General features: G+C 33.6%; 39 protein-coding genes and 1 other annotated feature (1 of these 40 only partly in view). Of the genes, 19 read left to right on the top strand and 20 right to left on the bottom strand.

The features are described from left to right. The first annotated feature begins 87 nt into the window (after positions 1-87). Positions 88-828 (top strand): YwmB family TATA-box binding protein, encoded by a 741-nt coding sequence (locus tag ERL59_RS14345; RefSeq protein ID WP_160646911.1) that lies wholly within the window; start codon positions 88-90, stop codon positions 826-828. Positions 829-902: 74 nt separating this feature from the next. Here ERL59_RS14345 and ERL59_RS14340 read toward each other — a convergent pair whose 3' ends face one another. The 3 genes from ERL59_RS14340 to ERL59_RS14330 all read right to left on the bottom strand — a co-directional run bounded on the left by ERL59_RS14340 (position 903) and on the right by ERL59_RS14330 (position 3,731). Continuing rightward, positions 903-2,546 carry a carbohydrate-binding protein gene (locus ERL59_RS14340; RefSeq protein WP_160646910.1) on the bottom strand — a complete coding sequence of 548 codons (1,644 nt, stop codon included), beginning with the start codon at positions 2,544-2,546 and terminating at the stop codon, positions 903-905. 226 nt (positions 2,547-2,772) lie between these two features. Beyond that, a complete protein-coding gene (locus ERL59_RS14335) occupies positions 2,773-3,405 on the bottom strand; it encodes a nitroreductase family protein (protein ID WP_160646909.1) in 633 nt (210 codons plus the stop codon). A gap of 134 nt (positions 3,406-3,539) precedes the next feature. Next, a complete protein-coding gene (locus ERL59_RS14330) occupies positions 3,540-3,731 on the bottom strand; it encodes a hypothetical protein (protein ID WP_160646908.1) in 192 nt (63 codons plus the stop codon). Between the two features lie 140 nt (positions 3,732-3,871). Here ERL59_RS14330 and ERL59_RS14325 point away from each other — a divergent pair, with 140 nt between their 5' ends. The 5 genes from ERL59_RS14325 (at position 3,872) to ERL59_RS14305 (ending at position 10,572) form a co-directional block, all read left to right on the top strand. Next, entirely contained in the window at positions 3,872-5,065 is a 1,194-nt protein-coding gene (locus ERL59_RS14325; protein WP_160646907.1) for a carboxylate--amine ligase, read from the top strand. A gap of 53 nt (positions 5,066-5,118) precedes the next feature. Continuing rightward, positions 5,119-6,609, top strand: coding sequence for a UDP-N-acetylmuramoyl-L-alanyl-D-glutamate--2,6-diaminopimelate ligase (locus tag ERL59_RS14320; protein ID WP_160646906.1), 1,491 nt, complete (start codon positions 5,119-5,121; stop codon positions 6,607-6,609). Between the two features lie 229 nt (positions 6,610-6,838). Next, positions 6,839-8,680: an asparagine synthase (glutamine-hydrolyzing) gene (gene asnB / locus ERL59_RS14315; RefSeq protein WP_160646905.1), complete on the top strand. Its 1,842-nt coding sequence runs from the start codon at positions 6,839-6,841 to the stop codon at positions 8,678-8,680. A gap of 49 nt (positions 8,681-8,729) precedes the next feature. Beyond that, a complete protein-coding gene (locus ERL59_RS14310) occupies positions 8,730-9,776 on the top strand; it encodes a C39 family peptidase (protein WP_160646904.1) in 1,047 nt (348 codons plus the stop codon). Positions 9,777-9,828: 52 nt separating this feature from the next. Further along, on the top strand, positions 9,829-10,572 hold the full coding sequence (locus ERL59_RS14305; RefSeq protein ID WP_160646903.1) for an aspartate/glutamate racemase family protein: 744 nt from the start codon (positions 9,829-9,831) through the stop codon (positions 10,570-10,572). Between the two features lie 69 nt (positions 10,573-10,641). Here the strand turns inward: ERL59_RS14305 and ERL59_RS14300 are convergent, their stop codons facing one another. Next, positions 10,642-11,181: a TlpA family protein disulfide reductase gene (locus ERL59_RS14300; protein ID WP_160646902.1), complete on the bottom strand. Its 540-nt coding sequence runs from the start codon at positions 11,179-11,181 to the stop codon at positions 10,642-10,644. Between the two features lie 137 nt (positions 11,182-11,318). On the opposite strand from ERL59_RS14300, the gene ERL59_RS14295 reads away from it, so the two are divergent. Next, complete coding sequence (locus tag ERL59_RS14295; protein WP_160646901.1) at positions 11,319-12,332, top strand: LysM peptidoglycan-binding domain-containing protein; 1,014 nt, start codon at positions 11,319-11,321, stop codon at positions 12,330-12,332. Positions 12,333-12,379: 47 nt separating this feature from the next. Here ERL59_RS14295 and lysA read toward each other — a convergent pair whose 3' ends face one another. Next, positions 12,380-13,687 (bottom strand): diaminopimelate decarboxylase, encoded by a 1,308-nt coding sequence (lysA, locus tag ERL59_RS14290; protein ID WP_160646900.1) that lies wholly within the window; start codon positions 13,685-13,687, stop codon positions 12,380-12,382. A 328-nt stretch (positions 13,688-14,015) separates the two neighbouring features. Here lysA and ERL59_RS14285 point away from each other — a divergent pair, with 328 nt between their 5' ends. Next, positions 14,016-14,804: an AraC family transcriptional regulator gene (locus ERL59_RS14285; protein ID WP_160646899.1), complete on the top strand. Its 789-nt coding sequence runs from the start codon at positions 14,016-14,018 to the stop codon at positions 14,802-14,804. A gap of 110 nt (positions 14,805-14,914) precedes the next feature. Then, a complete protein-coding gene (locus ERL59_RS14280) occupies positions 14,915-16,267 on the top strand; it encodes an alanine/glycine:cation symporter family protein (RefSeq protein ID WP_160646898.1) in 1,353 nt (450 codons plus the stop codon). Between the two features lie 111 nt (positions 16,268-16,378). On the opposite strand, the gene ERL59_RS14275 is transcribed toward ERL59_RS14280, so the two are convergent. The 7 genes from ERL59_RS14275 to ERL59_RS14245 all read right to left on the bottom strand — a co-directional run bounded on the left by ERL59_RS14275 (position 16,379) and on the right by ERL59_RS14245 (position 24,075). After that, on the bottom strand, positions 16,379-17,722 hold the full coding sequence (locus ERL59_RS14275) for a GH1 family beta-glucosidase (protein ID WP_160646897.1): 1,344 nt from the start codon (positions 17,720-17,722) through the stop codon (positions 16,379-16,381). 244 nt (positions 17,723-17,966) lie between these two features. Beyond that, positions 17,967-21,545, bottom strand: coding sequence for a glycosyl hydrolase (locus tag ERL59_RS14270; RefSeq protein ID WP_160646896.1), 3,579 nt, complete (start codon positions 21,543-21,545; stop codon positions 17,967-17,969). Between the two features lie 354 nt (positions 21,546-21,899). Further along, positions 21,900-22,313 (bottom strand): GNAT family N-acetyltransferase, encoded by a 414-nt coding sequence (locus ERL59_RS14265; RefSeq protein WP_160646895.1) that lies wholly within the window; start codon positions 22,311-22,313, stop codon positions 21,900-21,902. A gap of 115 nt (positions 22,314-22,428) precedes the next feature. After that, on the bottom strand, positions 22,429-22,944 hold the full coding sequence (locus ERL59_RS14260) for a GrpB family protein (RefSeq protein ID WP_160646894.1): 516 nt from the start codon (positions 22,942-22,944) through the stop codon (positions 22,429-22,431). Positions 22,945-22,981: 37 nt separating this feature from the next. Next, positions 22,982-23,149: a hypothetical protein gene (locus ERL59_RS14255; protein ID WP_160646893.1), complete on the bottom strand. Its 168-nt coding sequence runs from the start codon at positions 23,147-23,149 to the stop codon at positions 22,982-22,984. Between the two features lie 16 nt (positions 23,150-23,165). Next, complete coding sequence (locus tag ERL59_RS14250) at positions 23,166-23,711, bottom strand: GNAT family N-acetyltransferase (RefSeq protein WP_160646892.1); 546 nt, start codon at positions 23,709-23,711, stop codon at positions 23,166-23,168. Positions 23,712-23,727: 16 nt separating this feature from the next. Next, positions 23,728-24,075 (bottom strand): hypothetical protein, encoded by a 348-nt coding sequence (locus tag ERL59_RS14245; protein ID WP_160646891.1) that lies wholly within the window; start codon positions 24,073-24,075, stop codon positions 23,728-23,730. A gap of 235 nt (positions 24,076-24,310) precedes the next feature. On the opposite strand from ERL59_RS14245, the gene ERL59_RS14240 reads away from it, so the two are divergent. The 5 genes from ERL59_RS14240 to ERL59_RS14220 all read left to right on the top strand — a co-directional run bounded on the left by ERL59_RS14240 (position 24,311) and on the right by ERL59_RS14220 (position 29,364). After that, positions 24,311-25,606: a NarK family nitrate/nitrite MFS transporter gene (locus tag ERL59_RS14240; RefSeq protein ID WP_160646890.1), complete on the top strand. Its 1,296-nt coding sequence runs from the start codon at positions 24,311-24,313 to the stop codon at positions 25,604-25,606. 13 nt (positions 25,607-25,619) lie between these two features. Continuing rightward, a complete protein-coding gene (locus ERL59_RS14235; protein ID WP_160646889.1) occupies positions 25,620-26,813 on the top strand; it encodes a nitrate/nitrite transporter in 1,194 nt (397 codons plus the stop codon). 143 nt (positions 26,814-26,956) lie between these two features. Then, entirely contained in the window at positions 26,957-27,181 is a 225-nt protein-coding gene (locus ERL59_RS14230) for a FeoA family protein (RefSeq protein ID WP_407925718.1), read from the top strand. After that, a complete protein-coding gene (gene feoB, locus ERL59_RS14225; protein WP_160646887.1) occupies positions 27,178-29,181 on the top strand; it encodes a ferrous iron transport protein B in 2,004 nt (667 codons plus the stop codon). The genes ERL59_RS14230 and feoB overlap by 4 nt, the downstream gene beginning before the upstream one ends. A gap of 15 nt (positions 29,182-29,196) precedes the next feature. Continuing rightward, positions 29,197-29,364: a FeoB-associated Cys-rich membrane protein gene (locus ERL59_RS14220; protein WP_160646886.1), complete on the top strand. Its 168-nt coding sequence runs from the start codon at positions 29,197-29,199 to the stop codon at positions 29,362-29,364. Here ERL59_RS14220 and ERL59_RS14215 read toward each other — a convergent pair. After that, positions 29,354-29,860, bottom strand: a complete 507-nt coding sequence (locus tag ERL59_RS14215) for an undecaprenyl-diphosphatase (RefSeq protein ID WP_160646885.1) — start codon at positions 29,858-29,860, stop codon at positions 29,354-29,356. The genes ERL59_RS14220 and ERL59_RS14215 overlap by 11 nt on opposite strands. Before the next feature lie 289 nt (positions 29,861-30,149). Here ERL59_RS14215 and ERL59_RS14210 point away from each other — a divergent pair, with 289 nt between their 5' ends. The 5 genes from ERL59_RS14210 to ERL59_RS14190 are packed head-to-tail and all read left to right on the top strand — an operon-like array spanning position 30,150 to position 37,061. After that, on the top strand, positions 30,150-33,839 hold the full coding sequence (locus ERL59_RS14210) for a nitrate reductase subunit alpha (RefSeq protein ID WP_160646884.1): 3,690 nt from the start codon (positions 30,150-30,152) through the stop codon (positions 33,837-33,839). Beyond that, a complete protein-coding gene (gene narH / locus ERL59_RS14205; RefSeq protein ID WP_160646883.1) occupies positions 33,829-35,358 on the top strand; it encodes a nitrate reductase subunit beta in 1,530 nt (509 codons plus the stop codon). The genes ERL59_RS14210 and narH overlap by 11 nt, the downstream gene beginning before the upstream one ends. Then, positions 35,348-35,878, top strand: a complete 531-nt coding sequence (gene narJ / locus ERL59_RS14200; protein WP_160646882.1) for a nitrate reductase molybdenum cofactor assembly chaperone — start codon at positions 35,348-35,350, stop codon at positions 35,876-35,878. Before narH ends, narJ begins: the two co-directional genes overlap by 11 nt. Before the next feature lie 18 nt (positions 35,879-35,896). Continuing rightward, positions 35,897-36,607, top strand: coding sequence for a respiratory nitrate reductase subunit gamma (gene narI, locus ERL59_RS14195; protein WP_160646881.1), 711 nt, complete (start codon positions 35,897-35,899; stop codon positions 36,605-36,607). 34 nt (positions 36,608-36,641) lie between these two features. Beyond that, on the top strand, positions 36,642-37,061 hold the full coding sequence (locus tag ERL59_RS14190; protein ID WP_160646880.1) for a hemerythrin domain-containing protein: 420 nt from the start codon (positions 36,642-36,644) through the stop codon (positions 37,059-37,061). Positions 37,062-37,130: 69 nt separating this feature from the next. On the opposite strand, the gene ERL59_RS14185 is transcribed toward ERL59_RS14190, so the two are convergent. The 7 genes from ERL59_RS14185 to ERL59_RS14155 form a co-directional block, all read right to left on the bottom strand. Next, positions 37,131-38,222, bottom strand: coding sequence for a bifunctional 3-deoxy-7-phosphoheptulonate synthase/chorismate mutase (locus ERL59_RS14185; RefSeq protein ID WP_160646879.1), 1,092 nt, complete (start codon positions 38,220-38,222; stop codon positions 37,131-37,133). Between the two features lie 155 nt (positions 38,223-38,377). After that, positions 38,378-38,655 (bottom strand) — a binding site (T-box leader). Between the two features lie 219 nt (positions 38,656-38,874). Further along, a complete protein-coding gene (locus tag ERL59_RS14180) occupies positions 38,875-39,426 on the bottom strand; it encodes a TVP38/TMEM64 family protein (protein WP_160646878.1) in 552 nt (183 codons plus the stop codon). A gap of 252 nt (positions 39,427-39,678) precedes the next feature. Beyond that, positions 39,679-40,413: a DUF4097 family beta strand repeat-containing protein gene (locus tag ERL59_RS14175; protein WP_160646877.1), complete on the bottom strand. Its 735-nt coding sequence runs from the start codon at positions 40,411-40,413 to the stop codon at positions 39,679-39,681. Positions 40,414-40,508: 95 nt separating this feature from the next. After that, entirely contained in the window at positions 40,509-41,807 is a 1,299-nt protein-coding gene (gene ectB, locus ERL59_RS14170) for a diaminobutyrate--2-oxoglutarate transaminase (protein WP_160646876.1), read from the bottom strand. Positions 41,808-41,852: 45 nt separating this feature from the next. Beyond that, the gene (locus tag ERL59_RS14165) at positions 41,853-43,145 is read right to left on the bottom strand and encodes an MFS transporter (protein WP_160646875.1); all 1,293 of its coding nucleotides are present in this window, start codon (positions 43,143-43,145) and stop codon (positions 41,853-41,855) included. A 27-nt stretch (positions 43,146-43,172) separates the two neighbouring features. Beyond that, on the bottom strand, positions 43,173-55,541 hold the full coding sequence (locus ERL59_RS14160; RefSeq protein WP_160646874.1) for a non-ribosomal peptide synthetase: 12,369 nt from the start codon (positions 55,539-55,541) through the stop codon (positions 43,173-43,175). A gap of 20 nt (positions 55,542-55,561) precedes the next feature. Continuing rightward, a protein-coding gene (locus ERL59_RS14155) for a non-ribosomal peptide synthetase (protein ID WP_160646873.1) crosses the window boundary here: on the bottom strand, positions 55,562-57,671 show its end. Its footprint extends 5,645 nt past the window's final position; the window shows 2,110 of its 7,755 coding nt (coding positions 5,646-7,755); its start codon lies off the right edge, out of view; the stop codon is at positions 55,562-55,564.

Here is a 57,671-nt window from a genome sequence, read left to right as displayed (position 1 = left end):
AGTGTTCTATTAATTTTGTTTAAAAATAATAGTTTTGGATAAACTAACTACTAACAAAAAATTCATAATATAAACAAAGGTGATTATATGTTAACTATATTAAAAAATAAAATCATGTACAGCTTATTTCTTATCATCATATTGTTAATTAGTAGTTTATCTTATTATATTTATGCAAATCCTAAAGATGATTTCTCACAATTTCTGTCTCTTTCCGAAGAGATTTTTCCAGAAAATTATACATTCATTTTAAAACACAGTAGTTTTTATAAAAATTATAACCATCAAGAAGATTTTGTACAATTAGGAAATCTACTCATGGATGAACTTCAGATGCCATTAGGTGAAAGTCTGATAGAGTTAAATCACCTTGTATACATATCCAAAGTTGAAATTGATAAAGGAACGAATTTATCTGTAAGATTGACAGGAATGAACAATGACAAATCAACTTATTTAACCATAATACTAGAAAGTAATAATCAGAGCTTAAACTATTTGTCAATGACAAAAATGAATATTGAGTCTGCTTTACAAAAGTTAGATATAAAAGTAAACTGGAACTTGATGATACAAGGTAAATACACTAATTCTGGAAGTGAATTCCAGAAATTATGGAAGCAACTAGATGATGTACTTCAATTAAATGAAATTGAAACTTATACAGATCAACGAACAATCAGTACTTCCTATTATTCACCTGCTTTAAATACAAAAATTGTAAGTGGATCTAATTCAATGAATCTTCAAGTAGCACTTCATCAAAATTCACTAAATGAAGAATGGCAGTTAACAATTGGATCTCCAATCATTACAATTGAATACTAATACATAGTACATCCAAATAAAGAGTACAAAAAACGTGAGCAGTTTTACTATCTCACGTTTTCTACTTTATAAATTTAGTTTATTAATTTAAACCAATTGAGGTTTCCTATATTACTACCGCCTCTAAATACTAAATACAAGTCATGAGATCCGGAGGTTGCTGCAATAAATCCTGTTTCAGTTATCCAGTTTTGCCAGCCACCTGTATTCATAATATTTAAGGTTCCAATTAATGGACCAGAAGTATTATCTAATCTGAATTCAATACTTCCGCCAGCAGAAGCAGAAGCAACTCTAGCTTCTATTCCAGTTGCACCGTTTCCAAAATCAACATTTTCAAAAGTAAGAATGTCTCCATCATCTATCCAGCCTACATTTAACCCCCCACCTATATCAGAAGTTGGTTCCGTCTGAATACCAATCATGGATGTATAACTTTCTGCTTCAATTTTTTCGAAAGGGTTATCTGTATTCTTAAATTCCAGCCAATTTAAGTTTAAAATACCAATTCCAGTACTACCTTTAAAAACTATATATAAGTCGTGTATACCTTCAGCATTAGAAATTGTAGCAGTGTTGGTTATCCAATTTTGCCAGCCACCTGTATTGGTAATATTAACTGCACCTATTAGAGGTCCTGAAGTACTATCTAATCTGAATTCAATCGTTCCCCCATTTGTATTGCTAGCAACCCTTACATCAACACTACTTGCACCATTTCCAAAATCAACATGATTAAAAACGAGAAAATCCCCTTCATCCGTCCAGCCTACATTCAACCCACCACCTGTATCTGTGGTAGTTTCTGTCTGAATTCCACTCATTGATGTATAGTTTTCTGCTTCAATTCGATCAAATGCCTGAATAGGATCACCTGTTGATGGACCAGTTGATTCATAAACTCTTACATAATCAATAAGCATTTCTGCAGGGAAATCACTTGGGGAAGGTATTCGACCTCCATCGAAATTCCCTCCCACTGCCAAGTTCAATATCATATAAAACTCTTGATCAAATGGAGCAGGAAAAGGATTATTAGTAGGTTGACCTAAACTTCTGCTATACCATGAGGTTTCCGTATTATATAGTTGACCATCTAAGTACCAACGAATTTCACCTGGTTCCCACTCTACACTATAATTATGCCAGTCAGCTACAGTACCATTATTAGGTATTGTAATTGCTCCGCCTGAATAAACATTATTCGGCCAATTTTCTCCATAATGAATCGCTCCACTAATTTCATGAGGTAATCTTCCTCTATTTTCCATGATATCAATTTCACCTGAGGATGCCCATCCACCATATATGTCATCTTGAGGCATCATCCAAAATGCTGGCCAGAAACCCTGTCCTATCGGAAGCTTAATTCTAGCTTCAAATTTCCCGTATTTCCAGCTTGCAAGTCCATCCGTTTTTATCTTCCCTGAAGTATAGTTAAAACCATTAAATTGTTCATTTAAAGCGGTAATTATTAAGTTTCCATTCTCTACTTTAACATTGTCTGAACGGCTAGTGTAATATTGTTCCTCATTATTTCCCCAACCTCCTACTCCATTGCCAATATCATAAGTCCATTTACTACTATCAAGTGTATTACCATTAAATTCGTCGCTCCATACTAAGTTCCATTCTTGATGATTATCTGCGATTCCAATTGCAGGGATCAATAAAACTGTTATCATGATTGAAAATAAAACTAGAATTACTTTCTTCATTTGATAATTCCCTCCCATAGAATTATTAGAAAGCGCTTTCATTTAAATAGAAAACGATTTCATAAATTCATTATATTAAACTATACGATTAATATCAATAATACAAATTTATATTTTGTATATATGAGCTAACTATAAAAAAGACACCTCTTGAGAATGTATTATCTCTATAGAGATGTCCCTTAAAATCTTAGTTGTTTTTTGTTACATTTTCATATAATGTCTTTTAACCTTCAAATGTATTATATGAAGTGATTTGAGATACTGGGAATCTTGGTGTTTCATGTGCTGGTTTTGCTTGTTTCCCAACAGTTATCAACATCACTGGAATATAACGAGCAGGAATATTAAAGGTTTCGGTTATTTTTTCTCGATCAAAACCGCCCATTGGACACGTATCATAACCTTTTGCTTTTGCAACTAACATGAATTGCATCGCAGCTAATGAAGGATTTAGTACTGCTTCACTAAAAGCAGCTTGTTGATTTTGATATGCTCCATTAATTTGACCCATCAATGTATCCTTTGCTTCTTCTGTCATAAAACCATGTTTCACAGCTTCACCATATACTGCTTCACCATTTTTATTAGCTTCAAGATCACCAAGCACTACAATTGTAGCTGCTGCGTCAACAACTTGCTGCTGATTAAAGGCAATCGGCAATAACGTTTGCTTTAATTGCTCATCATCAATGACAAGAAACTTCCAATGTTGAAGGTTCCATGAAGATGGTGCTTTCGCTGTTTCTTCAAGTATTTCATTCATTTCACTTCTATCAATTTTGACAGATGAATCATATACACGCACCGATTTGCGATCGTTAATTATTTCATAAATATCTTGTTTTGTAGACAACATTATAATAACTCCTCCTCAATTACTTACTAATTGTAATTTAAAAACTTACAGTTATTATTATACTCATTTTTAGTTATAAATCAATCTTGTTTTGTAAATTTTTTTTTACACAATAACTATAACTTATCACTCCGTTATACTTTTTCCATAAAAGATGATTTCAACTCATTTTTTAACTTGTTAACTTCTAGAAATATAATCCCTTCTTTTCTAAAAAACATCATCATATTTTTGTTTGTTTTATAAAAATCATCAATTAAGTATAATTTCGAAAAGAGTATATAAAGAGCAAGCAATGAAATAATAGAAATATACACTTTTTTCATATTAAAAACTCTTGCAACTCCAACGTATCTATGTAAAGATCAATATATTACAAGACTATTACACTTTACTCATTTACAGAGAAGCAATATATAATGTAATAATTCATTTTAGGTCTTTAATAGATATTTGAGGTGAAGAAATGAATAATAAAGCAGTCATCTTAGGATGCAATTATTATATAGGTTTAAGTACAATACGTTGCTTAGGTGTTCATGGCATACATACTGTTGCAGTAGACTATACAGAAAAAGGTGCTTATGGAGCTAAGTCTAAACATTGCTCGGAAAGACTAATTGCCCCACACTATAAAAAAGAAACAAAAAAATTTATTCGTTTCTTAATAAATTATGCACGTGAACAAAGCGCTCAACCTGTTCTTATCCCTTGTCATGATTCCTATGTTGAAATTATTGATGAGCATTTGGAGGAGCTTAAAAAGTGTTACCTTATTCCACAAACCGAACCAGGGTTGTATACAAAACTCATGAATAAAGAAACGCTTCACCAAATTGCCCAAGAAAAAGGTGTAAACGTTCCTGAGACTGTTAGAGTGAATGAGGAAAACTTTATGGAAAAAGTTGAGAACAATATTAAATTTCCATGTTTAGTGAAACCTGTTGATTCCCCTACTTTTGTAGCAAAGTTTAGAAAAAAGTTATTTAAAGTCCATAATAAAGAAGAATTAATTGCAGCCCTAGACAGAGCAAAAAATGCAAGCTTAGAAGTCATCGTGCAAAGAATCATCCCTGGTTTTGATGACCACATGTATACGTATGATGCCTATTTAAACCAGGATTCAAAAGTAACGCACTGGTTAACTTGTCAGAAATACCGTCAATATCCAATCAATTTTGGTGCTTCTGTTTACACAGGTCAAAAATATGTTCCAGAACTTCATGAGATAGGAGCAAAGTTTTTTGAAGAAATCGGATATAAAGGTTTTGCTGAAATTGAGTTTAAGAAAGATGCCGAAACTGGACAATATTATTTAATCGAAATCAACGTTCGAATCACTAATATTAATCAATTATTATACAAAGTTGGAGTGAATATTCCTCACATCACTTATCAAGATCTTACAGGATCACCTGTTGCTCCTAAAGCCATAGAAGAAGATACTGACGTACGATTTTGGTGTGGATATGAAGACATGTATGCTATAAGAGATTATATAAAAACTAGACAACTATCTTTCCAGACCATTTTGAAATCATTGTTGTTTAAACCTAAGGCATATGCCATCTGGGATTGGAAAGATCCTATACCTGCATTCTCCAATGCTGGTATGATCACATCCAAAATATTCAAACGATTAATCCACTTTAAAAAGTGAAGTTTTTTTAAGATAAATCATTTATACTTGATCTAAAATATGGAGCTGGTCTTATGTTATTATCCTCAGTACTTCAAGACCTTAATTATGTTAAAATTAAGGGAGATACCAATATAGAAATTAACGCTGTGGCGTACGACTCTAGAGAAGTAATAGAAAATAGTATATTTGTGGCTATTTCTGGGTTTTCAGTAGACGGACATACCTTTATTCAAAAAGCAATCGAAATGGGAGCAATTGCAATTATTGTTGAAAAAGATCTGCAAATTGAAGGTAATATCACTGTATTAAAAGTGAAAAACACTAGAACAGCATTAGCTAGAATATCATCAAACTTTTATCATCGACCAACTGAAAAACTAAATATTGTCGGAATTACAGGTACCAATGGCAAAACCTCAATTTCCTACTTTTTAAAATCAATATTTGAGCATGCAGAACGTTCTGTGGGTATAATTGGTACGATTGGAACAATGATCAACAACAAAGTTAAAAAAAATAAAAATACGACACCAGAATCACTGAATTTACAGAAAATATTCTCTGAAATGATAAAAGCAAAAACGGATCATTGTATAATGGAAGTATCATCACATGCTTTAAATTTAGACAGAGTGGCTTACAGTCATTTTAATACTGCTATTTTTACAAATCTATCCCCAGATCATTTAGAACTACATCATGATATGGAAGAGTATTATCAAGCGAAGGCAAAATTATTTGAACTTGCCAAGAAAAATAATATCATCAATATAGATGATGATTACGGTAAAAGATTAGCCCAAAAAGTACAACAATATGATACGAAGTTACTTACTTATGGTATAGAAAATACTGCAGATATTTATGCTTCAGAAATCAAGTATTCAGCAAATGGTTCAACCTATATGGTGCATACCCCTAGAGGCAATATTGAAGTCAAAGTAAACTTACCAGGAGTCATCTATGTATATAATAGTTTAGCCGCTATCGCTTGTGCTTATAGTAATCAATTACCTTTAGAAGTGATTAAAGAAGGTATTCAAAAGCTAGAAGGAATTAAAGGTAGATTTGAAATTGTATATCAAAAAAATAATTATAAAATTGTGATCGATTTTGCCCATACTGAAGATGCTTTAAAAAATGCAATACTTACTTTAAAACAACATGCAAAAGGTAGAATCATCGTTGTGTTTGGAGTATATGCAGATGCTGGAGAATCAGGTACAGATAAAAGAAGAGCAATGGGACAAGTAGCTGCTAAATATGCAGATTTTTCTATTGTAACTTCAGACAACCCTAAGGATCAGGATCCTGATTTAATCATTCAAGAAATTATCCAAGCCATAGAAGAAGAAAGTGGAACAGATACTTATGATGCAGTTGTTGATCGAAAAGAAGCCATTAAATACGCAATCGATATTAGTGAAAAGGACGATATTATACTTATCGCTGGAAAGGGACATGAAACAACTCAGATTATAGGGAAAACAGAAATACCTTTTAATGAGGCTAAAATCGTAGAAGAGGTTCTTAGAAATAAAAATAGATTATTAGAAATATAATATATACCCAAAAAAGTAAAGTACATCGTAGTGATTCCCAGTTCATGGATGAACTGGTGTCGGAATTGTATCATCCTGGATGAACTGAAGCAAATATTTGTCACAGGACGTGATATGATTTTAATCTGTCACATGGAAGTATGATCGACCGATTACTTTTGCGGGACCCATAAGCATAAGCAGATTCGTATAAAATAGATTGCTTAAAACAACGAAAGGTGATTACTCTATGTGTGGTTTTGTTGGTTTTGCAGATACAAGTTTACCTATAGATAAAACAAAAACAATCCAGGATATGATGAATACTATTGTTCATAGAGGCCCTGACAGTGGCGGGGTCTTTTCTGATGAAATAGTAACCTTTGGATTTAGACGTTTGATGATCATAGATTTGGTAGAAGAAGGAAATCAGCCAATGTACAATGAAGATGAGAGCTGTGTTCTTATCTTTAATGGTGAAATTTATAATTATCAAGAGTTACGTGATGATCTCATTAAAAAAGGACATGAATTTGTTAGTAAAACAGATAGTGAGGTTATTCTTCATGGTTATGAAGAATATGGCGTTGATATATTACAGAAATTAAGAGGCATGTTTGCCTTCGCTATTTGGGATTCTAAAAAAGAAACGATGTTCCTAGCAAGAGATTTCTTCGGGATCAAACCTTTGTATTATACTCAAAATACATTGGATCACTCCTTTATATTTGGCTCAGAAATCAAATCCATTTTAAAACATCCAGGTTATAAAAGGGAAATCAATAAGGATGCTCTAAAACCTTATCTTACCTTTCAATATTCAGTTATGGATGAAACATTTTTCAAAGGGATATATAAGCTAAAACCTGGTCATTATATGTTATATAAAAAAGGTGAAATTGAAATCAAACCGTTTTGGGATGCTAATTTTTCAGTAAAAGAAAATAGCCTAAATTATTACGTTGAGCAGATCAAAAAAACGTTAGAAGAATCGGTTAAATACCATAAAATTAGCGATGTGAAAGTAGGTTCTTTTTTATCAGGTGGGGTCGACTCAAGTTATATTACTTCCCTTTTAAATCCGAATAAAACGTTCTCTGTTGGCTTTCAAGATCATGAAGGAATATTCAATGAAACCAATCTAGCAAAGGATTTATCTGAAATCTTACACATCGAAAATCATAAAAAGATTATCAATGCGGACGAATGCTTTAAAATGTTGCCAACCATCCAGTATCACATGGATGAACCCCAATCTAATCCCTCATCAGTTCCCTTATATTTTTTAGCTGAATTAGCAAGCAAACATGTAACCGTAGTGTTATCTGGGGAGGGTGCTGATGAAATATTTGGTGGATATGCATGGTATCAAGGTACACCTGCTATGCGTAAATATGAAAAACTTCCTTTTACTATTCGTCGCTCAGTCTCAAAATTAAGTCAAAAGCTTCCCAGAAATAGAATTACCGCTTTCTTGGAAAAAGGTGGGCAAAAAGTAGAAGAAAGATTTATTGGCCAAGCTAAGGTTTTTGAGGAAATAGATGCATTAAAAGTGCTAAAAGAGGATTACAAAAACAGTCCTTCTATCCTAGACATTACTAAAGAAGTTTATGATAAAGTAAATGACAAAGATGATCTTACAAAAATGCAATATGTGGATCTTAAGTTATGGCTGCCAGGAGATATATTGCTAAAAGCCGATAAAATGAGCTCAGCACATTCCATTGAACTGCGAGTTCCATTCTTAGATAAAATGGTCATGGATTTAGCAACAAAAATCCCTGCAGATCAACGTGTAAATGAATTTAATACAAAACTTGCACTAAGAACCGCAGCTAAAGAATCGCTACCTGAAGAATGGGCAAACCGACCAAAAGTTGGCTTTCCTGTACCCATCCGATATTGGTTAAGAGAAGAAAAATACTACAATATCGTAAAAGAAATGTTTCAATCAGACATGGCAAAAGAATTTTTTTATACTGATGAACTAATGAGATATCTTGATGACCATTATGAAGAGAAGCACAATTATGCAAGATATATTTGGACGGTATACGTATTTCTTGTATGGTATAAAAAATTCTTCACATGAGCCTTTCATAACTGTAACAAATGTTCTTGGGTTGTACTAGGAGGAGTTTATGGTAAATATAGTAAAACAAGTTGCATCAATATTTATGCTCACATCGACTGTTCTTTTTTTTCCAAACAATTCTGAAGTCGTTATAGATGAAGTATTAACTCTTCCTAAAATCAATAATGACGGAAAAGGCAGTGTATCTATTTTAAATATTGATAATAACACTGGATCCCCTATACAAAATACTGTACATTCGGTTATAAATGAAAATGGTGATATTGTCGAGATATTAGTCACTGATGAAATGGGTATGGCTACATCATCCATGTTTGATCTCGGTACACGTTATACCTTTAGACAAGATAAAATTATGGCACCTTACGAATTAGACAGTCAAGAATATCATCTGACTATTAATAAAAAGCACACGTTAACATTTAAAAATAATATTTCTGATTTTGTAAAAAAAACGGAGCTCTCAGAAGATGGCCAGATAAAAATTACCGAATTATATTTGCCATTTAAACCCATCTTACAACTCCCTGAATTGCCCCAGGGCTGTGAAATTACTGCACTGACCTCCGTTCTCCATTTCTTTAATTATGAGATTACAAAAACGGAGATGGCGGATAATTACTTGCCACAAGAGAGATTAGTAAGGAAAAACAACAAACTATACGGTCCTAATCCGTATAAAGCATATGCTGGTAATCCAAGAAAACTAAGAGCAGGTCTCTTTTCTTATACTCCGCCTATTATAAAAGCTGCCGATGGGTATTTAAATGAAGTTGTCAGCAATTACAAAGTAACAGATTTGACAGGGAGTTCAAAAGAAGAAATAATAGAACAACTAAACAAAGGAATCCCTATTATGGTATGGGTAACTATTGATCTAAAGAAGCCAAGATTAAATATTGAGTGGTATTTTCATGATACTGGAGAATATTTTTTAGGCCCATCCAATTTGCATGTTATGGTATTACATGGATATGATCAAAACAATGTACATGTAATGGATCCACTAAAAGGTAAAATGGTGTATGATGCTAATACATTTTTTGACAGATACTATTCGATAGGAAGTCATGCTATGATGATTACTAGGTGATGTAAAATAAACGACTCAAAACTTAAACTGTAAATTAAAGTAGGTGACTTTTATGGAACATAAAATTTTAGGTGTAATTGGTGGTATGGGTCCTAAGGCAACATCCGTTTTTTTTGATAAAGTAGTTGAAAAAACAGAAGCTCATAAAGACCAGGATCATATAGATATGGTAATCCTAAATCATGCTACGATTCCAGATCGAACTACTGTGATATTAGAAAACAATGAGGATATTTTTTTAGAAGCCATAAGAAAAGATATAAAACTGCTTGAAGCAGCCGAAGTTAATCATATCGCTATCCCCTGCAATACTTCACACTATTTCTATGAAAAATTTATAGAAATGACTGATATTCATATTATCCATATGGTGGATGAAACAGTTAAAAAAATTGCTGAAACTTATGGTGCAGATTGTAAGATTGGAATTATGGCCACAACTGGAACAATAAAAAGTGGAATCTATGAAAAAAGCGCAAAAAAATTCAACATAAACTTAAGCGTGCCAAATCAAGTCCTTCAAGATCAAATTATGAATATCATTTATAATGATATAAAAAATAATTTAAATGCGGATACAAATGAAATACAAGCTATCATCCATGACTTTATTTTTAATCAAAATTGCGATGGTGTAATCTTAGCATGTACTGAGTTTTCTTGTATACAGTTAAGTAAAGAAATTCAAGGATATTGTATTGATGCATTGGACGTGCTTGTGGAAAGGTCTATAGAGCTATCTGGAAAACAGGTGAAAAATTTGCAGCAAAATAAATCAAACGCTGCTATCATATAAAATATACGGACTAGACGCCATTGGGCGTCTTTTTTTATAAAGATGAGCAGAAAAACTTTATTATTATTACTAATCAATCAAACCTTTTAATTTTTTTTCCAAAATTTCAGGTTCAACTGAACCAAGTACTTTATCCACAATCATTCCATCCTTGTCAATGAAATATGTAGTTGGAATAGCCTGTACGATATATGCATCAGCAACCTCTGCATCTTCATCCATCAATACAGGAAATTGAAATCCATAAGTTTGCGCAAATTTAATGGCACTTTTTAATGAATCTTCAGCTGTAATATTGATTGCAACAATTTCTATTGCTGGTTGATACTTGTCGTATAATTTAACAAGCTCAGGAGCTTCTAATTTACAAGGACCACACCAAGATGCCCAAAAGTTAATAATCATTGGCTTACCTAAATTATTATCAAACTTGTAAACCTCATTATTTTGTAGCGTTCTCAAAGAAAATGCAGGAGCCTCTCCTCCAATTTCTGCAAACATTTTATTTCTTAACGCTACACTACGTGCCTCCTCTTCTCCATCAAAAAACAGTATGCTTAAAGTGACCACGCTTACTAATAGCCCAATAATGATAGATCCCTTTTTCATAGTTCATCTCTCCTTTAGTTATTCGTGTATTTTTATATACCAAATACCTATATCATGTATTTTTTCCATCATTTGTCCATTTTATTAATATTTTATATACGTTATGATAGTTAATATTACACCAGGGAGATGACATCATGAGAAAAAAATTGACATCACTGATACTAGGACTAATTTTAAGCGCTTCCATGACAAATACCTCTATTGCTGCCTCGTATACAGTAAATTCGGGAGATTTTTTATGGAAAATAGCAAATGACTATTCTCTAACTATTGCTGAATTAAAATCATTAAATCACTTAACCTCAGATGAGATCTATCCAGGACAAAAGTTGATAGTTTCAAAAGAAATTAATCCGTATACTGTAAAAGCAAATGATACGTTATGGATTATTTCTCAAAGATTAGGAATGAATGCACAAGCTCTAATTGATGCTAATCCTCAAATTTCAAACCCCCATGATTTAAGAGTTGGACAAGTAATTTATATCCCAAACTCAAGTACTAGCAATAATTACATAGTTCAGGCTAATGATACGATGTGGATAATCTCTCAAAGACTAGGAATTAATACACAAGTATTGATAGATGCCAATCCTCAAATCTCAAATCCTAACCATTTAATTGTTGGTCAAACGATTGTTATTCCGAGCTTTAGCTCAAATACAAATATACAAGCAAAATCTCAACATCAACAAAATATTTTTAAAGATGGTATGTTTCCTCTAAAAACAGGCACATATGAATCATATGGAAATAGTTATGGAGATGATAGAAACTATAATCCAAGTGGAACTGGAACTCGAAGTCATGAAGGAATAGATATTATGGCAAATAAGGGCACACCTATTTACAGTGTACTAGATGGAAAAGTGATTAGATACGGGTGGAGCCAATATGGTGGCTGGAGACTGACCGTTCAAGTAGATGATTCTACTCTATTCTACTATGCGCACTTGTCCAAATATGCTAGCGGCATTGGAAAAGGTGCTGAAGTGAAAAAAGGACAAATCATTGGTTATGTTGGAAATACAGGATACGGTCCTGAAGGGACATCAGGAAAATTTGAAAATCATTTACATTTTGGTATATATAAACTACCAAATTGGAATTCAATAGACCCTTACCCCTATCTTAAGAATTGGGAGTAGAATTACATTAAAACCCTCGTTTGAGTTTAGACGAGGGTTTATCAATTTCAAGTTAGTACAAGATCATTTTGGATTAATTGATCTAACGTTTCTCTTTTTACAACTAGTACTGAATTTCCATCTTTCACAAATACCATAGCGGGTCTTGTGATACGATTATAATTGTTTGCCATCGCATATCCATAAGCTCCCGTACAAGGTATAGCTAATATTTCTCCATTTTTTGCGTTAGGTAGTTTAATATCATGGATTAACATATCTCCACTTTCACAACATTTACCTGCTATTGACACAACTTCAACTGGTTCATCATCAACTCTGTTAGCAATAAATGCATTATACTTACTTTGATACAAAGCTGGTCTAAGATTATCCGTCATTCCACCATCAACTGCAACATACTTCTTAATCCCTGGAATCTCTTTTTCTGAACCAATGGTATAAAGTGTAGTTCCTGCTTCACCTACGATGCTTCTGCCTGGTTCAATCCAAATCTCAGGAAGAGTATCCATATGACGATCATTACATTCTTGTTTTACAGTGCCTACAATACTATCAATATATTCTTCTACAATTAAAGGATTATCCTCATCTGTGTAGCGAATACCAAATCCTCCCCCTAAATTTATAACTTGTGTGTCCAAACCAAATTGTTGCTTTGTTGTATTTATTAAATCAAAAAACTTCTGAAGTGCAACAAGATATGCTTTTTTATCAAAAATCTGTGAACCTAAATGACAATGAAATCCTAAGAAATGAAGATTATCTCTCTTATCTAAGCGTTTAATTGCCTCTAAAACCTGACCGCTGATCATATCAAAACCAAATTTTGACTCCTGTTGGCCAGTTTGAATATATTGATGTGTGTGTGCCTTTATCCCTGGGGAAACTCGAAATAAAATAGAAACAATTTGGTTATGTTTTTTGGCTAAACGATTCAATAAATCTATTTCATTAAAATTATCAACAACATAACATCCTACTTTTGCTTGAAGGGCCATTTTAATTTCTTCTGGTGTTTTATTATTTCCATGAAAATGAATACGGGAAGCTGGAAAACCAGATTTCAACGCAGTATACAATTCTCCTGCAGAAACAACATCTATACTTAATCCTTCTTCTTTTATCACTTGGCAAATAGCCATGTTACATAAAGCCTTACTTGCATATGCAATATTAAACTTTACATTATGTTTTTTAAAAGCATTGAAAAATGAACGGATATTGTCTCTAATCAATTTTTCATCATATACGTACAAAGGAGTGCCATATTGAGTTGTTAGGTCTATTGCGTTACATCCTCCAATTTCCAACTGTCCCTGCCCATTACTTTTACTCGTTCCTCCTAAAGCCATTGCTTGTCCCCCTTATTATTCAAAATTCCACTTACCTCATTCATTTGTATTTTCATACTAATTTTGTTATATAATATACTTAAAATACTAAATAATTTAAATGTAAGATATAGTTAAAAATTTGTACTTTACTACATAGTAAATTATACTAAGATAAGAATTTTTATTTAATCAATAAAGAAAACTCGCCGATTGGCAAACCTTTAAGGCGAAGACTGAGGGATAGTTGCCCTTATACTTTACACATTAATCTATTTTATAAATTATTAAAGTGTGAAAAAACTATGTTTGTCCTTTTCATTATTTTCAATAAGGGTGGAATTTAAATATGTTACATATTAATGTAAACTCATTTGTAGTCACTAGATATTTTGCAAAAATCACATGTGAACCAGAGTGGAAATGGATAAAACGAGATGTACCTCTTCCCCATTATGACCTTTTTTATGTCTGGGATGGTCAGGGTGAAGTTGTTGTGAATGATCAAACATTTCAAGTTTCTAAAGGCTCATGTTTTTTGTTTCGACCAGGAGACTTTACAAGTGCAACACATGATCCACAAAACCCATTAACCATTACTTATATTCACTTTTCAATAAAGAAAAAACCTGATCAAATACCAGTTAGATATCGAGTAATAAAAAACACTTTGGATTTTCAAACTATTTTATCTTCTTATGTAAGACTAATGTTGAATGAGGAGGAGTATGCCATGCAAGAAGCTCAACTCATTTTAAAACAGTTAATGATCCATCTTTTACGATCTGATCAAGATTCTGGAAATGATGTTCAACAAAAACAACATCATCTAAAGGAGTCTATTTATGAAGTTGCCAATTACATTCATGAGCATCCAAGCGAGTGGTTTACATTAGAGGAATTAGCAAATAGAGCTCAAATCTCTCCAAGATATTTTTCCTTAAAATTTAAAGAATTGATTGGAAAATCGTTTCGAGAATATATGATTGAATCAAGAATTGAACGAGCGCAGTATTTACTTTATTACACAGGGATGAATGTAACTGAAGTAGCTACTGCACTCGGATATGAAGATATTTATTTTTTCAGTAAACAATTCAAGAAATATAAAGGGTTTAATCCTTCGACACTAAAGTAAATAGATAACTAGAGATTATAAGTTTTTCTAATTCTAAATCCTCCCTGCCTCTAATAACTATTAAGTAAGAATTTTAATACAAGCTTTTTTAAGAGGAGGTAAAAGGAATCATGGAAAATTTAATTAGTGAAATTTCAAATTTTGTCTGGGGACCACCACTTCTTGTATTACTTGTTGGAACTGGAATATATTTAACCTTTCGTCTTGGACTTTTGCAGCTAAGATTATTGCCATACTCTCTAAAACTTGCTTTTACTAGAAACCAAGACAAAAAATCTGAAGGAGATATATCTCACTTTCAGGCACTTATGACTGCACTTGCTGCAACGGTTGGGACAGGGAACATTGTCGGAGTAGCAACAGCAGTAATGTTAGGTGGACCTGGTGCTGTTTTTTGGATGTGGATGACCGCCTTATTTGGAATGGCAACAAAATATGCTGAAGCCATTTTAGCTGTAAAATATCGTGTAAAGAATGCAGACGGAGAAATGTCAGGTGGACCTATGTATTACCTTGAAAAAGGTTTAAAGCAAAAATGGCTTGCCATCCTTTTTGCACTATTTGGGGCAGTTGCTGCTTTTGGCATTGGGAATATGGTTCAATCTAATTCAGTAGCTGGTGCACTAGAGTCTACTTTTTCTGTTCCACCTCTTGCTACAGGACCTATATTAGCCTTGTTGACTGGTTTAGTTATTATTGGAGGCATCAAAATCATAGGAAGAGTTACAGCCTTCTTCGTTCCAATTATGGCACTATTTTATGTGGGTGCTGGTTTAATCATCCTTATATTAAATGCTGAATTAGTTCCAAATGCAATTGCTCTTATTTTCACAGATGCCTTTACGGGGCAAGCAGTTGCAGGGGGCGCACTTGGTGCTGTCATTCGCTGGGGGGTTGCACGAGGTGTATTTTCCAATGAAGCTGGTTTAGGTTCCGCTCCTATTGCTGCAGCCGCAGCTAAAACGGACTATCCAGGTCGTCAAGCCCTTGTTTCAATGACACAAGTATTTATCGATACTATTATCATTTGTTCAATTACAGGAATCGCCCTTGTTATGGGGGACTTATACACAGGGAATTTAGAAGGGTCAGAATTAACCACAAGCACATTTGAATTGTTCTTAGGTTCATCAGGATCTTATATTGTCTCTATTGGTTTAGTTTTCTTTGCCTTTTCTACGATTATAGGATGGTCTTATTACGGAGAGAAGTGTTTTACATACTTGATTAATCATCCTGCTATGAAGTATTTATATCGTGCATTGTTTGTCCTATCAGCTGGAATTGGTGCTGTATTGACTTTAGAAACGGTTTGGGGCATTGCAGATATAATGAATGGGTTGATGGCGATACCTAACTTAATTGGATTACTTGGATTATCAGGTGTAGTCGTTTATGAAACGAAAAAATTCTTGGAAGTATTAAAAGAGGAAAAAGAAAAGAAATTGAGCAATCAAACATAGGTTTTTCAAAAGTCATATATAGAGTAAAAGACTGGGATTGATGTTTTTATCGATGAACGACATAGGGCTGTCTCTTTCATTTTTATGAGACAGCCCTCTTTTCTATTATTCTTAAATATTCAAATAGTTGTTTTTAATTAACTTTTGATACCAATAGTAACTTTCTTTTGGTGTTCTCTCTTGCGTTCGATAATTCACATGGACTAGTCCAAAACGCATGCTATAACCGTATGCCCACTCGAAATTATCCATCATAGACCAGCACATGTATCCTTTTACATTCACACCAGACTCAATAGACCGATGAAGTTGTAGGATATGTTTTTTCAAAAATAAAGTTCTACCCTCATCATTTACAGTACCATCTTTAGGCTCATCATTATAACATGCCCCATTTTCAGTAATATAAATAGGGACTTGTCCATACCGATCTGTAATGAATTTTAAAACATAATACAATCCTTCAGGATAAATGTCCCAACCAATATCTGTTTTATCACGACCGACATTAATTCCTTCATTGTCTAATATATCAGAGCCTTCCTTATATTTTACGACTCCACCTGTATAATAATTAATGCCTAGAAAATCAATAGGTTGATGGATAGCTTCCATATCTCCAGGTAGAACTTTCATCTTCACGCCTTTTTGCTCAAACCAATCCACCATAAATTGCGGATAACTTCCCTTAAACACAGGGTCCATAAACCATTCAACATACCAAGCCCTGCCTCTATTAGCAGTATCAATATCTTCTTGCTTGTTGCTATAAGGTTCATTCCAAATCACGTTGGGTGCATATCCAATTTGACCGTCTATCCCAAGCTCTCTATACTTGCTGATCGTTTTCCCATGTGCAACCAATAAATGATGGGCAACATCCACTGCTATTTGTATATTTTTTTTACCTGGAGCATGATTGCCATAATAGTTGGACAAGAAAGCACTGCACCACATCTCATTAAAAGTCATCCAGTTTTTAATTTTACCTGCAAATTCTTTAAACATTACCTCCGCATAATTTACAAACGCATCAATGGTCTCACGATTCTCCCAACCACCATCATCTTGCAAAGCTTGAGGCAGATCCCAATGATATAATGTACAATACGGTTCTATACCATTTTCTAATAATTTATCTACAAAATTATGATAATACGCTAAACCTTTTGAATTGATTTCACCAGTTCCATTTGGAAAAATTCTAGGCCAGGATACAGAAAATCGATACACTGTGATTCCTAATTGTTTCATTAATTGTATATCTTCTTCATAACGATGATAACTATCACAAGCTACATCTCCGTTGTCTCCCTCAAATACTTTACCAGGAATTCGAGAAAACGTATCCCAGATTGACATTCCTCTTCCGTCTTTATCATATGCACCTTCGATTTGGTAAGCTGCTGTTGCAGTCCCCCATTTAAAATCTTTTGGGAATTGTAATATTGTCATTATTTCACCTCATTAAATAATTCTGGTATTTGAGCAAACGAAAATATCAAGTTCATTTTCATATACTTTAAACTAAATTGCAAATCTGAACTTCATTATAATGAATATTAAGTAGGAATGATATCACCATATTAGGTTTTCATTTATGCTATTTTGGGATTACTACAATAAAAAACTGCGAGAGCCTTGAGAGACTTTCTCGCAGTTTTCATTATTTCTAATACAATAAATAGCGATGAATCAATTAATTAAAAATATACTCATATTTTGGTGTATCGTAAGCAAGTTGACCTTTATTGTACGTATAGAAGAAGTTAATCATACTCCCGGCTTGAAGTCCTGATATCGTGTATTCCCAAGTGCCATTTTTATGAACTGTTCTTACATTTTGCTGCACACCATTATCAATTGTGTAATGTATATCTGCAAAGCCAGAATCAGATGTTGGTACAAACTTGAATACAGCTTGATCTGAATTTAATTTTTCAATAGAAATAGTATAATCTGCCCCAGAAATAATTTCATTATCAGGAACAGCTGGCTCTGTTGGTTCAGTAGGCTCTTCACCACCAGATGGAGATCCTACAGTATAATCATACCAAGGTGAACTATAGGCAGGTGTTCCTTTTGTATACGTATATGAAAAGCTAACCTGACTTCCTTCATTTAAACCTTTAATCGTATATTTCCATACCCCATTATTGTTTTGTGCTCTCACATTTTGCTGTACACCATTGTCTACTTTAAAGTGTAAGTCTACAAAATTTGAAGCAGTAACTGGAGTGAATGACAATGTCAACTCCGTACCATTTTCACTCAAGCTTACTGTATAGTCTTCTTCTACAATATCACTAGAATTCACAGGAGGCTGCTTCGTGGTTACAGTTACCTCATTACTTTCATCAGAAATGTTTCCTGCTTCATCATAAGCACGCACTGTATAATGATAGGTTGTTCCTGCTGATAAACCACTATCCTGATAGCTATTAGCTGTCGTAGTTTGTACTTCAATTCTATCGCGGAATACTTTGTACCCTTTTAAAGTTTCATTATCTGTAGAAGCAGTCCAAGATAAATCAATCGTTGTTTCAGTAACATTAGATGAACTTAATACTGGTACTGAAGGCGCTTCTGTGTCTGGTTCAGGCTCTGGAGATGGTGTTTCCCCACCATTAGGAGCAGATCCTACAGTATAACTATACCAAGGTGTATCATAAGCTGGTGTTCCTAATGTATACGTGTATGAAAATTGAATTTCATTGCCTTCATTTAATCCATAAATCGTGTGAGTCCAAGTTCCATTTTCGTTTATTGCTCTTACGTTTTGCTGGGCACCATTATCAACTGTGTAGTGAATATCAACAAAACTTGAAGTTTCAGATGGAGTAATTGTCAATTTAACATCTGTTCCATTTTCATCAATTTCAATTGAATAGTTTTCTTCTGTGATTACATTACCTGTTTCTCCACTTCCAGGTTCCGTTGGTTCCGTTGGATCAGTAGGTTCAGTTGGTTCTTCTGGGTCAACTGGATCTGTTGGTTCCGTTGGATCGATTGGAGCTGCCTCACCATTCCCGATATTAAATTGGTAAGGTTCAACTGTAATTACAGTACCATCTGAAAACGTTACGTCTCTTGTTTGACCTGTCATATTATATGCTACATAAGTTAATTGATTATCTTTTTTGAATACTGCATATATAGGATAATCTGCTGTAATAGACACATCCTGTGTACCTACAGCGTTCAAGTTGTGAATCCAGTGATACGTATTTGCTTTTGAATTTCCACCTTCTGGTGTATAAACATTTTCTCTTGCGTTATATTGGTTGATTGCATCCTCTGGATTTTCGATCGCACGGTACATCCAAATTAAATCTTCCCAAACATCCCAATTGGTACCGCCATTCTCAGACACTAAAGCATCATAATTCAGTTTTGTGTATTCAGGGTATTGGGTTAGATATAATGATGCCCCTGTGATTGGAAGCCAGTTAATACCGTGGACTTCTTCAGCGTTACCTGTCCACCAAACAGCATCACCAACGGTTTTTCCTCCCCAAACCATACTTGCAGTTGCTTTTGTAAATCCTTCATCATAATTCTCACCAGTTACATCAAACCAATATTCATTAATAGCATTCATTTCTGTTGTATACAGATAAATTCCTAAGTCACGAAGCTCCTTATTGCCTGTTGCTTCACCCCAAAGAATAATTCCTGCCCAAGCATTCATCGCTTCAGAAGAAGACTCATTGTTATTGCCATCAAAGAATTTTGCGTGACCAGAAGCCCATGAATGTCCTGCATACATATCAAAATTTCTAAGGAATGGGAAGGTATCATCATTTCGATCCCAGTTCGCGATATCTTTAATTAAAAGTTCAACCATAGAACCCCAATTCCCATCACTTGACCAATTTTGATCTACACGAGCAATCTCAGCTGCTGCTTTGATAAAATATCCATAGTGAAAATGGTGGTCATTCATTTCTTCAACACTACCAAAACTATCTGGATAACCTAGTAAAGTTCCCCAGTTTTGATTTAAATAAAATACCCATTCAGTGTCTAAATCACCACTATTATCTGCAGTAAACCAATCCTCTAATCCTACCTTGATATCGTTGCGGAATTGTTCTGCTGCTTCCATATCTCCAACTTGTTCAGCAATAGGTGCTAGCGTAGCTAATTTTCCTAATTCTTTTCCATACCAATACGTATCTTTTGCAGAGTTTACTTCATTTTGTGCTTCATTAATATATCCAGCCAGTGTGTTTTTATCATAAGTTCCCAAATCAGGAAGGGATGGTAATACCCCATTAAAAGCCATATTTGTCGTAAATGAACTTCCCTCAGCCACCTTCATCGTACCGCGTACAGAATCATAAGTATAAGATAATAGAGGTGTGTCTGAATTTTTCCATTGGTGAGGGTATAATGCAAAAATGGTTCCTTGTTTAGACTCTTCTTTTACTGTTGTTTCAAATGTATACGTCGTTTTTACATTACTTGTGGCTTCATCATAAGACCAGTCTACTCTAGTATCCGTTACATAAGAGTAAGCATACTCTTTAAACTTTTCCAATGTTTGTACAGAGTTGTCTGGCAATACTGCTACTGTAAAATAATTTTTTCCGTTTAAGTTATTAGTTAATGTTGTTGATCCAATTCCTGACCAAGTAGATCCTGAAGATCCAAACAATGCATAATGGCTGCCTTTTTCGGTCGTGATTCCTAATACATTGCTATTTGCATCTCCATACCATACATTAGGTGCTGTAGAAGGAAAGGAAAGCTGTGGATTTCCACCTTCATATTCAGCAAATACATACGGTGATCCATGACCATATGTAACGGATAATACAGAAGAACCATTTCTAGATTCATTTGTTACAAACCAATCGTTGAAATCATCTACTCTAGTATCTTGAAAAGTGCTTGTTCCAGTATGTCCTAAAACAAAATCATCTATATCGTTAATCCAACCCTTTACGAAACCGCCCTCTCCACTAATATGAAGACTAGGGTTATAGATGCGTAATCCATTCTCTTCATTGCTTACTGCCAAAGGATGTGGATATTGTGGTTGTGCATATTGCTCCCATGCTGTTGAGCTCCACCAATCATTTGTAGGCATTGCTCCAGTAATATTAGAAGTTTTATAGATTTGAGATTGTACATCAGATACTCCAGCAGGTTTTACAATTGAATAACTCCCTGCTCCTAAAGAAACTTCCCCTACAAATGCGTCCGTTTGTGAAACTGGAATAATGGAAATCAATAATGTCATAGCTAAAAAAATTGAAAGTAATTTCTTCATAGAATAATATTTCCTTTCATGATGTAATATTTTTTTGTTACGGAAAGATCTTATGAAATCTCAAGAATATACTTTGAGAAATCCCCAAAGTTATTTGGTGCATATAAAAATTGAATTCGATTTCATTAAACTATAAAATCGCCCCCTGTTTCCATTCCCACTCTAATGGTAACAAACATTACTAGTTGATCCAATGAAAACTCATGGTATTGCAGTGTAAATATGGATGGGATTGTAAAAAAGTGACTGTATGTGAAAATGATGCTCTTTTTAAAGTACTTTTGCGTAGGGTTTATTTACAAATTAGGAGGAAAATGTTAAACAGTAGAATATGAAAAAACTCGGTATTTCTCTTCACTCTACCTCAAATACACAACGATATCTCTCAACTCCTGGATATTTTTCATCTATGCTATAAACTGTAAAACCACTGCTGCGATAAAAATCTACTGCATCATCATCCGTTTCGGATACGACTTGAATAGGTTTTATTATGTTCATCATTGCATTGATCATTAAACTTCCTATTCCTTTATATCGTTGTTCTGGTGAAACAGCGATATGTTTTATCTCCATCTGGTTTCCATTCATTTGGAATCCTATGATTCCTACGACCATGCCTTCCTTTTCGAAGCCATAAATTTTATAATCATCTTCGTTTTTATAATTTTGAACTATTTCTTCTAACCGATTTGAATCAGAAAAAGTACACATCGCAAGTAATTCTATAATTTCAGACTGGTCTAATTGATTTTTTACATTTATCATATCATTGTTCTCCCCTAAAATTTTTATCGAATTAGGCAACTACAGAAGTTGATCTATGATTTTTAATTGGATGTTAAAAATATTAAACTGTAATCCTTTTATTTCTTAAATAACGTTAGTTTTTGCTATAAAAGTTAAGTGCCTTCATTTCTGTTTCTTTAATAAAATTCTCTTTTCCCTCCCAGTAACTTTCTGGATGATTTTCAAATTTACTTGCTAGAATCTCTTTTAAGTCTGCATATTCTTTAGCTACCCCAGGGTAAGCTATTAAGTAATCTCGAAAAGCTAAATGACGCTTTATATTTTCATCCCCTATTTGAAATACATGCACATGATGTGATCGATTTTCTCCACCTTTAGGAAAATATCTGCGGCCTGGTATACCTAACTCTCCTCTTACTTCATAACCAAACGCTTCCATTTCTTCATTGAATAAGTCTATCTCGTCAATATTTTTAACTACTGGGATGATATCAATAATCGGTTTGGCTTTTAAACCAGGTACAGAGGTGCTGCCTATATGATGAATTTCTAACAATTGATCTCCGAAAATTTCTTTTATTTTCAACGCCTCTTCTTGAAACTTGTTTATCCATTCATCTTGATAAGGAACTACTTTAATTATCCTCATGACTCCCTCCCATTATTTCAAAATTAATATTTAATAGTCATTCTTCTACCTGTGATTCCTTGAATGATTTTAGCATACGTTTGATTTCTTTCAAATCAGCTGCCGTTTTTGATGTATCCACTGCCGTACGCACAACATGTTCCAAAATTACTATCAAACCTACAGTAAATCCCGCTAGAATTAGTACAAAAACAAAAACATTCATTTGAATTCACCCTAACTTATTCATTTTTCCAATCTTCTTTCAACAACCCATATACAACATGATGAATATAGCGATTATTAACCCATTCAGCTTTACGAATCGTACCTTCTAAATCAAAACCAAGTCTTTCAGGTATAGTCCTGCTCTTCAAATTGTTTACTCCTGCACGTATCTCTATACGATTTAATTGTAAATCATGAAAAGAATAATTTATCATAGCTCGACAAGCTTTTGTCATAATACCTTTTCCTTGTAATGATTCATCTAACCAATAACCTATAGAGGTTTTTTTATTTAACCAGTCTAGTCTATGTAAACTAATGCAACCTGCAATCCGATCATTGAAAAAAACTCCGCAATCAATCCCATCATTATTTGCAAATTTTTGCAGGGCTGCTTCAATGAATCCTTTTGTATGATCAATTGTATTATTTCCTTTTACCCAAGGTAACCACTCAGCTAAATAATCCTGATTACAACTAACTAGATCAAATAATTGTTCAGCATGTCGAAGTTCTAATATTCTTATATCCAAATGATCTTCAATGATATGTTTAAACATGATCGCACTCCAATCGTTAATTATCTCGTAATTTCAATCCACATGAATTACATTCTATATCCTGAAAAACTTGAGCTCCACAAGCCGGACAGCTTTCTTTATTTAATACAGTTCCACAAGTAGAACATTCTTCTTTATTTAAGAGTATTTTTTCATCACATCCAGGACAGTTTTCATAATTGACAGTTACAAGATTCTCATCCTCTTCTTTCTGACTTTCTTCTTGAATTAACCCACTCTTTTCTAGCTTTTGATTTAACTGTTTCAAGGCTTCAGTTAGTTCTGAGTTATTGATTGCAGATTGGATAACTAGATAAAGTATGAAAAAGAATAAAAACGTAATTATGATATAAATTAATCCCATGATCAATTCACCTCATTCATTTAGATGTCTATCAAACTATTATTATATTTGCTAATATATTTTCAATAAAATCTAACCCATATTATAACATTATTTTTACTTACAAATATCCCAAAATCCCATCTATACATTCAATAATTTAAGAACACAATGAATAAAATCAGGAAGTAAATGGGAAAGTAAAACAAGTTAATTAATCAATTAATAATCAATTGATATTTAGGGAGAAAAAAAGATGGCAAGAATAGGAACAAATTGGAATCCAGAGGATGAGCAGTTTTGGGAAGCTGAAGGAAAAAAACATGCTAGACGTAATTTATGGATTTCAGTACCAGCACTACTTTTGGCGTTTGTAGTATGGCAAATTTGGTCTGTTGTAGCTGTTCGTTTAAATGATGTTGGTTTTAATTTTTCTAAAAGTGAACTATTTACATTAGCGGCCTTACCTGGATTAACTGGAGCTACTTTACGTATTTTTTATACTTTTTTAGTCGGGATATTTGGAGGTCGAAACTGGACAGTGATTTCAACAGCCTCCTTATTGATACCTGCTGTAGGAATTGGGATTGCAGTACAAAATCCTGATACATCATTCGCTACAATGGCTATATTAGCTGCTCTTTGTGGATTTGGTGGTGGTAATTTCTCATCTTCAATGGCAAACATCAGTTTCTTTTACCCAAAAAAATCAAAGGGTGCGGCTTTAGGCATTAACGCAGGAATCGGTAATCTTGGCGTAAGTGTTGTTCAGTTTGCATCTCCGATTGTGATTACCTTAAGTATTTTTGGTGCTTTTGGTGGTACAAGCCAAACTTTAGATGACGGTTCATCGATATGGATTCAAAATGCAGCATATGTATGGGTCGTTCCTATTTTGTTAGTAACTTTTGCAGCATTATTCGGAATGGATAACATCCCTTCTGCCAAACAGTCCATTTCCGATCAATTTGTCATATTCAAAAGAAAACATACTTGGATTATGACATGGTTATATACAATGTGTTTCGGGTCGTTTATTGGTTACTCAGCAGCATTTCCATTATTAATAAAATCAGAGTTTGCAGACCTCAATGTAGTTCATCTTGCTTTTATTGGTCCATTATTAGGTGCTGGTGTTCGTCCTTTAGGTGGATGGATTTCTGATAAACTTGGTGGAGCACGTGTTACATTTTGGGATATCATTATTATGGTTCTTGCAACAATAGGTGTTGTTTATTTCTTAACAATAAATAACTTTATTGGGTTCTTGATTATGTTTTTAATCCTATTCACCACAACGGGAATTGCAAATGGGTCAACATTTCGTATGATTCCATTTATTTTTCCTGAAAAGGAAGCAGCAACTGTACTTGGTTTTACGGCAGCAATAGCGGCTTATGGGGCTTTTTTCATTCCGAAAATTTTTGGATGGTCCATTGATAATACTGGCACTGCTAATATGGCTTTATATTTTTTAATCGCCTATTATGCCATAAGTTTGATCATCACATGGTACTACTATGCTAGAAAAAATGCAGAAGTAAAATGTTAGGAGATGTTAACCTTTGAGCCTTAAGAACTTTTTTAAAACTGGGCATACCCCAACCCTTCTTGCTTCCTTTTTGTATTTCGACATTAGTTTTATGATCTGGGTTATCCTAGGACCAACAGGTACATTTATTGTTGAGGATTTGGGTTTGACTGATTTTCAGAAGGGTATGATGGTCGGAATTCCCGTTTTAGGAGGTGCTTTATTACGTATACCCATGGGGTTATTAGCAGACAGATTTGGCGGAAAACGCATTGGAATGATAGGCATGATTTTAACGATGATCCCACTATTTTGGGGATGGTTACTTGCAGATAATTTACCGCAAATTTATGCCCTAGGATTTCTTCTAGGAATTGCTGGAGCTAGCTTTGCTGTGGCACTTCCTTTAGCAAGTCGATGGTACCCAAAAGAACATCAAGGTTTGGCTATGGGTATTGCTGGAGCTGGGAATAGTGGTACAGTACTAGCTACCCTTTTTGGCCCTCGTATTGCAGAAGCTTATGGTTGGCACAGTGTATTTGGCATCGCACTTATACCACTAATTATTGCTTTCATTGTCTTCATAGTGTTTGCAAAAGAAAACACTGCTGCTGTGAGACCGACAAAAATGTCAGAATATAAACAAGTTATTAAACACAAAAACACATGGTTATTCAGCTTTTTTTATAGCTTATCTTTTGGGGGATTTGTTGGTTTAACGAGTTATTTAACGATCTTTTTTTATGATCAATATGGAGTAAGTAAAGTCACAGCAGGCGATTTTGTTACCATATGTGTATTTGCAGGCAGTTTTGTTCGTCCTATTGGCGGTTTATTAGCAGATAAATACGGTGGTTTGCGACTACTTATATTTTTATTTGGTGGAGCAATGATCACTTTATTCATTGTAGGTATGTTACTACCTTTATATATTTCTTTTACAATGTTATTTCTAACATTAGTTTTTCTAGGAACAGCAAATGGTGCATTATTCCAGGTTATTCCTGTTCAATTCCCCAAAGAAGTTGGACTTGTCACTGGTTTTGTTGGTGCTGCTGGAGGGGTAGGTGGCTTCTTCCTCCCTAACATTCTCGGAAGTTTTAAAGAATGGACTGGTTCGTATTCATATGGATTTTGGTGGGTTTCAGCTACAATTTTGATCGCAATTTTATTTATGTTTTATATGCAAAAATCTATACAAGGCATAATATCAAAACCTAAACATTAAATTATACTATTTTAACATCAACAATGTTCAATGATTTGTAACAATAAAACACTCATGAATGGATTGACATTCTATTTACCCATTGATACGATTTAATTGAGAATGATTTTCATTACCAAAAGTTTTTAGGAGTGATACAATTGGTGCTTACAGATCTCAAACAAGGTGATACAGCTATCATAACGGACTTATCAAAAGTGAACATTCTTGTACAACAACGTTTAATGCATATGGGTATGATAGAAGGTGTCCAAGTAGTTACTAAACGTAGTATGCCTTTTGGTGGACCTTTATTTCTTGAATCTCATGGTCAAAATATTAGTATTCGTCGTAATGAAGCTTCTCGGATTCGAGTGGAGCAGTTATGAGTGAGATTGCATTATTCGGAAACCCAAACACAGGTAAAACATCATTATTTAATCATTTAACAGGATCATATGAATATGTAGGAAATTGGACTGGGGTTACAGTAGAAAAGAAGGTCGGTCTACTTAGAGACAAAAAAAATCACCTAATTGATCTTCCAGGCATTTATTCATTAAAACCCCTTTCAAGTGATGAGGATGTTGCTACTTTATTCTTATTAAACGAAAAATTTTCAAAAATATTAAATATCATTGATGCTTCTCAGCTAGAAAGAAACTTACACTTAACTATTCAGTTGCTAGAGTTCGCAAAACCAATGATCATCGGTTTAAATATGATAGATGTTTCAAATCAGCGTGGGATTAAGATAAATGAAACGAAACTATCAGAATTACTTGGTGTTTCCATCTTCCCTATTGTTGCTCGTAGTGGGAAAGGATGTAAAGAATTACTTAACAGTCTTGATTCTAACACTAGTAAAAATATAGAATCTTTTAAAATAGATTATGGATCTATTCTTGAAAATAAAATAGAGGAATTATCAAAATTATTGCCATCCAATTTAAATATCTCAAAACGCTGGTTGGCCATACAATATTTCGAAGGTAATGAGCAGGTGAAAAAATATCTTCAATCATTCATTCCCGAGAATTGTTTACAGGAAATTTATTTAGATACTGAAAAACAATTGATTACAACAGAAGCATTGAGCTCATTAACTAAATTTATTCATAATAAAAGGCATCAACATATAAAAAAAATCACTTCACAAATTCTTGTAAAAACAAAAACTACAAAACCCACATTTACAGATCGACTAGACAACATTGTCACAAACAAAGTTTTAGGCATTCCAATATTTCTGACTTTATTGTACATCACATTTATGTTAACGTTTGATTGGCTTGGATTTCCTTTAGCAGATATTTTAGATGGTTTTATATCTGGACCGTTAACAAACTGGATCATGGCTTTACTAGGTTTAATTGGAGCTTCGGCATTTTTGGAATCCCTTGTTATAGATGGAATCATCGCGGGTGTCGGCGGTGTACTTGTTTTTGTTCCGCAAATTTTTATTTTATTTTTTGCTATTTCATTACTAGAAGATTCAGGTTATATGGCACGTGTTGCTATGGTCATGGATAAACTGATGGAAAAAGTGGGATTAAACGGAAAAGCCTTCATTCCCATGATTATTGGATTTGGATGTAATGTGCCTGGTGTCATGGCCGCAAGAACAATTGAACAACCAAAAGAACGCTTATTAACGACTTTATTAACCCCTTTTATGTCATGCTCTGCTAGATTACCAGTTTATGCTCTATTTGTAGGTGCTTTTTTTGTCAAATATCAAGCATTTGTCGTTTTATCTCTTTACGTACTAGGTATTGTAATTGCACTTATTTTAGCTAGAATTTTTTCTTCAGTATTATTAAAAAATGAAACATCTGTTTTTATCATTGAATTACCCCCCTACCGTGTACCTCAAATAAGAACCTTATTTAGAAGTACTTGGGATAAAGGGAAAGGATTTATACGAAAAGCAGGGACAATCATTTTTGCTGGATCTGTTCTCATATGGTTACTGTCTTATTCTGGACCTTCTGGATTTGATGTTCCTATGAATGAAAGTTTTCTAGCCATGATAGGTGGCATCATTGCTCCACTATTTACTCCACTAGGCTTTGGCACTTGGCAAGCAGGGGCAGGACTACTAACAGGCTTTTTAGCGAAAGAAGTCATCATTTCAACGATGAGTATTATATATTTTGTACCAGAAGCGAACCTCCAAGCCTTTATGGCAACACAATTCACCCCTCTTTCAGCATTTAGTTTTATGGTTTTTGTTTTATTATACGTGCCTTGTTTGGCTACTGTTGTTGTGATTCAAAAAGAATTAAACTCTAAAAAATGGATGGCTTTTTCCGTCTTCATTAGCTTTTTCATTGCTTATGTTTTAAGCTTTTTGATTTATCAAGGTGGGAAATTAATAGGATTCTGATAGGAGTTGACTGAGATGTTTATAAATTACGTTTTCATTGCTTTTATTTTTGGCTACGCTGGCTGGACATTTTTTAAGTTTTTTAAAAAGAGCAAAAAAGGGAAATGTGCAAACTGTGAATTAAACAAAACTTGCCAAATTCAATGTGATCAATTTGAAAAAAAGGAGACTCCTATCTATTGAAAAAATTAGAGAAACGTGACATTTTTTCAATTACGATACCTATTATGCTTCCAATAACAGCACTCCCAATAATATCAGAAGGGTAATGATGCCCTACCCAAATTCGTGATATTCCCGTTAACACTGATAGTCCCAACATAATTAATCCAAGGACACGTTTGCAAAGAAAAACGGTAGTAGATATGGCAAACACAAGTAAGGTGTGTTTACTAGGAAATGAAGAATCCATCTTTGAAGGAATAAGTATACGAACACGACGTTTCATAAACGGTCGCGGTTTATAATAAAACAATTTAATTAAAAAATTCATCATTAAAGCAACTGTTAAAGATTTCACAGCCTTTTTAACCATTTTTTTATCGGAATGGTGTTGAAACCACATGAAACCCAAAATAAAAATAAATACAAAACGAACCTTATTTGAAATTAGTATCATTATAAAATCAGTTAGAGAATAACTCCCTGCCTTTATATTCCTAGACATTTTATGATCCATAAAAAGTGCTCCTAACTTTTTAGATATTTGTACTATTCCCCCCTAAGTGAAAAACATGTAATATGTAACATTAAAAAACGACTCGTTTATCAACCTCATTATTGTCGTTTTAAATAGACCACAACATAAAATTTTTTTAATGTACAAGTCATAACACGAAAAGAAACCCGTCGTGTTTTTTCTTTGCATAAATATGCCCAAACAGGAAATAACAGTAAAAGATGACTCTTCGAATGGGAAAGGGTATATTTGAACACAATAAAATCTTTATATCCCGAAAGGAGCACCCATGAGTAAAAAAATATCACCTCTCATGAAAAAACTAAGTTTTTTTGGTCGATCTCAAAAACTTAATGAATATAGCGAGCTTTCTCCCTATGATCGAGAATCAGAAAAAGTATATCGAAGACGTTGGCAGCATGATAAAGTTGTACGCTCCACTCATGGTGTGAATTGTACTGGCTCATGCAGTTGGAAAATCCATGTGAAGGATGGGATTATTACATGGGAAACACAGCAAACTGATTATCCTACAACAGGTCCAGATATGCCAGAGTACGAACCAAGAGGATGTCCAAGAGGTGCTAGTTTTTCATGGTATACATACAGTCCTTTGCGAGTGAAATATCCATATATTCGCAGTACACTTTTACAACTTTGGAAAACAGCTTTGGATACAGAACAAAATAACCCTGTAGCTGCTTGGAGAAGTATTGTTGAAAATCCTGAAAAAGCGAAGGCATATAAAGCAGCCCGAGGCAAAGGTGGATTAGTTAGAGTTACTTGGGATGAAGTCAACACAATCATATCTGCATCTTTAATCCATACGATTGAAAAATATGGTCCAGATCGCATATTAGGATTTTCTCCTATTCCAGCCATGTCTATGGTTAGTTATACGGCAGGCAGTCGTTTTTTATCTTTATTAGGTTCACCATTGCTAAGTTTTTACGATTGGTACGCTGACCTACCCCCTGCTTCTCCTCAAATTTGGGGTGAACAAACGGATGTACCTGAAAGTTCTGATTGGTATAATGCCGGGTATTTATTAGTATGGGGATCAAATTTACCTCAAACTAGAACACCTGATTCACACTTTATGGTTGAAGCACGTTATCGAGGAGCGAAGGTCGTTGCTGTGAGTCCAGATTATGCCGAGTTTGTGAAGTTTGCAGATAATTGGTTGGCTGTAAATCCTGGTATGGATGGAGCACTAGCGATGGCAATGACTCATGTCATTTTGAAAGAGTTTTATGTAGACAATGAAACCGAATATTTTAAGCAATATGTTAAAAAATATACTGATTTACCCTACTTAATCAAATTAAAGAAACAGGATGATGGGCAGTTTATTGCCGATCGTTTTTTAAGAGCTAGCGATTTGGGTATGCCTATGAATAAAGCGGAGTGGAAAACGGTTGTTTTTGATGAAAAAACGAATCAACTAGCTGTTCCCAACGGAAGCATAGGGCACAGATGGGAAGGAAAAGGAACTTGGAATCTACATTTAAATGATGAAGAACAAAACTTAAATCAGGTTGAACCCTGTTTAACACTGCTTGGAAAAGAAGATAACATTGTAAATCTGTCTGTTCCTTATTTCGATGAAGAAAATAAATCTATTTTAAACCGATCCGTCCCTGTAAAAACCATCCAACAAAAAGATGAAACCCTCTATGTAACTACCGTTTTTGACTTATTACTCGCTAATACAGGTGTAGATCGCAATCTACCTGGGGATTATCCAAAAAATTATGATGATCCTAAACCTTTCACACCCGCTTGGCAAGAAGCTATTACAGGTGTAGATCGTAAAGTAGTCGCTCAAATCGCAAGAGAATTTGCTCAAAATGCGATTGATACAAAGGGCCGCTCTATGATTGTGATGGGATCTGGAATTAACCACTGGTATCACTCTGACACGATTTACCGTACAGTATTAAACCTTGTCCTTTTAACTGGATCACAAGGAGTAAATGGTGGAGGATGGGCTCATTATGTTGGACAGGAAAAAGTACGTCCATTAGAAGGTTGGCAATCTGTCGCTTTTGCAAGAGATTGGGGCGGTCCACCCCGTATGCAAAATGGAACCTCTTTCTTCTACTTTGCAACGGAACAATGGAGATATGAAGAAGCGCCTGTTAGTGAGTTAACTTCCCCTTTGATTAAACAGCCACGTTACCAGCATAATGCTGATTATAATATATTGGCGGCACGATTAGGGTGGCTTCCTTCCTATCCACAATTTGATCGAAATAGCCTGGGTTTAGTTGAAGAAGCTGGGAGCAAATCTAAAGATCAGGTCATTCAATATGTAGTAGATCAACTAAAAGAAGGAAAGTTAAAGTTCGCAATTGAAAATCCCGAAAATCCCGCTAATTTTCCAAAAACGATGTTTGTATGGAGAGCCAATTTACTCGGAAGCTCTTCAAAAGGTCATGAATATTTCCTTAAATATTTGTTAGGAACACATCATGGTAATTTAAGTGAGGAAAATTCGGATCTACGCACAAGTGAAGTTCACTGGGATGAAAAGTCTCCACAAGGTAAGTTAGACCTGTTAGTGAATATTGATTTCCGAATGACTGGCACAGGATTATACTCAGATATTGTTCTGCCTGCTGCTACATGGTATGAAAAATACGATATTAGCAGTACAGACATGCATCCTTTTGTTCACCCATTTAACCCTGCCATTGCGGCCCCATGGGAAACCCGATCAGATTGGGATACGTTTAAAAAGTTAGCTAAAACATTCTCAGAGTTAGCAGCAAAGTACTTAAATGAACCAAAAACAGACGTTGTAGCTACCCCTTTATTACACGATACCCCTGATGAAATCTCACAACCATTTGGTCATATTCCCGATTGGAAAAAAGAAAATATAGAGCCGATTCCAGGAGTGAATTTACCTAGACTCCATCTTGTAGAAAGAGATTATACAACTGTGTATAAAAAGATGATTGCACTTGGTTCTAAAATCAAAGATACAATAGGCGCTAAAGGCATCAGCTGGGATGCAAAAGATGAATACGAAAAATTAAAAGGCATTAATGGTACTGTGGATGAAGATGAGTATAACGAAGATTACCCTAGTCTTTTTACTGATAAAAATGTAGCGGAAACCATTTTAACTTTATCCAGTACAACAAACGGCTCGTTGGCAATGAAAGCATGGGAAGCTCTTGAAAAGAAAACAAACTTAAAACTACAGGATTTAGCGCAAGAAAGAGCAGAAGAACATATGTCTTTTAGTGAAATTACAGCTCAACCAAGAAAAGTGATTACTTCTCCCGTATTTAGTGGAACAGAAACAGGAAATAGACGTTACTCCCCATTTACAACAAATGTTGAGCGAATGATTCCTTGGCGTACATTAACAGGAAGACAACATTTTTATTTAGATCATGAAATGATGTTTGAGTTTGGTGAAGAGTTACCAATATTCAAACCCCCATTAAGAAAAGCTGCATTCTATGAAACAGATCATCGTCCAAACACAAATGGAAAAGAAATTACCTTACGTTATTTAACACCTCATTTCAAATGGTCCTATCACAGTACATATGGAGATACACTGCCCATGCTTACCTTATTTCGAGGTGGTCCTCATGTGTGGATGAATAACGAAGATGCGAAACAAGTAGGGATTAAAGACAACGAATGGTTAGAGATGTACAATCGCAACGGAGTTGTTGTTGCTCGTTCCGTTGTCAGCCATCGACTGCCTAGAGGTGTGGCTTTTATGTACCATGTACAAGATCGCACCATCAATGTGCCAGGTTCTCCAACAACAAAACTTCGTGGAGGTACTTTTAATAGCCCAACAAAAATCCATGTAAAACCAACCCAAATGATTGGAGGATACGCACAATTAAGTTATGGATTTAATTATTATGGCCCTACTGGAAATCAAAGGGATGAGAAGGTGATTATAAGGAAACTGAAAGAAAATGAGGTGGATTGGCTTGAAAATTAAAGCACAGTTTGGCATGGTAATGAATTTAGATAAATGCATCGGTTGTCATACTTGTAGTGTGACTTGTAGTAATACTTGGACCAATCGTCCAGGTGCTGAATATATGTGGTGGAATAACGTTGAGACAAAACCCGGCATTGGTTATCCAAAAGAATGGGAAAATCAAGATACTCACAAAGGCGGTTGGGTTTTAAAAAACGGAAAATTAGAATTAAAAGCAGGTGGTCGTGCCAACAAATTATTGAATATCTTCCACAATCCCAATATGACACCTATTGATGAATATTATGAACCGTGGACTTACGATTATGAAAAATTAATCAATAGCCCACAACAGGAACACCAACCAGTGGCAAGACCTAAATCTCAATTAACGGGTGAATATATGGATATTAAATGGGGACCTAATTGGGAGGATGATCTTGCGGGCGTTCATGAAACAGGTTTAAGAGATCCAAATGTCATCAATATGGAAGAACAGGTACGCATGGAGTTTGAACAAACCTTTATGATGTATCTACCTCGTATCTGTGAGCATTGCATTAATCCACCTTGTGTTTCATCTTGTCCTTCCGGTTCCATTTACAAACGAGATGAAGATGGGATTGTTTTAGTTGATCAAGATTCATGTCGTAGCTGGCGTTTTTGTATGACAGGGTGCCCCTATAAAAAAGTATATTTCAATTGGAAAACTCAAAAAGCTGAAAAATGTACATTTTGTTTTCCTAGAATTGAAGCTGGTTTATCAACAATTTGTTCAGAGACATGTGTAGGTCGAATTAGATATATAGGTTTAGTCTTGTACGATGCTGACCGTGTGGAAGCTGCCGCTTCTGTTCCAGATGATAAAGATATTTATGAAGCTCAATTAGAGATTTTCCTAGATCCAAATGATCCTGAAATCATCAAACAAGCTAAAAAGGACGGAATTAGTGAAGATTGGATTGAAGCAGCACAACGCTCACCAATTTATAAAATGGCTGTTGAGCAGAAAATTGCACTGCCATTACACCCAGAGTATCGTACATTACCTATGGTTTGGTATGTTCCTCCACTCAGCCCAATAATGGGAGCTTTTGAAGGACAAATGGATGTGCTTGATCCAAATGTTATTTTCCCAACGATTGACCAATTAAGAATACCGATTGAATATCTTGCAAATCTATTGGCAGCAGGTGACACTGAGGTTATCAAAAATGCTCTAAAAAAGATGGTTGCCATGAGAAGTTATATGCGTAACGTAAACATAGGTAAGAAAAATGATATTAGCTTTTTGGAAAGAGTCGGACTTACAGAAAAAACAGTAAAGGAAATGTATGAGTTATCAGCAATTGCTAAATATTCTGATCGATATGTCATCCCATCATCACATCGTGAAGAAGCAGGAGATATGTTTCTTGGACAAGGAACTGCTGGATACGATTTTAGTGAAGGTTGTTCGAATTGCAGTTGTGGCAGTGAAAAAGAAGAGCAATATCAATTTGGCGAAAAGTACTGGAGTGAGATGGATGGAAGATAATCAAAAAATTTTTAAACTTATATCAATACTTTTACAATATCCTCAATATGATTGGAAAAATAATAAAGAACTAATGGAGGAGATTTCAAACCTGAAAAATCCTAAAATAAAAGAACGATTTTTAGCATTCTTGTCTTATGTAAATAGCGAAGAAATGGATGAACTATGGAAAACGTATGTAAATGTTTTTGATTTTAATGAAAAAACAACGCTTTATTTAACCTATATTATTTTTGGAGATAATCGTGAACGAGGCCCTGCGTTTGTCAAATTAAAACAAGAATTTGAAGATGCAGGATTCATTTTAGAAAAGGATGAGTTACCTGATTATCTTCCGCTCGTGTTAGAATTCGCATCCATAGCACCAAGGGAAAATGCAAGTAAGTTATTTAAAATACATAGAAAAGCAATCGACCTTCTTCATCTTGAGTTAAAAAAATGTAATAGTCCATATTTAGATCTATTAGAAATTTGCATATCTACGATTGATAATTATATAAAAGAAAGTAAAGCATCTTAGGAAGTGAGGTACTAACAAATGAGTTTATTGGATCAATTCCTATGGTTGATTTTCCCCTACTTAATGTTAACCATCTTTGTAGTAGGACACATTTACCGTTATAATACCGATCAGTTTGGATGGTCTGCAAAGTCTAGTGAATTCTTGGAAAAGAGGTTTCTTAGATGGGGAAGTTTATTATTTCACTGGGGGATTATTTTTGTCTTTTTTGGACATGTAGCTGGAGTACTTGTTCCCAAAGGCTTCTATGAACAAATCGGAGTAACTGAAGAAATGTATCATTTTGGAGCTGTATGGTTTGGAGGAGCAGCAGGCATTATGGTCGTTGTAGGGGGATTCCTTCTGACTTTACGTCGTGTTTCAATTAAACGAATTTATAAAAATAGCAGTATGAGTGATTTCATAGCTCTTATTATGTTAGGTGTCGTCGTATTGCTTGGTTTTACCAATACGATTGGATATACAGCAACAGGCGGGACATTTGATTATAGGGAGAACATTGGACCTTGGTTTCGGGGTATTCTCTCATTTAGACCTTTACCTGAACTTATGATCTCAGCACCACTTGGGTTTAAGTTACATATTCTATCTGCCTTTGTTCTATTTGCCATGTGGCCATTTACTCGATTAGTACACATATGGAGTATTCCACTCACCTATTTAAAAAGAAGATATGTTGTTTTCAGAAAAATGAACCCTAAAAAAGCTTTAAAAAATACATCAAAATAACTAGGTAACTAAGAGTTGTAAAGAAGGTGATCTTATGTCAGGTCCTTCATTGAAAAAATTGCATGCTCATCGCTCTATCCACGATGGCGTAATTACTGAAGGTAGAGATTTAATGGAGAAATTTTTAAAATTGTATAACAATAATCAAATCAAACTAGCACGTATGGTTACTGATGAACTTACAGAGCATTGGGAAACCCGTGCTATCGCTCATGCTGATGCTGAAGAAGAAGGTTTTTATCAAGAAAAGTTGGATCAAAAGCCTGAATTATTGGAAAAAGTAAACAAGCTGAAACGTGACCACGAGTTATTACGAATTTTATTGGGAGAAATCAAAGAACTTCTTCCTAGGGATGAAACCCATGAGGACGTGATAGACCGTTTTAAAACTATGCAGATTCTTATGCAAATACATAATCGTGAAGAAGAACAATACTTGCTTTCAGATCACTGAAAATCACTTCACTTACATAAAAACAGACAGGGAAATCCCCCTGTCTTTTCATTTAAACTCCGTATTTAATTATGCCTTTACTGTTGATTTATATAATCCTGATGCTTTTAGTTCATTAAAGAAATCTTGAAATTGTGGAATATCCAGTTGTTGTTGTGAATCAGATAAAGCAGTAGGTGGATCAGGATGAACTTCTACCATCACACCGTCTGCACCGGCAGCTAAGGCCGCTTTCGCACATGGAAGTAAAATGTCTTTTCGACCTGCTGAGTGAGTGACATCTACTAATACAGGTAAGTGGCTTTCTTGCTTCAAAATAGGTACTGCAGAAATATCCAACGTATTTCGAGTCCATTTTTCATAAGTTCTTATTCCTCGTTCAATTAACATGACTTGTGAATTTCCTCTAGAAACAATATATTCTGCAGCATGTAAAAATTCTTCCATCGTAGCTGACAAACCTCTTTTAAGCAAGACAGGTAGGTTGGACTCTCCTGCTTCTTTCAGCAGTTCAAAGTTATGCATATTACGAGCACCGATCTGTATAATATCAATATAATCAGAAGCCATTTCGATATGACGAGGATCTACAATCTCACTTATTGTAGTTAAACCAAACTCCTCTCCTACCCTTTTCAATATATCCAAACCTTCTACACCTAACCCTTGAAAATCATATGGTGAAGTTCTTGGCTTAAATGCTCCTCCTCTTAATACAGGTACACCTGCACCTTTAATTGCAGCCCCTACTTCTCTTACCTGCTCATAACTTTCTACTGAACATGGACCAGCAATTAATACGGATTCATTCCCACCGATAAAAGTACCGTCTGGAAGATCAATCACAGTATCCTCAGCTTGTTTCTTTCTGCTCACCAATAAATGTTTTTTATGTTCTTTAGATTGGAGGTCTAAAGAAGCTTTAAAAATTTGCTTGAACAAATGACGAATCGTCCCGTCTTCAAATGGACCATCATTTAAAGAAATGATCTTTTCCAACATTTTATTTTCACGTACTGGATCAAATTTAGGCACTCCCTGTTTCTCTTTAATGTCACCAATTTCTTTAGCGATATTAGCACGTTTAGAAATTGATTTTAATAGTTCTTGATTAATTTTATCCATTTCTTCCCTTAAATGATCTAGTTGTACATTAGACATTTCTATCACTCCTTATTTTATATAAATTTTCACAAAAATACATATTTCATCCCTTTTCGACACAATTTAAATATATCGTTTAAAAAAATATAATTTATGCATCTTCTAATTTCTTTGAACATTTAGTTAAGAATACAAAAAAAGCCTTTTCATCCTCAAGGGACGAAAGACCGCGGTACCACCCTAATTAAAAGCATTATCAATCATATCTATGCTTTTCACTTAAACATGATAACGGTATAGAAACCGGTAACTAATTTTCATGAAACAGTCATTTTTCAAAAACATTCGACCCGGGTCTTGACCGCTTCACTTTTCAAAGTTCGACTCCAGAGTGAACTTCAGCGACAACTTCCAAGGCATGCTTTCAGTCAGTGACTTGCCCTCCCTGTATGGCGTATCCTTCGCTTACTCTTTCCTTCAACGTCTTTTGCCTTTATATTAGATTGTACAATTGAAGCTTATTATAACGAATAATAAATAAGATTACAACTATTTATTTAGAAGCGTTTATACAAAAATGCAATAAAGCTTTAAACTGATAGTTAATTTGATATGTTTTATTATAAAAGATTAACAATTAAAAGTATAATCTATCCCATATAAAAATATCATAGTCCTATCATCATTTAAAAAATGGGTTGTAGTCATTTCATTTATACTTTGTTTTTAATACAAGATAAATGATTAAGATCATACTTAACGTAATAATCAAATTTACATAACGTTCTTGAATATAAAATAAATCATACCCAATCATCGATTCAATCCATATGGTAGGTACTTTACCCATTAGGGTCACTAACAAGAAATCTAAAAATCTCATTTGAGCAGCAGCAGCCCCAAAGGTAGCAGCTCCTGAGGGTACCATTGGTGCAAGCCTAGCTGATAATAAAACAATCGCTTGTTTCTTCCTAGTGATTCCTTGCAACTTCTTTACCCATTTCCAAGAAAGTGAATCCCCTTTCCACTTTTTTAATCCCCAACGATATACTAAATAGGCTGCCCCTGCTCCAAATGTTTCTCCAATAATCGATATAAAAAATCCATAAAGAGGACCAAAAACAACCACATTTGCACCTGACAAAAAAAGGGATGGCAACAATCCAACAATACCAATGACAATATTAATGAAAATACTTATTAGAACAGCCCAGACGCCAAAGTCACGGAGCCATTCCGCTGCTGTTTCAAATTGCAACATAACTCTTTCCTTCCTATCTGGGGATAGCCAATATAGGTGAGTATACTTCAGCACAACGAAGCTTATTATAACGAATAACAAGTAAGATTACAAAGAAGCTTTTATAAAAAAACAATAGAAACTTTAAAATAACAACATTTATTTAATATATTTAAAAGATTAGTAAGTAAAAGAAGTACAATTTTTTTTATAAAAAAAAACCAACCATTATTTTAACAACAATGGTTGGTTCGTTATACACCTGAACAATTATTATTTACTTACTAATTCCAAATCACCTGTGTTTGACGAAAGTTTAATGATAGGCCCTTTCCCTGTTATATAACTGGGTATGTTAATGACTTCTTCTCCAGTATCCGTATCAAAATCAATTTGTAATGCTTCGGGAGGTTGTTGTGATTTTATTATAATATCACCAGTAACCGATTTTCCAACAATATCATCAATAATCTGTTCTAATTCCAATAAGATTTCACCTGTGTCTGTCCTAATATCGAAAGATCCTTGAACTACATTTATATTCATATCTCCAGTTACTGTTTTTAATACATATTTATTAGATGATACATTATTCATTTCAACACTGGCAGACTCCGTATGTACTTGAAATTGTGTAAACTCTGTTTCTGGTACTTTTACGATTAAATCGTATTCGGTATACAAGTCAAATAAATTCCCTTTTGTTTTTTTAACCTCTATAGAGGCTTGACCGTCAGATTCCTGAATATCTAATTCATAATTATTTTCTGTCTTTTTAGTTGTTTTTCCTTTCATTTTAACCTGAATTTGATCTCCTTCAGACTGAACAATTTGAACTGTTCCTACTGGTGAAATAATTTGGACATGATCAACATTTGCAACAGAGAGTGATTTATTAACTTCGAAATCTACTAAATTAAGCTCTGAATCTCCTTGATAAAACCAATACAGATTTGCAACACCGATAACCCCAATAATAAAAATTGATAACAGTATGATCTTTTTCATATCATTTTTTTCCACCTATCATTATAAAATTAGTTCCATATACAAATTATATTTTATTTATTTCTATTTATGAAATAAATTAACAATTTTAATAGCTAGATTATATTTGTTGAAAAAGAAGTATTCGATGTTTCATTTGCATTTTTAATTGCTTTTAACAAACTTTGTTTTAAAATATTACATCCTTCATTTAAGTTTTCTATTCCTATCGTTAAAGGTGGTAAAATTTTAATGACATGATCATTTCTTCCTGCACTCTCTATGATCAATCCATGTTCAAAACAATCCTTGATCACACCACTGGTAATATTGTTGTTTTTAAGTCCTGATAAATCAATTCCCCATATCATTCCAATTCCTCTAATATCAATAGAAGAATCTATTGGTTTTATTTCTCTTTCGAGAAACTGTTTAATAAAATATTCCTTTCTTTTTACTTCTTCTTCTAACTTTTCTTCTTCAATGATCTCCAAAGCTGCTTTGGCAGCAATAAATGCCAATTGGTTCCCTCGGAAAGTCCCATTATGTTCTCCTGGTTTCCAAATATCTAACTCGGGTCTGATCAATACTAATGACATAGGCAGTCCATATCCACTAATAGATTTTGATAAAACAACGATATCTGGTATGATGTCGGCTCTTTCAAATGAAAAAAATGAACCTGTTCGTAAACAACCAACCTGTATATCATCACAAATGAGCAGAATATCATGTTCATCACATAATTTTCTTAATTTTCTCAACCACTCTATGTCCGCAACATTTACTCCTCCCTCAGCTTGAACAGTTTCAATAATCATTGCGGCTGGTTTTTCAATTCCTGAATGCGTATCATTCAAAATATATTCCATATATTTTATCGTATCCATATTTCCAAATGGACCATGATTGAATGGAATAAAGGTAACACCATCTAAATCTAGTCCTGCACCTGCTCTATTTGATTTATTACTTGAAATTGATAAACTTCCTAATGTCATACCGTGGAAACTTCCCATTAATGCAAAAATTCCTGTACGTTTTTTGAATTTTCTAGCCAACTTTAATGCTGCTTCTACTGCATTCGCACCTGTTGGTCCACTAAATTGAATCTTGTAATTTAATTGACGTGGACTTAATATTTTTTCATGAAATGCAGATATGAAATCCTCTTTAGCACTAGTATATAAATCTAAACCATGCATAATTTTATCTGAAGTAATATAATCTATCATTTTGCCCTTCATGTAATCATGATTATGTCCGTAATTTAATGCACCTGCACCTGCTAAAAAATCAATGTAACTTTCCCCTGTTTTAGCATATAATATTTCCCCTTTTGCTTTATCAAAAACGACAGGATAGTTTCTGCAATAAGACCTTACATTTGACTCTATTTTTTCAAAAATATTCATTAGTTTATCTTCCTCTCTATTTTTATTATTTATAGTTAAATTTATTTAGTTAGATTCAATAACTTCTATCGAATTAAGTTCCATATTATCTTTGTCATCATCCTGCTCTCTACTAAAAAATTCTCTTAGTTCCTTATTTCGATGTGCTATAAAACCAATGATGATTAAAGTGACACCTGAAATCGTCGTTAAATATGTCCAACTGACCATCTCTAATACGGCTCCATATATCCATAGACCCACTGGTACACTCATTGTAGCTACTGTTGTAACAATTCCAAAAAAACTTGCTCTCATTTTCTCTGGAATATAAATTTGCACATAAGACACCATAGGAATGTTAGCCATAGCATTAAACATCCCCATAAATGTTAAAATAATCATATATCCTAGCAAAATGACCAATGAAGATTCAATTGATATATAAGGTATCTCTGGGAAAATCCATAACACTGTCATAAACGCTAATAGTTGAAATAGTATAAATATTTTGTTAATAACAAACTGACCTATTTTTTTGATCGCCACTAATAATGCCCCAACGATAAGACCAAAACCTAATGCCCCCTCTATTAAAGCTATATAAAATTCAGACATTTCATAGATTTCACGCATAATATAAGGCATCACTAGCGTTACGATTGGTATAAACATAAAATTAATGACAAGAAAAATGCCTAGCAAATATTTTAACTCGTTGCGATCTTTGATATATTGATAAACTTCTTTCATACTTTCCCAGTAAGTACTGTTTTGCAAAAACTCCTCTGACTTTTTTCTAAATACAAAAAACACATTAATGATGCCTGATAAAATAAATGAAATACCGTCAATAAGAAACACCATTTCAATTCCAAAAGCCCCATAAGCAAAGGCACCAACAAATAATCCTACAATACTTAATAAAGTGCTAATACTCTGAATATTAGAATTTACTGCCATCACTCGATTCTTAGAAACGAGTTCAGGGATAGATGCATTCATAGCTAGTAAAAATACAGCTTGAAACGAGTATAGAATAATAACATAACAAATTAATAATGCTATATTGGCTGGTTGAAATAAAAACAAAACTAGAAATAATATGGTGGTTATACCACTTAATAGATCCGTAGCTATTAAGATTTTTTTCTTATTACTCCTATCAATAAGCACTCCTGCAAACAAGTTTACAAGGACACCTGGTATATAGGTAAATCCAAATACAAAGCCAAACATTAAAGGTGAACCAGTAATGTCTAAAATATATAAGCTAAGAGCAAACCTTAATGCTACGGAACCTAGCTCAGATATTAAACGGCTAATACTAATTAAAACGATATTTCTAGTATCTGACATATTCTCTTTTCCCTTCTAAAATATCTTTTAATAATTAGTGTTTATGTTATAGCCTTTTTTTGTTAAGTGCCGAATAGCTGCTTTTTGCAATTGTTTCAATGCTATATTTTGATCAACAATATATGGCAATATGATAGAAATGTACAATTTTTCGTGATCATACGAAATCATGTTAATAATTCTTGAACGATTTTCACTGTTAATATGTCCTGTATCTAAATCTCTTAAACCGTCATCTTCTACTTTTAGTTCACCTAAGTAATTAAAGTTAATTGGAATTTGTTTAAATGATTTAAATAACAGTTCGTTTGATATTGGATAATCTTTTTTCATTTCATCGTTATACATTAAATTAGCAAAGTGAATATTTTTTTCAGGTACCCATTTCAATTTCTCTTTTATTTGTTGAGCATTATCATTAACACTAGCTTCACCATTCACTAAAATAGGGATATAATCGATAAATTCTCCAATCGTATTAAAATAAGTTTCTGAACCAAACCGCCTTCCATAATTTGTTACCCAAAGTGGAACTTTAGATATTTCAAAATAAGATTGGAAATAGTTACATAAAATATCCAAGCTTAATTCCCATATCTCTTCGGAATTCATCTGCCAAGAACCGTTTGTAATCCTCGTTTCAAAATCAACAACACTGTATTTAGATCTATCATTTTGTTTCACTTTTGATTCAATTTGAGTACTTAATCTTTCAAATTCTTTTAGTTTAAATTCATCCATGATTTGTTGATCATTCATAGATTGTGGTCCTTTTTGTATTTGCTGGATAAAAGTTTTAAATCGATTATTTTGTTCAATCTTGACACTTTGCCCTAACGATATTTTTTGGTAATAGTGATTTAGTTTATTTTTAATAATTTCACTGCTCATATAATCAAAAACAACATGAGAAAAAGGCAACAACAACACATGATCCCTAAGGTTTTCTTTTATTAAACACGCTCTAAACAACAATGAATGCTCCATTTTATATTCCTTCAAAAAGTATTTATCCATGATAAAATTAATGATTTTCTTTGTTGTGTTTTTATCGTATGAAGACAAATCTACAAAAGGAATATGTGCTTCTGAAACAGGTTCATGTTCTTTCCAATAATATATACCTGCATCTTTTTCAAGTATGCTCCTCATTGTACTTTCTGATGATAAAAGATGTAAAAATGCCTTATCTAACACATCTTTATGGAGGTACTTATCCCATTTAATCGCTGTTCCTGAAAAATCTTTCTGTTCTAGATGGTACTTTTGAGAAGGTGACACTTGATAAGTATCTATAACTTTTCTATTGATTAAATCCCGTTCCAAATGCGAGTGCCTTGTTTCAATTTCCTTTAATATTTCATCTAGCATCATATGGGAAGACAATTGTTTACTACGTATAACTTTATCAAAATCTTCTCGACTCATTTTTAAGTCATGGATTAACTCTATCCATTCAACGATATAGTGTGGTTTTATTTTGTCATCTACACTCTCATCAACTAAAGAAACAATTTGGTTCATCAATTCTTCGTTTAATCCTTCTACAAAAAGGACAATCACTGGTTTGTCATTATCATCCACATCAAATTGATGAAGTTGACTTTTGATATTTAATTTTTTATTGATAAATTCTTCTGCTCGATAAATATCATCAATATAAACGTTCTGTTTTTTATCGTTTAAGTAAATAAGTTTAGCTAGTTTTTCAGGCGTCTGATATGTAAATACATCATTAATTCGAATGTTATAACCTAACTGTGCCAATTCTGATACCAATTGAATCGCCTTTAATGAATGACCTCCTATTTCAAAGAAATCATCATGTATACTAATTCGTTCTACATTTAACAATCCACACCATATATCCAAAATCTGCTTTTCAATTTCATTTCTTGGCTGAACATAATCAACATCTGTACTTGTTACAAAGTCAGGTTCAGGAAGTACTTTCCGATCCACTTTTCCGTTTTGGTTTAATGGGAATTTATCCATGAACACATACGCAGATGGAATCATATAATCTGGGAGTTTACTCTCTAGAAACATTTTCATTTCTTGAACAGATAGTACTTTGTCTGTAACGATATAAGCACATAAATATTTCATCTGGTTATGCTCTTTTGGTATGACTACGGATTCCTTTACATCTTTATTTTTTAAGATCTGTCTCTCAATCTCACCGACCTCTACCCTAAATCCTCTAATTTTTAATTGATTGTCCATTCTACCAATGTACTCAATATTTCCATCAGGCAACCACCTTGCTAAATCACCAGTTCGATAACATCTCTGTTTATCTATAACAAACGGGTTAGAAATAAATTTTTCTGAGGTTAACGTATCAAGATTTTTGTAACCTCTTGCCACTCCATCTCCACCAACCCAAAGCTCTCCAGGTACACCTACAGGTGCAAGCTTTCCAAAAGGATCAACAATATAAGCGGTTGAATTATGAATGGGTTGACCAATAGGAATATTGGATTCATGGGTTTTATGAATTGCATAACAGCATGAGAACGTTGTATTTTCTGTTGGTCCGTACCCATTTACAACAGTAAGATTTGGACAATGTTTCTTAACATCATTAATCCTTTTTGGTGTTAATACATCTCCACCAACAATTAAAGTATTTAATTGGTCAAACATATTCGATTTTTGTAGGGATAGTTGATTAAACAATGGAGATGTTAACCACATCGTTGTAATTTTGTTCTCTTTCATTGTTTTTTCTAATTTCTCAGGACTTAGTATGGTATATTTGTCCACTACATAAAGTTCTAATCCATTTAGAAGTGCACCCCATATTTCAAATGTACAAGCATCAAATACTTCAGCCCCTGTCTGTAAGATTCGATCTCCTTCAGCAAAGGTGACATAATTTGTGTTTTTCACTAATCTCACAACATTTTGCTGTTCAACCATGACACCTTTTGGTTTCCCAGTAGAACCTGATGTATACATCATATAAGCCAAGTGAGATGCTTTATACTCAATTGATAAATTATTAACTTCACTTTCCATATGCTGAGCTTTTTCCAGTTCGATCACTGTTATGTTTTTATTCACCTTATGCAAGTATGCCGTTTTAGTTAACAAAATATCCGCTTCACTATCAGCTAATAAGTACTCTACTCTTTCTGATGGATAGTCTGGATCAATTGGCAAATATGCACCTCCCGCTTTGAGGACGGCTAACATTCCTATGATCAATTCAATAGATCGTTCTTGCATCATAGCAACAACGGTGTCAGCTTTTACTCCTTCTTTCTTTAATCTGTTGGCAAGATGATTGGCTTTTTCATTTAACTCAGCATAAGTTAGTTTTACATCCTCGCAAACAACTGCTATGTGGTCTGGATGTTTTTGTGCCTGCTCTTCAAACAGCATTTGTATCGTTTTATCTTTAGGATAATGATGTTTAGTATGGTTAAAATCAACTAAAATTAAGTCTTTTTCTTTATCAGATAATATTTCAATGTCTTTGATTAAAATATTAGGTTCATCCGTTATAATTTGAAGGATATTGTGATAATGTACTGAAATATCATCAATCATTTGCTGTTCATAAACAGAGGCATTATATTTAAACCTCACTTCTAATTGTTCATTTGGAATAACCATAATATTAAAATCATAATTAGTTTGTTCAAACTCTTCTGTTTTCAAGATTTCAAAACCATTATTTGTAATTGTAGAGGTAGATTGATCTCCAAAATTTTGAAAAGCAAATAAATGATCTATTAAATCTTGTTTTAATGACGATAAAGATTGAATTTCAGCTAATGGAAAAAATCCAACATTCTGCTTTAGAATAGAATCTTGATGAATATGAGTGATTAAATCTGAAAAAGATTGCTTGCTTTCTACTTTTATTCTGATAGGAATCGTATTGATAAATAGACCTATCATCTTATCAACATTTTTAATTTCAGCAGGTCTTCCAGAAGTCACCATACCAAAAACTACGTCATTTGTATGGTTATACTTGCTGAGCAATATACCCCAAGCAGTTTGAAAAATAGTGTTTAATGTGATGTGATAATCTTTAGCTATTTTCTCTAATTTTTGTGTAGTCTCTCTGCTAAATTTCACCACTTTATTTACTTGTTTATATGGCTTTATATCATTGTTCATATGAGATGTCGGTAACGTTGCTTTCATCTCATAATTTGAAAGGTATTGCTCCCAGAACGTTTTTGCTTCTTCATAATCCTGCTCATCCAACCATTCAATATAATTTGAATATGAAGGGGTATCTCCAATTACAATAGAATCGTTGTGTTTCAGTTTATGATAAATTTCAAATAGTTCTTGTGTAATTGGCTGTAAACACCAACCATCCATCAAAATATGATGAAAACTCCAAATCACCTCAAATTGATCGTCTGTTATTTTTAAAACTGACATTCTAAAAAGATCATCTTTCGTTAAATCAAAGATATATTCTTTATCTTTAATTTTAAATTTCCGTATTTCATTTTGGATTTCAAGTTGTTTTAAATGAGAGAAATCTTTAAATTGGATCTTTAGTTTTTTGTTTTTGAATACAACTTGTTTAGGTCTTTTTAAATTTGAGTGCATAAAGTTTGTACGAAGAATATCGTATTTTTCAACTAGAAAATGAAAACTCTTTTCTAAAACATCTATATCAATTTTTCCTCTTATCGTGCTGGATAATTGTTCAAAATAAGCGGATGATTCAGGATTCAATAAAGAATGAAATAACATTCCTTCTTGCATTGGACTTAAATTATAAATACGCTTTATTTCTGATTTCTCAATTGGCAAGGATTCAAATCCATGAATAGAAAGATCCTTTGCCCCCACATCAGAAGGTGTGATTTCCTTAAACCCTTTATTCACACAGTGTTGTATAATATGATCCAGACTCTCTTGCATGTAAGAAGCAAACTGAATCATTGTATCGCTTTTATATTCATTTACATCATACGTAATGGATACATTTAACATTCCATTCTCCACAGAGCTAATAATATCTAGTACATACTGTCTTTCTGAATTTGTACTCACCTCTTCACCAACTGAGAGCGGGGAACTTTCAAATGACACTGTATTCACATCTGTATCAAATTGTCCTAGGTAATTAAAGCTTATTTCAGGGTTGATTCCAGAGCTTATCTTTGTTTTCAAATCATCTGATGTCAAATATTTTATCATTCCATACCCTATTCCCTTATTAGGAATTTGCCTTAATTTTTCTTTCAGATGTTTGATTTGATTAGAAAGATTTGTTGAGTATTTCATATTTAATCGAACTGGATAAATAGACGTAAACCAGCCTATCGTTCTTCCGATATTGATATCTTTTATAACTTCTTCCCTTCCATGACCTTCTAAGCTGATCATGAATTGATTCTCTCCTGTCCATTTCTTTAATGATAGACCCAGCGCACATAACAAAATATCGTTCATCTCTGTGTTATATGCTTTGTGTACATTAGTTAACAATTTAGTAGTTTCTTCTACTGACAGTTGGAATTTATATGTTTGACTATCTATTCCTTTTCTTTCTACTTGTTCGTTATCTTTAGGAATAGGGATAATATTAGAAGATTCAATCTTATTCCAATATGCTTTTTCTTTTTTCAAAAACTTGATTTCATTTGCAATCTTTTTCAATTCATTTGACCATTTTAAATATGAATCTGTTTTTTTAGGCAATTGGATCGTTTCATTCCTCTTCAGCTGCATATATGTTGAAGTAAGGTCTTCAAATAAAATCCTCCATGATACACCATCGATGACTAAATGATGTATGACGATAAGTAAATGATCACCTTCATTTGTTTTAAACAAACCTAGTTTTACTAGTGGGCCTTGTCCTAAATTGATGCTATGATGAATTCTCTCAACCGTTTTTGCAATATGATGTTCATATTCGACATTCTCTGAAAGTTCTTCTACAGTAAGATCAAATAAAGGACCTTCCAAACCTCGATTATATTGTTTTAACTTTCCTTCATGATTAGGATAAACCATTCGTAAAGCATCATGATGCTGGATAATGTTTGTAAATGCCTTCTGAAGTGTTTCAACTTCAAAACCATCTTTTCTGTACAGCATTACTGCCTGATTAAAGTGGTGTTTGTCAGTAAAGTCACTGTCAAAAAACCATTTTTGAATAGGACTTAATTCCACATCATTTTCAACGATAGCTTGATTAGCTTCTCTCTTATCTAGTTGTACATATTTACTAAGTTTTATAATTTCAGGATTCTGAAATAAGTCCTTAACCGTCACAGTATAACCCTGGCTATTTAATTTAGATACCATCTGGATTGCTTTAATGGAATCACCACCAAGCTCAAAGAAATTATGGTGAGTGCCAATCGGCTCTACTCCCAAGACTTTTTCCCAAATTTCAACCAATATTTCTTCCAATTCTGTTGTTGGTGGAATAATTTCTTGCTCAATGTTTAACTTAGGTTCTGGTAATGCTTTTCGATCAATCTTGCCATTTGGATTTAAAGGAAGTTTATCCATAAATACAAAACTAGAAGGAACCATATATTCCGGCAATCTTTCTTTTAAATATTCTTTTACTTCTAATAGGGAAAGTTCTTTTTCTAAAACGAGATAAGCACATAAGGGTTTGCTTTGATTTTGTTCATATACAACTACAACCGTTTCTTTTATATTAGGATGAGTCAAAATTTGACTTTCAATCTCACCAACTTCTACTCGAAACCCCCTAATTTTAACTTGTTTATCAATTCTACCAATAAATTCAATACTTCCATCTGGCAACCACTTTGCCATATCTCCTGTTCGATATATTTTTCCTTCTGGGGCAAATGGGTCTACAATAAACTGTGTTGATGTTAGCTCTTCAAGGTTTTTATATCCTCTTGCTACACCGTCCCCACCAACCCAGATTTCACCAGGTACACCTATTGGTACAAGTTTCCCATTTTGATCTACGATATAAGAAGTAGAGTTATGAATTGGAAAACCTATAGGAATATTCACATCATAGTCTTCATCAACATTAAAGTAAGTAGAAAAGGTCGTATTTTCTGTAGGTCCGTAAACATGTACCCATTGCAAACCTGGACATTTCTTTCGCACTTCATTCATATTTTTAGGTGATATAACATCCCCTCCGACTAGTAGGGTTTTTATCCCAGCAAACATCTCTGGTTTATACTGAGACAACTGAGTGAAAAAAGGAGAGGTTAAAAATATCGTTGTAATTTTGTACTTTTTAAAAGCTTCTTCTAATTTATTTGGACTTAATATTGTAAATTGGTCAACGATGTAAAGCTCCAAACCATTTAAGAGTGCACCCCAAATCTCAAAAGTACATGCATCAAAAACCTGTGCTCCAATTTGTAAAATTCGATCGCCTTCATCAAAAGATACATAATTCGTATTTTTAACTAATCGAACCACGTTTTGATGCTCTACCATCACACCTTTAGGTTTTCCTGTAGAACCGGACGTATAGATGATATAAGATAAATGATCTACCCTATTTTGAATCTCAAGATTATCCGCTTCACTTTTCATCTTCTCTGGTTGTTCAAGTTCGAACATTTTTAAATTTGGATTCATTTTACTTGTGTAAGGTGTTTGAGTAAGTAATATTTCTGCTTCACTATCCTGTAATATATACTCCACTCTCTCCACAGGGTATTCTGGATCAATAGGTAGATATGCTCCTCCAGCTTTGAGGGTTGCTAACATAGCGATTACTAATTCCATAGAACGCTCTTGCATAATCGCAACGATGCTATCCGCTTTTACACCTTCTTTTCTTAATAAAAGCGCAAGGTGATTTGCTTTCTCATTTAGTTCTTTATAAGTCAGCTTTATATCTTCACTTACCATGGCTATTGAATTTGGATTTCTTTTTACTTGTTCTTCAAAACATTGTTGAATTGTTTTATCTTTAGGGTATTCTTTCGTTGTATCATTAAATTGATTGAAGATCTGATTTTTCTCTTCACTTGACAACATATCAATTTCTGATATGTTAATCTCTAAATCACGAATAACTACATGTAAAATATGAAGATAATGATTGGCCAACCTTTCTATTGTTTCTTTTTTAAACAGTTTTGTAGCATACTCTACCTCTAATAAAATTCCTGCTTCATCTTCTTCTACAGTAAAAGTTAGGTCAAATTTAGACGTTTTAGAGTCAATCTGTACTGCTTCTACTTGTAAACCTTCCATTTTCAATGGAGTATTCTCTATATTTTGCACGGCAAACATCGTATCAAATAATGGATTTCTACTTAGATCTCTTTCAATATCTAATTGTTCTATCAATTGCTCATATTGATATTCTTGGTTTTCTAGCGCATGCAATATGTTATCTTTTACTTCATTAAGAAATTCCTTGAACGTTTTTTCACCCTTTGGGTAATTTCTTAGTGGTAATGTTCCTACGAACATCCCCATCATATTTTCTAAATCCGCATGAGATCTTCCACTAATAGGCGAACCTACAACGATATCATCTTGTCTTGTATACTTAGATAATAAAATGTAATAAGCGGTTAACATCATCATATTTAATGTGGTTTCTGTATCAGAACACATTTTATTTAAGTTGGAAATCATTTCATGATCCAAACGAATGGATAAACGATCCCCTTCAAAGGTTTGAATTTGAGGTCTTGGAAAATCTGTAGGCATATTTAATACTGGGATTTCTCCAGAAAATTGTTCAACCCAATATTTTCTCTGCTCATTTAATGATTCCATTCTTTGATTTTGCCATGCGGAAAAATCTTTATATTGTATCGATAATTCATCTAGTTCTTCATTGTTATATAACGTGCTGAATTCATGTACAAGCAAACCTATGGATGTTCCATCAGAAATAATATGGTGCATATCCCCTATCAAATAGTTAGTATTTTTTCCAACTCTAGCAAGACATACTCGAAGCAGTGGTGCTTGTTGCAGGTCAAAAGGGGCAATAAAACGATCCAATACATATTCTAGTTGTTCATAGTTTTGAATATTGAATTGTTCTATTTCAAAAATCACTTCATTCTTTATTTTTTGTATAGGTTCTTCATTTTTCAGCTTAAAAGATGTTCTAAAGGTTTCATGCCTTTGAATTAAGGCTTTAAAGACTTTCCTCAATTTTTCTGTGTTTAAATCCCCTTCAAGCTTTAATACAAACGGCATATTATAAGCCGTATTGTAACCTTCAATTTGGTTTATAATCATCAATCTCTTTTGAGCCGATGAAACAGCATAGTAGTCTGCTTTAGCTGCTGGTTCTATTGAATCGTAAACTTTCTTTCCAGCAAACATAATTCGATTTGCCATATCTCTCAATCTAGGAGTCTTAAATATTTCTTTTAAAGGAAAATTTGAATTGAATTCTTTATTCATTCTCGTATACAAAGTAATGGACTTTAAAGAGTGGCCACCTAAGTGGAAGAAATGATCGTTTAGACCCACCTTGGAAACACCCAATATCTCTTCCCAAATCTGTGCTAATTTCTTTTCAGTTGAAAGCTGTGGTTCAACATAAATTTCCTTTGAGTTTACCAATAGATCTGGTTCAGGCAATGCTTTACGATCCACTTTCCCATTTTGATTCAACGGGAGATGATCCAAACATATAAAATGGGATGGAATCATGTAATCCGGAAGTTCTTTTACAAGGTCATTCATTAAAGTTTCTTTTGGAATATTTTCTTTAGATACATAATAAGCACACAAGTATTGATTACCATAGGTGTCTTCTTTGCCTATTACTACAACTTCCTGCACTAATTTATTGTTTAAAATAACGGTTTCAATCTCCTCAAGTTCAATACGATAACCTCGAATTTTAACTTGGAAGTCCGTCCTTCCCATATATTCAATCGTCCCATCATCATCCCACTTGGCTAAATCACCAGTGTGATATATTTTCTGACCTTTTATAAAAGGATGATCCGTAAATTTTTCAGCGGTTAATTGTTCTTTGTTTAAATAGCCTAGTGCAAGCCCATCACCTGAAATGCATAATTCCCCAGGTATACCCATTGGTTTACATTGATTATTCTCATCTAAGATATAAACCTGTGTGTTTGCAATAGGTTTACCAATATCGACTTTTGATTTTTCTGTTAGATTGCTTACACAAGACCACACGGTTGTTTCTGTTGGTCCATACATATTAAATATTTTTAAATTGGAGAATTGCTTTATAGTTTCAAGTAAATGAACAGGTAAAGCTTCTCCTCCAATCATGATTTCCTTAACTTGTTCCAAGAAAATCATTTTTGGATCCTGCGTGATCAACATTTTCAGTCTTGAAGGAGTGATCTGAATCATATCAACAGCTTGATCAACAATCAGTTGATTCAAAGCTATTGGATCCATTTGTTCATACTCATCTGCAATCACAACTTTTAAACCTTTTACTAAAGGCAAGATCGTTTCCAACACAAAAATATCAAAAGATATTGTCGTCAACGCCAGTATTGTTTTATTCGATCTAAATGGAATTTCAGCGCACATCGCTTCTATAAAGTTATGAATAGCTTGATGTGAAATCATTACTCCTTTTGGTTTGCCCGTTGAACCGGAGGTGTAAATCGTATATGCAAGATCCTTTGAACTATTCACAGGCACAAGATTATTAGACTCACCAGTAAATAAACGATCCTCATAATATAAAATTTTAGTTCCTGTATTAATCGATTCCTTAAAACGAGGATGTAAAAGTATTATTTCTGCCTGTGCATCCTTTAGCATATATTGTATTCTTTGTGAAGGATGTTCTGGATCTATTGGTAAATATGCACCTCCCGCCTTAAGTACACCAAGTATGCCTACGAACATATCTATTGAACGATGTAGCATTATTCCCACTAAACTTCCTGAATTCACCCCATGTGAACGAAGTGTATTAGCAAGTTGATTGGCTTTTTCATTTAACTTCCCATATGTGATCTTTTGGTCACCGCATACAGCGGCAATTTTGTTTTCATCTCGTTTTACCTGTTCTTCAAATAGTTGATGTATCAATTTGTGATGCTGATATTTCATAGAAGTGTTGTTGAATTCATCTGTCATTTGTTTTAATTCATCTTTAGTTACCAATTGAATACTCTGGATTCCAACCTCTGGATTTTCACTAATCGCAGAAATTATATTTTTGAAATGATTTCCTATACGATCGATAGTGCGTTTGTTATATACAACAGCATTATATTTAAACTTCATCTCTAAACTAGCCTTATGCATAAAAACAACATTAAAATCATAGTTTGTTTGCTCAAAATCCTCATAATCTACAATTTGAAATTCTTCATGATCAACGGAGTTTAAAGACTCATCTTCAAAATTTTGAAACCAAAAAATATGATCTATTAAATCTTGTTTTAAAGAGGAACCAGACTGAATTTCGGCAAGTGGGAAAAAATCAACATTTTTCTTTTCAATGGATGTTTCTTGTATTTGTTTAATTAATTGATCAAAAGTACTTTTATTTTTATAGTTAATTCTTACAGGAATTGTATTGATAAATAACCCTATCATTTTTTCTATATTTTCTATCTCCGCAGGTCTTCCAGATGTAACCATTCCAAACACAACGTCTCTTGTATTGTTATATTGGCTCAATAAGATACCCCATGATGCCTGGAGTAATACATTTAAAGTTACTTTGTATTTTTTTGCTATGTTTTGTAATTTTTCGGTTCTGATTTTGTCCAATTTAATTATCGTTTCTTCCTGATGGTATAACTCCTGTTTATGATCAACATTGTTCTTTGGCAACATTGCTTTTGTATCATAGTTTTTAAGATAACTATTCCAAAATAAACGTGCTTGATCATGATCCTGTTGATCTAACCATTTAATATAATCTGAATAAACAGGTACATCTTCCAAAACAACCGGCAAATTTCGTTTTAATTGATGATACGTCTCAAAAATTTCTTGTACTATCGTTTGTAAACCCCAACCATCCATCAAAATATGATGATAGCTCCATATCAGCACATACTCACGTTCTGATTTTTTAAATACTGACATCCTGAGCAGGAAGTCTCTTGAGAGGTTGAAACTCTTATTTTTATCATTCTTTTTATAATGATCAATTTCATTTTTCTGTTGCAATTCATCCATATGAGAAATGTCTTTAAAAGTAATGTTGATTTTTCTTTTTTTAAATACGATTTGTTTTGGTTTTTGAATATTTTCATACATGAAATTTGTTCTTAAAATATCGTATTTTTCAATGAGCAGATTAAAGCTTTGTTCTAAAATTTGTACATTGATTGTTCCGTTAATGGTACAAGAAAGCTGTTCATAATAAGCAGGGGAATCAGGGTTTAATAAAGAATGAAACAGCATACCTTCTTGCATTGGACTTAAATTATAAACACTTTTTATTTCCAATTTAGTACTCATGTTTACCACTCCTGTTCATTTTAGCTTTCATAAAATGCTGAAATTGCCTCAAGATCTTCAATAGAAAGATCCTCTCCCCCTACGTCTGAAGGGGTGATTTCTTTAGATTCCTTTGTTATGCAATGTTGTATAATATCAGATAAACTTTGTTTAAAGAAATTTCCAAAACTTTTAATTGTTGTTTCCTTAAATTCATTTGCATTATAGGTAATCTCCATCTTCAGCATTTCCTCTTCTACTAAACCATTGATGTCAAGAGGGACTTCCCTATTAGAATTAGGACTTACCATCTGACCACAGGATAATTCAGAACCTTCAAATAACTCTGTATTTAAATCAGTATCAAACTGACCTAAGTAATTAAAATTGATTTCTGGTGTAGAGTCAAAAGTGATATCCTTTTTGTAATTCTCAGAAGTCAAATATTTTAAAATTCCATATCCAATACCTTTATTTGGAATTCGTCTTAAATGTTCTTTTAAATGCTTAATTTGGTATGATAAATCTTCAGAGTTATCCATATCGAGAACTACAGGATAAGTAGAAGTAAACCAACCCATCGTTCTACTAATATCCATATCTTTGATAATCTCTTCTCTTCCATGCCCCTCCAAATGGATACATACTTGATTTTCCCCTGTCCAATTTTTAACTGCGATCCCTAATGCACATAATAAAATATCATTTATTTCTGTGTTATATGTGGCATGAACACTAGTTAAAAGTTCACTAGTTTGTTGTTTAGAAAGTTTAAATTGATAAGTTTGATTATACTTAGCACTAATTTCAAGATCTTCTTTATCTTTAGGAATAGCAAAGAATGCATTATCCTCAACTTCTCTCCAATAAGTTAATTCTTCCAACATCTCTTTGCTATTTGCATAATTCATTAATGAACTTGTCCAATTTAGATAGGAATCCGTTTTACTAGGTAATTGAATAGAAACATTTTGACTCATTTGCTGGTATGCAGTTAAAAGATCTTCAAACAAAATTCTCCATGATACACCATCAATAATCAGATGATGGATAGCAATCAATAAGTGATCGCCGTCCTTAGCCTTTAATACCCCAAGCTTTACAAGTGGACCTTGTTCTAAATCTATACTGCTTTGAATTTGATAAATAGTGTTCATTAATTCCCTATTGGTTTGTTCAGATATATCTGCAACTGTTAAATCAAACATCCTTTCTCCTATATCACGATTAAATTGTACTGTTTCCCCATTATCATCACGATAATAAACCATTCTTAGTGCATCATGATGTTCTATCATTTTAGTAAATGCCTTCTCAAGAATATGGAGGTCAAATCGATCTCTCTTAAACAACATCACCGCTTGATTCCAATGGTTCATGTTCGTAAATTGCTGCTCAAAAAACCATTTTTGAATAGGACTTAAAACAACCTTCCCTTCTACTGCGCTTTGATCTATTTCTTTTCTTTCTTTTCTTACACATTTGGCAAGTCTATGAATCTCCGGATATTGGAATAAGTCTCTAGTTTTTAATAAATATCCTTTACTATTAAATTTAGAAATCATCTGAATCGCTTTAATAGAGTCACCTCCAAGCTCAAAGAAGTTGTGATCCGTTCCTATGAACTGAACACCTAATACCTCTTTCCAAACAGAAACAAGATCTTCTTCTATTTCATTTACAGGTGATAAGATTTCTTTGTCTGTTCCACTAGTTTTATCTGGTGTTGGCAACAATTTTCTATTGATTTTTCCGCTAACAAGTAAAGGCAACTGTTCTATCAACATAAAATAGGCTGGTATCATGTAATCTGGAAGTTTATCACTAAGCTCTGTTTTCAATTCTATTAGTTGAAAATTAGGATTTGCTACAATGTAAGCACATATATATTTTTCATCTTCTTCTTGTGTAATCACTACTGCTTCTTTAACAGCATGATGCTCTAAAATAGCGGACTCGATTTCCTCTAACTCTATTCGAAACCCTCGAATTTTTACCTGAAAGTCCTTCCTTCCAATGAACTCAATGTTTCCGTCAGATCTCCATCTAGCCATATCTCCTGTTTTGTATAAACGTTCGTTTGATTGATCAGAAAACTTATTGATCATAAAGGATTGCTCTGTACCCTCAGCATGATTTATATATCCTCTA

The organism is Chengkuizengella marina (genome assembly GCF_009910845.1).
GTDB lineage: Bacteria > Bacillota > Bacilli > Paenibacillales > KCTC-33759 > Chengkuizengella > Chengkuizengella marina.
The sequence above is the reverse complement of the archived record's forward strand: the minus strand, read 5'-3'. Positions and strand labels throughout refer to the sequence as shown.

Excerpts from the sequence above, each read along its gene's own strand:
- ERL59_RS14345 (WP_160646911.1), top strand. The coding sequence starts at position 88 with ATGTTAACTATATTAAAAAATAAAATCATGTACAGCTTATTTCTTATC.
- ERL59_RS14340 (WP_160646910.1), bottom strand. The coding sequence starts at position 2,546 with ATGAAGAAAGTAATTCTAGTTTTATTTTCAATCATGATAACAGTTTTA.
- ERL59_RS14335 (WP_160646909.1), bottom strand. The coding sequence starts at position 3,405 with ATGTTGTCTACAAAACAAGATATTTATGAAATAATTAACGATCGCAAA.
- ERL59_RS14330 (WP_160646908.1), bottom strand. The coding sequence starts at position 3,731 with ATGAAAAAAGTGTATATTTCTATTATTTCATTGCTTGCTCTTTATATA.
- ERL59_RS14325 (WP_160646907.1), top strand. The coding sequence starts at position 3,872 with ATGAATAATAAAGCAGTCATCTTAGGATGCAATTATTATATAGGTTTA.
- ERL59_RS14320 (WP_160646906.1), top strand. The coding sequence starts at position 5,119 with ATGTTATTATCCTCAGTACTTCAAGACCTTAATTATGTTAAAATTAAG.
- asnB (WP_160646905.1), top strand. The coding sequence starts at position 6,839 with ATGTGTGGTTTTGTTGGTTTTGCAGATACAAGTTTACCTATAGATAAA.
- ERL59_RS14310 (WP_160646904.1), top strand. The coding sequence starts at position 8,730 with ATGGTAAATATAGTAAAACAAGTTGCATCAATATTTATGCTCACATCG.
- ERL59_RS14305 (WP_160646903.1), top strand. The coding sequence starts at position 9,829 with ATGGAACATAAAATTTTAGGTGTAATTGGTGGTATGGGTCCTAAGGCA.
- ERL59_RS14300 (WP_160646902.1), bottom strand. The coding sequence starts at position 11,181 with ATGAAAAAGGGATCTATCATTATTGGGCTATTAGTAAGCGTGGTCACT.
- ERL59_RS14295 (WP_160646901.1), top strand. The coding sequence starts at position 11,319 with ATGAGAAAAAAATTGACATCACTGATACTAGGACTAATTTTAAGCGCT.
- lysA (WP_160646900.1), bottom strand. The coding sequence starts at position 13,687 with ATGGCTTTAGGAGGAACGAGTAAAAGTAATGGGCAGGGACAGTTGGAA.
- ERL59_RS14285 (WP_160646899.1), top strand. The coding sequence starts at position 14,016 with ATGTTACATATTAATGTAAACTCATTTGTAGTCACTAGATATTTTGCA.
- ERL59_RS14280 (WP_160646898.1), top strand. The coding sequence starts at position 14,915 with ATGGAAAATTTAATTAGTGAAATTTCAAATTTTGTCTGGGGACCACCA.
- ERL59_RS14275 (WP_160646897.1), bottom strand. The coding sequence starts at position 17,722 with ATGACAATATTACAATTCCCAAAAGATTTTAAATGGGGGACTGCAACA.
- ERL59_RS14270 (WP_160646896.1), bottom strand. The coding sequence starts at position 21,545 with ATGAAGAAATTACTTTCAATTTTTTTAGCTATGACATTATTGATTTCC.
- ERL59_RS14265 (WP_160646895.1), bottom strand. The coding sequence starts at position 22,313 with ATGATAAATGTAAAAAATCAATTAGACCAGTCTGAAATTATAGAATTA.
- ERL59_RS14260 (WP_160646894.1), bottom strand. The coding sequence starts at position 22,944 with ATGAGGATAATTAAAGTAGTTCCTTATCAAGATGAATGGATAAACAAG.
- ERL59_RS14255 (WP_160646893.1), bottom strand. The coding sequence starts at position 23,149 with ATGAATGTTTTTGTTTTTGTACTAATTCTAGCGGGATTTACTGTAGGT.
- ERL59_RS14250 (WP_160646892.1), bottom strand. The coding sequence starts at position 23,711 with ATGTTTAAACATATCATTGAAGATCATTTGGATATAAGAATATTAGAA.
- ERL59_RS14245 (WP_160646891.1), bottom strand. The coding sequence starts at position 24,075 with ATGGGATTAATTTATATCATAATTACGTTTTTATTCTTTTTCATACTT.
- ERL59_RS14240 (WP_160646890.1), top strand. The coding sequence starts at position 24,311 with ATGGCAAGAATAGGAACAAATTGGAATCCAGAGGATGAGCAGTTTTGG.
- feoB (WP_160646887.1), top strand. The coding sequence starts at position 27,178 with ATGAGTGAGATTGCATTATTCGGAAACCCAAACACAGGTAAAACATCA.
- ERL59_RS14220 (WP_160646886.1), top strand. The coding sequence starts at position 29,197 with ATGTTTATAAATTACGTTTTCATTGCTTTTATTTTTGGCTACGCTGGC.
- ERL59_RS14215 (WP_160646885.1), bottom strand. The coding sequence starts at position 29,860 with ATGGATCATAAAATGTCTAGGAATATAAAGGCAGGGAGTTATTCTCTA.
- ERL59_RS14210 (WP_160646884.1), top strand. The coding sequence starts at position 30,150 with ATGAGTAAAAAAATATCACCTCTCATGAAAAAACTAAGTTTTTTTGGT.
- narJ (WP_160646882.1), top strand. The coding sequence starts at position 35,348 with ATGGAAGATAATCAAAAAATTTTTAAACTTATATCAATACTTTTACAA.
- narI (WP_160646881.1), top strand. The coding sequence starts at position 35,897 with ATGAGTTTATTGGATCAATTCCTATGGTTGATTTTCCCCTACTTAATG.
- ERL59_RS14190 (WP_160646880.1), top strand. The coding sequence starts at position 36,642 with ATGTCAGGTCCTTCATTGAAAAAATTGCATGCTCATCGCTCTATCCAC.
- ERL59_RS14185 (WP_160646879.1), bottom strand. The coding sequence starts at position 38,222 with ATGTCTAATGTACAACTAGATCATTTAAGGGAAGAAATGGATAAAATT.
- ERL59_RS14180 (WP_160646878.1), bottom strand. The coding sequence starts at position 39,426 with ATGTTGCAATTTGAAACAGCAGCGGAATGGCTCCGTGACTTTGGCGTC.
- ERL59_RS14175 (WP_160646877.1), bottom strand. The coding sequence starts at position 40,413 with ATGAAAAAGATCATACTGTTATCAATTTTTATTATTGGGGTTATCGGT.
- ectB (WP_160646876.1), bottom strand. The coding sequence starts at position 41,807 with ATGAATATTTTTGAAAAAATAGAGTCAAATGTAAGGTCTTATTGCAGA.
- ERL59_RS14165 (WP_160646875.1), bottom strand. The coding sequence starts at position 43,145 with ATGTCAGATACTAGAAATATCGTTTTAATTAGTATTAGCCGTTTAATA.
- ERL59_RS14160 (WP_160646874.1), bottom strand. The coding sequence starts at position 55,541 with ATGAGTACTAAATTGGAAATAAAAAGTGTTTATAATTTAAGTCCAATG.